35 protein-coding genes, 1 pseudogene and 2 CRISPR repeat arrays are annotated in these 43,504 nt (G+C 58.7%); of the genes and pseudogenes, 13 read left to right on the top strand and 23 right to left on the bottom strand.

All coding sequences use genetic code 11. The features are described 5' to 3' along the window. Window positions 1–274 (bottom strand): annotated as a pseudogene (locus NJC38_RS05115) (RNA-guided endonuclease TnpB family protein); the annotation flags it as partial. A gap of 365 nt (window positions 275–639) precedes the next feature. Between NJC38_RS05115 and mntP the strand changes: the two are divergent. The 8 genes from mntP (at window position 640) to cas6f (ending at window position 12,339) form a co-directional block, all read left to right on the top strand. Further along, the gene (gene mntP, locus NJC38_RS05110) at window positions 640–1,206 is read left to right on the top strand and encodes a manganese efflux pump MntP (RefSeq protein WP_253111850.1); all 567 of its coding nucleotides are present in this window, start codon (window positions 640–642) and stop codon (window positions 1,204–1,206) included. A gap of 125 nt (window positions 1,207–1,331) precedes the next feature. Continuing rightward, entirely contained in the window at window positions 1,332–1,856 is a 525-nt protein-coding gene (locus NJC38_RS05105; protein ID WP_253111849.1) for a DUF4823 domain-containing protein, read from the top strand. A 143-nt stretch (window positions 1,857–1,999) separates the two neighbouring features. Beyond that, window positions 2,000–3,707: a CRISPR direct-repeat array (repeat unit 28 nt; unit sequence TTTCTGAGCTGCCTATACGGCAGTGAAG). Window positions 3,708–3,955: 248 nt separating this feature from the next. Then, on the top strand, window positions 3,956–4,933 hold the full coding sequence (cas1f, locus tag NJC38_RS05100; protein WP_253111848.1) for a type I-F CRISPR-associated endonuclease Cas1f: 978 nt from the start codon (window positions 3,956–3,958) through the stop codon (window positions 4,931–4,933). Continuing rightward, window positions 4,930–8,349, top strand: coding sequence for a type I-F CRISPR-associated helicase Cas3f (cas3f, locus tag NJC38_RS05095; RefSeq protein WP_253111847.1), 3,420 nt, complete (start codon window positions 4,930–4,932; stop codon window positions 8,347–8,349). The genes cas1f and cas3f overlap by 4 nt, the downstream gene beginning before the upstream one ends. A 45-nt stretch (window positions 8,350–8,394) precedes the next feature. Next, entirely contained in the window at window positions 8,395–9,756 is a 1,362-nt protein-coding gene (gene csy1, locus NJC38_RS05090) for a type I-F CRISPR-associated protein Csy1 (RefSeq protein WP_253111846.1), read from the top strand. Continuing rightward, a complete protein-coding gene (csy2, locus tag NJC38_RS05085) occupies window positions 9,749–10,726 on the top strand; it encodes a type I-F CRISPR-associated protein Csy2 (RefSeq protein WP_253111845.1) in 978 nt (325 codons plus the stop codon). Before csy1 ends, csy2 begins: the two co-directional genes overlap by 8 nt. A 32-nt stretch (window positions 10,727–10,758) precedes the next feature. Next, entirely contained in the window at window positions 10,759–11,772 is a 1,014-nt protein-coding gene (gene csy3 / locus NJC38_RS05080) for a type I-F CRISPR-associated protein Csy3 (RefSeq protein WP_253111844.1), read from the top strand. Between the two features lie 3 nt (window positions 11,773–11,775). Beyond that, window positions 11,776–12,339: a type I-F CRISPR-associated endoribonuclease Cas6/Csy4 gene (cas6f, locus tag NJC38_RS05075; protein WP_253111843.1), complete on the top strand. Its 564-nt coding sequence runs from the start codon at window positions 11,776–11,778 to the stop codon at window positions 12,337–12,339. 130 nt (window positions 12,340–12,469) lie between these two features. Continuing rightward, a CRISPR array of direct repeats spans window positions 12,470–13,818; the repeat unit is 28 nt; unit sequence CTTCACTGCCGTGTAGGCAGCTCAGAAA. Between the two features lie 311 nt (window positions 13,819–14,129). On the opposite strand, the gene NJC38_RS05070 is transcribed toward cas6f, so the two are convergent. From NJC38_RS05070 to NJC38_RS05040, 7 genes are all read right to left on the bottom strand, one after another. Further along, complete coding sequence (locus NJC38_RS05070) at window positions 14,130–14,849, bottom strand: hypothetical protein (protein ID WP_253111842.1); 720 nt, start codon at window positions 14,847–14,849, stop codon at window positions 14,130–14,132. Between the two features lie 315 nt (window positions 14,850–15,164). Next, complete coding sequence (locus tag NJC38_RS05065) at window positions 15,165–18,851, bottom strand: tubulin-like doman-containing protein (protein ID WP_253111841.1); 3,687 nt, start codon at window positions 18,849–18,851, stop codon at window positions 15,165–15,167. Window positions 18,852–18,962: 111 nt separating this feature from the next. After that, complete coding sequence (locus NJC38_RS05060; RefSeq protein ID WP_045482737.1) at window positions 18,963–19,373, bottom strand: hypothetical protein; 411 nt, start codon at window positions 19,371–19,373, stop codon at window positions 18,963–18,965. A gap of 33 nt (window positions 19,374–19,406) precedes the next feature. Further along, window positions 19,407–20,873: a hypothetical protein gene (locus tag NJC38_RS05055; protein ID WP_253111840.1), complete on the bottom strand. Its 1,467-nt coding sequence runs from the start codon at window positions 20,871–20,873 to the stop codon at window positions 19,407–19,409. Then, window positions 20,870–22,333, bottom strand: a complete 1,464-nt coding sequence (locus tag NJC38_RS05050) for a hypothetical protein (protein ID WP_253111839.1) — start codon at window positions 22,331–22,333, stop codon at window positions 20,870–20,872. Before NJC38_RS05050 ends, NJC38_RS05055 begins: the two co-directional genes overlap by 4 nt. Before the next feature lie 184 nt (window positions 22,334–22,517). Beyond that, complete coding sequence (locus tag NJC38_RS05045; protein WP_253111838.1) at window positions 22,518–22,868, bottom strand: YceK/YidQ family lipoprotein; 351 nt, start codon at window positions 22,866–22,868, stop codon at window positions 22,518–22,520. A gap of 99 nt (window positions 22,869–22,967) precedes the next feature. Continuing rightward, complete coding sequence (locus NJC38_RS05040) at window positions 22,968–23,606, bottom strand: hypothetical protein (protein WP_045482749.1); 639 nt, start codon at window positions 23,604–23,606, stop codon at window positions 22,968–22,970. Between the two features lie 221 nt (window positions 23,607–23,827). On the opposite strand from NJC38_RS05040, the gene sodC reads away from it, so the two are divergent. Together sodC and NJC38_RS05030 are read left to right on the top strand one after the other, a co-directional pair. After that, the gene (gene sodC, locus NJC38_RS05035; protein WP_253111837.1) at window positions 23,828–24,355 is read left to right on the top strand and encodes a superoxide dismutase [Cu-Zn] SodC; all 528 of its coding nucleotides are present in this window, start codon (window positions 23,828–23,830) and stop codon (window positions 24,353–24,355) included. Window positions 24,356–24,482: 127 nt separating this feature from the next. After that, a complete protein-coding gene (locus NJC38_RS05030) occupies window positions 24,483–25,466 on the top strand; it encodes an ATPase (RefSeq protein ID WP_253111836.1) in 984 nt (327 codons plus the stop codon). A gap of 60 nt (window positions 25,467–25,526) precedes the next feature. Here NJC38_RS05030 and NJC38_RS05025 read toward each other — a convergent pair whose 3' ends face one another. The 9 genes from NJC38_RS05025 to NJC38_RS04985 all read right to left on the bottom strand — a co-directional run bounded on the left by NJC38_RS05025 (window position 25,527) and on the right by NJC38_RS04985 (window position 34,202). After that, window positions 25,527–26,546: a branched-chain amino acid aminotransferase gene (locus NJC38_RS05025; protein ID WP_253111835.1), complete on the bottom strand. Its 1,020-nt coding sequence runs from the start codon at window positions 26,544–26,546 to the stop codon at window positions 25,527–25,529. A 111-nt stretch (window positions 26,547–26,657) separates the two neighbouring features. Next, on the bottom strand, window positions 26,658–27,299 hold the full coding sequence (locus NJC38_RS05020; protein WP_045482760.1) for a CatB-related O-acetyltransferase: 642 nt from the start codon (window positions 27,297–27,299) through the stop codon (window positions 26,658–26,660). A gap of 28 nt (window positions 27,300–27,327) precedes the next feature. Beyond that, window positions 27,328–28,209, bottom strand: coding sequence for a glycosyltransferase family 2 protein (locus NJC38_RS05015; RefSeq protein WP_253111834.1), 882 nt, complete (start codon window positions 28,207–28,209; stop codon window positions 27,328–27,330). A 206-nt stretch (window positions 28,210–28,415) separates the two neighbouring features. After that, a complete protein-coding gene (cyoE, locus tag NJC38_RS05010) occupies window positions 28,416–29,303 on the bottom strand; it encodes a heme o synthase (RefSeq protein ID WP_045482766.1) in 888 nt (295 codons plus the stop codon). Between the two features lie 10 nt (window positions 29,304–29,313). Then, complete coding sequence (gene cyoD / locus NJC38_RS05005) at window positions 29,314–29,646, bottom strand: cytochrome o ubiquinol oxidase subunit IV (RefSeq protein WP_253111833.1); 333 nt, start codon at window positions 29,644–29,646, stop codon at window positions 29,314–29,316. Beyond that, window positions 29,647–30,273, bottom strand: a complete 627-nt coding sequence (gene cyoC, locus NJC38_RS05000; protein ID WP_253111832.1) for a cytochrome o ubiquinol oxidase subunit III — start codon at window positions 30,271–30,273, stop codon at window positions 29,647–29,649. 1 nt (window position 30,274) lies between these two features. Next, window positions 30,275–32,287: a cytochrome o ubiquinol oxidase subunit I gene (gene cyoB, locus NJC38_RS04995; protein WP_045482774.1), complete on the bottom strand. Its 2,013-nt coding sequence runs from the start codon at window positions 32,285–32,287 to the stop codon at window positions 30,275–30,277. Between the two features lie 3 nt (window positions 32,288–32,290). Further along, entirely contained in the window at window positions 32,291–33,235 is a 945-nt protein-coding gene (gene cyoA, locus NJC38_RS04990) for a ubiquinol oxidase subunit II (RefSeq protein WP_045482777.1), read from the bottom strand. 442 nt (window positions 33,236–33,677) lie between these two features. Then, window positions 33,678–34,202, bottom strand: coding sequence for a disulfide bond formation protein B (locus NJC38_RS04985; protein WP_253111831.1), 525 nt, complete (start codon window positions 34,200–34,202; stop codon window positions 33,678–33,680). Between the two features lie 595 nt (window positions 34,203–34,797). Between NJC38_RS04985 and NJC38_RS04980 the strand changes: the two genes are divergently transcribed. The 3 genes from NJC38_RS04980 to NJC38_RS04970 all read left to right on the top strand — a co-directional run bounded on the left by NJC38_RS04980 (window position 34,798) and on the right by NJC38_RS04970 (window position 36,939). Further along, on the top strand, window positions 34,798–35,691 hold the full coding sequence (locus NJC38_RS04980; RefSeq protein WP_253111830.1) for a chemotaxis protein: 894 nt from the start codon (window positions 34,798–34,800) through the stop codon (window positions 35,689–35,691). 81 nt (window positions 35,692–35,772) lie between these two features. Next, window positions 35,773–36,087 carry a hypothetical protein gene (locus NJC38_RS04975; protein ID WP_253111829.1) on the top strand — a complete coding sequence of 105 codons (315 nt, stop codon included), beginning with the start codon at window positions 35,773–35,775 and terminating at the stop codon, window positions 36,085–36,087. Window positions 36,088–36,189: 102 nt separating this feature from the next. Beyond that, a complete protein-coding gene (locus NJC38_RS04970) occupies window positions 36,190–36,939 on the top strand; it encodes a YkgJ family cysteine cluster protein (RefSeq protein WP_253111871.1) in 750 nt (249 codons plus the stop codon). Window positions 36,940–36,957: 18 nt separating this feature from the next. On the opposite strand, the gene NJC38_RS04965 is transcribed toward NJC38_RS04970, so the two are convergent. The 6 genes from NJC38_RS04965 to NJC38_RS04940 all read right to left on the bottom strand — a co-directional run bounded on the left by NJC38_RS04965 (window position 36,958) and on the right by NJC38_RS04940 (window position 43,398). Next, complete coding sequence (locus NJC38_RS04965; RefSeq protein WP_253111828.1) at window positions 36,958–37,953, bottom strand: fimbrial protein; 996 nt, start codon at window positions 37,951–37,953, stop codon at window positions 36,958–36,960. After that, complete coding sequence (locus NJC38_RS04960; protein ID WP_253111827.1) at window positions 37,953–38,708, bottom strand: molecular chaperone; 756 nt, start codon at window positions 38,706–38,708, stop codon at window positions 37,953–37,955. The genes NJC38_RS04965 and NJC38_RS04960 overlap by 1 nt, the downstream gene beginning before the upstream one ends. After that, window positions 38,705–41,278 carry a fimbria/pilus outer membrane usher protein gene (locus NJC38_RS04955; RefSeq protein ID WP_253111826.1) on the bottom strand — a complete coding sequence of 858 codons (2,574 nt, stop codon included), beginning with the start codon at window positions 41,276–41,278 and terminating at the stop codon, window positions 38,705–38,707. The genes NJC38_RS04960 and NJC38_RS04955 overlap by 4 nt, the downstream gene beginning before the upstream one ends. A gap of 125 nt (window positions 41,279–41,403) precedes the next feature. Beyond that, window positions 41,404–42,159 carry a molecular chaperone gene (locus tag NJC38_RS04950; protein ID WP_253111825.1) on the bottom strand — a complete coding sequence of 252 codons (756 nt, stop codon included), beginning with the start codon at window positions 42,157–42,159 and terminating at the stop codon, window positions 41,404–41,406. 59 nt (window positions 42,160–42,218) lie between these two features. After that, on the bottom strand, window positions 42,219–42,803 hold the full coding sequence (locus NJC38_RS04945; protein WP_045482794.1) for a fimbrial protein: 585 nt from the start codon (window positions 42,801–42,803) through the stop codon (window positions 42,219–42,221). 298 nt (window positions 42,804–43,101) lie between these two features. Beyond that, complete coding sequence (locus tag NJC38_RS04940) at window positions 43,102–43,398, bottom strand: hypothetical protein (RefSeq protein WP_253111824.1); 297 nt, start codon at window positions 43,396–43,398, stop codon at window positions 43,102–43,104. Window positions 43,399–43,504: the final 106 nt, after the last annotated feature.

Genomic DNA, 43,504 nt, shown 5'->3' with positions numbered 1-43,504 from the left:
AGCGGAGCTGGCGCTTTTTGAACTGCTTGCGCCGTGTGACATATTCGTCGGCAACAGCCTGCACCGATTGGCTGTGCAGTCCCAGGTCTTTGCCGGCCCCGTTGGTGTACTTGTGAATGTCGAACGCCGACAGAAAACGACCACGTTCACGAATCAAGCGACTACTCAACTCGTTTACGTAGTTCCACACAAAATTCACAGCGCGAGACGCTTCACGCAGCTGCGCTGCGTGCTTGTCTCGCACTCGAATCTTGAGGGTTTTGGTCGCTTTCATTTCAGTCATGAAACACAGAATAGGGGCGGTTTTATGGATCTTAACCCCTATCAGCGCTTCGCGGTGGCGCTTTCATCCCCCACCTGAAGGAAGGGGCTTTTCGCGCCAGCTTGATAAAGGCGAACCTGAAGAACCTGGCTTACCCAAAAAAACTTCACCCGCCGTTCATCCAGGTCTGTATATAATCGCCGCTTCCGTTGGGGAGTAGCCTGTCAGCGAGCAATCGCTGGCGTTCGTATCAACATTCTCGGCACGTCAGCCGTGGTACGAACACCTTTTAGGTTGGTGAGACCAGCGACATTGCACACGCCTAAAGCCGGGCGCGTTGCCGTGTCGTTGACTCATAGCCCGGCTGGACGTAAACCGTGACCCCGTTTGCCCTTATCTTCCTCGCTCTGGCCATGTCCACGGACGCTTTCGCAGCGGCCATCGGCAAAGGCTCCGCACTGCACAAACCCCGCTTTCTCGAAGCCCTGCGCACCGGCTTGATATTCGGCGTCATCGAAGCCATCACCCCCTTGATTGGCTGGGCCATCGGCCGCGCCGCGTCAGTATGGGTCGCCGACTGGGACCACTGGATTGCCTTCACCCTGTTGATCGGCCTGGGCCTGCACATGATCTACAACGGCGTGAAAGACGACGGTGAGGAAGAACAGGAAAGATCCAGCCAGCACTCGTTGTTCATCCTTGCCGTTACCGCCGTGGCAACCAGCATCGACGCCTTGGCAGTGGGGGTGGGCCTGGCATTTGTCGACGTGAACATTCTGGTTGCCTCAGCGGCGATCGGTCTGGCGACCCTAGTGATGGTGACCATCGGCGTGATGCTTGGGAGAGTGCTCGGCACGATGGTCGGCAAACGAGCCGAGATTGTCGGCGGCGTGGTGCTGATGATTGTGGGCGGGACGATTCTGTTTGAACATTTGACGGCTTGAGCAAAATGCCCGGCAGCTGGGTCTGGCGTTAGCAGCCGTGTGGCCTGCGGCGCCTGATATCCAGCGCTACTCGACAGTCCTTGCCCGGCGCTTGATATTATTGAGCCACAACCCCGGACAAGGACATGTCGATGCGAAGCGTTATTTTTATTGCATTGTCTGCCGCGCTTACAGGCTGCGCAGACTCACATCAATGGATACCTCAACAACAAGCCTTGGCAACTCTCGAACGAACTCAAAAATTTTACGTCTCCACGCCCACTGACGGCGAGTATGGCACTCACACGTACAAGGGCTCAGGGAGGAATACCGCCCAGATCATCCGGGCAGCTCTGGCTAAAGAAGTCCATAGCATTCGTTTGGGGCCTGAGACGAATCACTTTGACCAAGCACTGTATGCAGCACGGGAAGCTGGCCAGGACCTGCTGGTTTTCCCAACGATTCTTCACTGGGAAGATCGCGCAACCGAATGGTCGATGATCCCGGATAAAGTCGAAGTCAAAATCGAGATAGTTCAGGTGCAATCAGGGGACGTTCTGAGCGCCGCCATCATCAAAGGCCGAAGCGGGCTGGCCACGTTCGGAGGCGACCATCCACAGGATCTGTTACCCGAACCTGTGAGTGAGTTTGTGGCAGGGTTGTTTCATTAGAGCCCACGCAGAGCATGGTAGAAATAGAATCGACAAGGTGAAACGCGAGTAAGAACCAACGGCATACCATGGCCAAACAAACACTCTTATGATGTCCGAACGACAGAGACACCTACGACACATTCGATAAGAGCTTCGGTGATTTTCTGAGCTGCCTGTACGGAGGTGAAGGCATCTTTGAAATTCTGATTGAATGCGTTGTTTTTCTGAGCTGCCTATACGGCAGTGAAGGGTGACGCCTGCTGCGTGGACAAATCTGGGCTTTTCTGAGCTGCCTATACGGCAGTGAAGGTGGTGGCTCGTCAGGCGGCGGGTCCTCTGGTTTTCTGAGCTGCCTATACGGCAGTGAAGCGCGCCGCCCGCAATTGAGCCGCCGTGGCGTCTTTCTGAGCTGCCTATACGGCAGTGAAGCTTGTACTGCTGAATATATTCAGTCGTAGATTTTTCTGAGCTGCCTATACGGCAGTGAAGTTGAACCACCACCAGTACCAGGATCAGTGCCATTTCTGAGCTGCCTATACGGCAGTGAAGCTGCCCGGACATGTCTGCCGCCTCGATCTTGATTTCTGAGCTGCCTATACGGCAGTGAAGAATCAACATGCTGCGCCGCAGCGGCCGGTTAATTTCTGAGCTGCCTATACGGCAGTGAAGACGGTCGAGCCGAAGTTTATGGCGATGTTCCATTTCTGAGCTGCCTATACGGCAGTGAAGCCTTCGAAGTGCGCGGCCATCTTCCGGCCAACTTTCTGAGCTGCCTATACGGCAGTGAAGGTGTAGGCCTTCGCCGCTTTGGTGGCCGCATTTTTCTGAGCTGCCTATACGGCAGTGAAGCAGCGTGGTGCCAAGGTCGAATGTCAGCTTTATTTCTGAGCTGCCTATACGGCAGTGAAGCGACGTACCTACCATCGGCCACGGCTCGACGCTTTCTGAGCTGCCTATACGGCAGTGAAGACCACATCATCAACGGCCCGGAAGGCGCAAATTTTCTGAGCTGCCTATACGGCAGTGAAGGGCGTCCCGGAAGCTGTCGGGCCAGGCACCCATTTCTGAGCTGCCTATACGGCAGTGAAGAACAGCGCCAGAGGTTTTGTAAGACCCATTAGTTTCTGAGCTGCCTATACGGCAGTGAAGACACGCTCAGCGACGAGCAGCGCGCTGAGCATTTTCTGAGCTGCCTATACGGCAGTGAAGCTCGACAGTGTTACAGCATGGGTGGAGTCGCATTTCTGAGCTGCCTATACGGCAGTGAAGTCGACCATGCTGCGGTACGCTTCCCGGTTGTCTTTCTGAGCTGCCTATACGGCAGTGAAGGCGATCTGGTCCAGCGACTTCTGGCTATCAGTTTTCTGAGCTGCCTATACGGCAGTGAAGACTAAAATCTTTATGCTTGACGTTGCTCTAGATTTCTGAGCTGCCTATACGGCAGTGAAGTCGATGTATCAAGCACGGCTAGCCTGCGCGCCTTTCTGAGCTGCCTATACGGCAGTGAAGGATCGTATGCCCGGAGGCTCTTGGACCAGGTATTTCTGAGCTGCCTATACGGCAGTGAAGTACTGCTGGCTGGCGTACCACTTGGCGAGCAATTTCTGAGCTGCCTATACGGCAGTGAAGGGGTTCAGTCACGGCGGCACGCTGCGGGATCTTTTCTGAGCTGCCTATACGGCAGTGAAGGTGGCTCGTCAGGCGGCGGCTCAAGCGGTGGTTTTCTGAGCTGCCTATACGGCAGTGAAGTGAAAAAGGAAAGCGTACCCTGAACATCGGCATTTCTGAGCTGCCTATACGGCAGTGAAGGCAACGCCCACGGCGCAGCTCCTGAGGTTTCATTTCTGAGCTGCCTATACGGCAGTGAAGTAGACACAATGCGCCATAACCCTCCGTTTTAAAAGCCAAAAACTTCGTTATCCCGCGCCCGACCCTTTTTTCAGCCCACCCCGTAAGTCATTGATTTACATAGCCACGCCCCACTCCAGAAAAAAGAGGGTCACAAACCCCATCCAGCCACTCATGTCCCGACATAAAAAACACATAGCCCACTGCCATCACTTTCCGCTATAACCCCGCAGCACAAGGACTGCTCTACTTTCACAGTGGTATCTGCCATGGATGACATCAAGGCTTCGGATCTCAAGACGATCCTGCACTCAAAACGCGCCAATATTTACTACCTGCAACACTGCCGCGTTTTGGTAAACGGTGGCCGGGTCGAGTATGTGACTGATGCCGGCAAGCAGTCGTTGTACTGGAACATTCCCATCGCCAACACCACGACCGTACTGTTGGGTACTGGCACTTCCGTGACTCAGGCGGCGATGCGTGAGCTGGCCAAGGCCGGGGTTCTGGTCGGGTTTTGCGGCGGTGGCGGGACACCATTGTTCAGTGCCAACGAGATCGATATCGAAGTCTCCTGGTTTTCTCCGCAGAGCGAATATCGCCCCACCGAGTATCTGCAACGCTGGGTCGGTTTCTGGTTCAAGGATGACTTGCGCCTGGAGGCAGCCAAGGCGTTTCAGCGGTTGCGGCTGACGCACATTCGTCGTCAGTGGCTGGAGCACAAGGCGTTCGACAAGGCCGGTTTCAAGGTCGACCCACAAACGCTGGACGATGCCCTGCAGAAGTCCCTGACAAACATCGAGCACGCGCCAGACCATACCTTTCTACTGACGGAAGAAGCCCGACTGACCAAGCGCTTGTTCAAACTTGCCGCCACGGCGATGAACTACGGTGACTTCGTGCGGGCCAAGCGTGGCAGCGGCGGTGACCCGGCCAACCGGTTTCTCGACCACGGTAATTACCTGGCTTACGGGCTGGCAGCCACGGCGACCTGGGTACTGGGTTTGCCTCACGGGCTGGCGGTGCTGCACGGCAAGACCCGGCGTGGCGGGTTGGTGTTCGATGTGGCCGATTTGGTCAAAGACGGTTTGATTCTGCCGCAAGCCTTTATATCGGCGATGCGTGGCGACGATGAGCAGGCGTTTCGTCAGGCGTGTATCGAACATCTGACCCGTAGTGAAGCGCTGGACTTCATGATCAACAGCCTCAAGGACATTGCCGTGCAACTGGGCGGGGATGTGGCGTGAACATTCTGCTGATCAGCCAGTGTGACAAGCGCGCACTGGTAGAAACCCGGCGGATTCTCGACCAGTTCGCCGAGCGCCGTGGTGACCGAACCTGGCAGACCCCAATCACCAAGGACGGCCTCGACACCTTGCGCCGCCTGCTGAGAAAGTCGGCCCGACGCAATACCGCCGTGGCCTGCCACTGGATCCGCGGGCTGGACCATAGCGAATTGCTGTGGATCGTAGGCGATGCCAACCGATTCAACGAACAGGGTGCGGTGCCGACCAACAGCACCCGCCGCAATGTGCTGCGCGCTGAAGACGAAAACGACTGGCACAGCGCCGAAGACATCAGCCTGCTGGCGCAGATGGCCGCCCTGCTCCACGACCTGGGCAAGTCGAGCGTCGCCTTTCAACAACGGCTGAGAAATCAACTGCGCGACAAGAACCTGTACCGCCATGAGTGGGTGTCGCTGCGATTGTTTCTGGCGTTCGTCGGCAAGAACGACGACGAAACCTGGCTCAAGCGCCTGACCGCACCCGATGCTCAGGACGATGCCAGTTGGCTACAACCCGGCCGTTATCTGCGCGATGGACTGGACGCTGATATCACCTTGCCCTTTCGTCAATTGCCACCTTTGGCAGCAGCGATTGCCTGGCTGGTGGTCACCCACCACCGGCTGCCGACCAAGCCATTCAATGCCCAGCAAGGTGAAAGCAACTGGTTCGGAAAACCGACGCCAGGCATTCAGGTCACGGCACTGGCCGATGTACTTGGTGTCATGACCCACGAATGGAACGAACTCAAGCAGACAGCCGCAGAGAAAGACATCAGTGCCTACTGGGATTTTGCCCATCAGTTACCGGTGCTGTTGCCCAAGTGGCGAAATCAAGCCGCCAAACTGGCTGGCCGTTTACTGACACTGCGTGCCAGGGCCGACAAAGGCGACTGGCTCAATAATCCGTACATCATGCATGTGGCACGGCTGGGCCTGATGCTCGCGGACCACCACTATTCGTCACTCAAAACCGGTGACAGCGGGCGGGTGAAAGGCGACGAGCAATGCCAGCTCTACGCCAATACTCATGGCGGCACGCTCAACCAGCGACTCGACGAACACTTGCTCGGCGTCGCCAGGCTGAGCGCGACAGTCATTCACGGCCTGCCCGGCTTCGAACGCCATTTGCCACGCCTCAAACGCCACAAAGGCTTACGCCAACGCAGCGCCAGCGAGCGCTTTCGGTGGCAAGACAAAGCCAGCGATGCCGCCACTGCCTTGCGTACCCGCGCCGCCGAACAAGGTGCATTTATCGTCAATATGGCGTCTACCGGCTGCGGCAAGACTCTGGCCAACGCCAGGATCATGAACGCTCTCGCCCTCCCTGAGCACGGCATGCGCTGCACCTTTGCCCTGGGTCTACGCACCCTCACGTTGCAAACCGGGCAGAGCTATCGCAACGACCTGCATCTGGGTGAGGACGATCTGGCGATTCAGGTCGGTGGCTCGGCCAGCCGCAAGTTGTTCGAATTTCATCAGCAGCAGGCCGAAGCCTCGGGCTCGGCTTCGATCCAGTCATTGCTCGAAGAAGACAGCCACGTGCGCTATGAAGGCCAGGTCGACAACCATCCGTTGCTGTCAAAGGCCATGCACGACCCGCAGGCCCGCAAGCTGCTTAGCGCGCCAGTGCTGGTGTGCACCATCGATCACCTGATGCCCGCCACCGAAGCCCAGCGCTCGGGGCGGCAGATCGCGCCGATGCTGCGCCTGATGAGCAGCGACCTGGTCATCGATGAACTGGACGATTTCGATCTGGCCGACCTGCCCGCCCTCACCCGCCTGGTGCATTGGGCCGGACTGCTCGGCAGCCGTGTGCTGCTGTCGTCCGCCACCCTGCCGCCGAGCCTGGTAGACGGGATGTTCCAGGCCTACCGGGCCGGGCGCCTGCACTACCGGCGCAATCGCGGCTCGCACGACCAGCACACCTGGCCGCCGGGTAAAATCCCGTGCCTGTGGGTCGATGAGTTCGGCGCCCATAGCGCTAGCTGCGCCAACGCCCAAGACCTCAACGCCCAGCATGAGCAGTTCGTGACGCGGCGCATCAGCGAACTGAGCAAGGTTGCGCCACGCCGCTGCGGCGAGCTGCTGCCGCTGGCGATCAGCGCCAAACAACCCGAAGCCATTCGCAAGGCATTTGCTGCCCATATTCGTCAGGCAATGTTCAAGGCCCACGCCTGGCATGCCGAAACTTGCCCACGCAGTGGCAAGCGGGTCAGTTTCGGGCTGGTGCGCATGGCCAATATCGAACCGCTGTTCGATGTCGCCCTAGCGTTGTTTCGCCTGGGCGCCGACGAGAATCACCGCATTCATCTTTGCGTGTATCACTCACGTTTTCCGCTGCTACTGCGCTCGGCCATTGAAGCGCAGCTCGACAGCACCTTGAACCGCCGCGATGAAAAAGCGGTTTACCACCGAGCGGAGATTCGCAGCGCTATTGATGGGTCGCCAGAGCAGAATCATCTGTTCGTGGTGCTGGGCTCGCCGGTAACCGAGGTCGGCCGGGATCACGATTACGACTGGGCGATTGTCGAGCCTTCGTCGATGCGCTCGTTGATTCAGTTGGCGGGGCGTATTCAGCGTCACCGAAACCGGCCTTGTGAATCGCCCAATGTGCTGATATTCGATACCAACCTGAAGCATTTCGAGCAGGCCGGTAAAGCTGCGTTTGTGCAGCCGGGTTTCGAACTGCGAGTCGACGATACGAATCACGCCTTCCGCCTGACCAGCCACCGGCTGGACAAGCTGATGCTTGAAGACGAGTACCGCATGATCACTGCTCTGCCCCGCATCCGGCCGCGCCCGGCGACGGATCTTAAACCCAAGCAGAGCCTTGTGGACCTGGAACACGCCCGCCTTGCCGCGCAGATGCTGCCCAAGGATCACTCGGCGGCCACCCGCCCCCCTGCACGTGGCGTCAGACCTCAACCGCTACCACTGGATGCCGCTTGCGCCTGGCAATACCCGCAGGCCGCGCTGACCTGGCTGCTGCCGCAGCACCAACGGTTTCGTGAGCAAACAAGCGATGACGTCGAATTGCTGTTCCTGCCTGATGAAGATGAAGACGCGCTAGTGCTGCATCGGATTCATGAAGAAGCGAAGCGGGGCGTTCCAGAGATTCATACCTCAGCGCAAGGTCAACTGACGGGCATCGACCTCGACAGCCAGTTAGGTCCGAGGATTGCGCCATGGGGACGGCATGACCTGATGACATTGCTGGAAGAACAGGCAGAGGAAAACGGGATCTCGCTGCGGGCGGCGGGGGAGAGATTTTCGGTGGTGACGGTGCGCGAGAGCCGGTTTGGCTGGCGGTATCACCCGGTTTTGGGGTTTTCAAAAAGAGGAGCCAGCAACCTAAAAAGTACGAAACCTGATCAATGAATTTCCGTTATGGCTTGTACCAAGTCAATTGCCAAGGTCTGTGACATGGATGAAGGATCTAAAGCTACAACTCGCTCCACTCGGTTCCGTGAGGCAATCAGCGCGTTCATTAACGATCGCAAAGAAGCCAAGCTCAAGGGCAGTGACGATATAGAAACAGTCGCCAAATACGACTACAGCATCTGGCTGGCAGACGCCGTCCGGAGATCTGAGCAAATCAAGATAGTCACGCACCCCGTCAAAGCGACTCATGGAGACATTAAAAAAGCCACTAGCATTCATGTTGTTCCGACGTCGTTGCCACAACATACAGAGATAGGAACGCACAATCTGGGGGAAGACTACAGTGTCGATGTCGCCGGTAATGCCGCCGCGTTGGACGTCTACAAATTCCTCAAATTGGAGATCGAAAACCGTCAAATTCTGGATTGGCTGCACGACAACGACGCTGACCTGCTACTAGCTCTGGACGCAGACCCGGTAACCGCAAATGAATGGGCCGAAACTTTCAAAAACTTGATCCGTCCAGCCACTACGTTAGTCAGCCATGTTCTGGCCAAACAGTTGTATTGGTGTACATCTGGCGAGCCTGCCGACAATACCGGTTTTCACCTACTGCAACCGCTCGCCTCCAGCAGCTTGGCGCATACAGTGCATCAAGACATTAACGATGCCCGTTTCGGGGAAGTCAATAAGGCTGCCAGACAAGCCCGACGTGATGGCAAGCACCATGAGGATCAGTATCACGACTATCGCAACCTGGTCGTGCGCAAGCTGGGAGGTACCAAACCTCAGAACATCAGCCAGCTAAACACTGAGCGTGGTGGTGTGAACTATCTACTGGCCTGCACCCCACCCCAATGGCGACAGGCCAAGTTTCCTAAGCTGCTGCGCATTGAGACGATTTTCAGCCGCTTCAGGTGGCATGACTCCGTGCCGGAGCAGTTGAAGGAGCTGACAACACTGCTTAAAAGCGATCCGCCGAAAATCAAGCCAACCCGCTTGACTCGCGAAGCTCTTGAACAAGCCCTTGGCCAATCTTTGGCCGAGTTCGGCCTGATAACCCGAGAACTATTCGGGGCCGGCTGGACGCGAAGCCCCGACTGCAAACTCTCCCTGCACGAACAGCTCTGGCTCGACCCTGAGCGCTGCAAACTGGAGCTTCGCGATAGCCATCTTGAAGAGGATCAGGCCTTCAACGCCGCTTTCCTCTGGGAAGACTGGCCAGCACAGGTCGCGCATGCCTTCGGCCAATGGCTGAACGCGTATCTGCGCGAGCAAGGTTTGCCCGTTGGCGATACAGAGCAAGTGCATTGGGCCAAGCAAGCCATCGTCGATGCCGACAGACCAGTTCCCTCTGGGCTGCTGTCACTGGCTAAAGCAAGGGAGGAAGTCAATCATGGCTAAGTGTCCGTACTTCGAGTACCTGCTGGTCATTCCGCATATCCGCGTGCAGAACGCAAATTCAATCTCCAGCCCACTGACCCATGGCTTCCCGTCAATGACGGCCTTTCTGGGCCTGATGTGGGCGCTTGAGCGCAAGACCACCGAAGCCGGAGTGGACCTGCAGTTCAATGCCATCGGTGTAGTCGCCCACTCCCATGAGGAACAGGTGACCGAAGGCGGTTTCGTAAATAGCTTGCGCCTGACCCGTAACCCAATCGACAAAGACGGCAGCACAGCGGCCATCGTCGAAGAGGGTCGCATGCATATGGAGATTAGTCTGGTATTCGCCGTCCAGAGCCTGACCCTGCTAAAAGACCTGACACAAGCTGAAAGCCTGGCCGCAAAGGTTCGCGATCTGTTGTCGCAGATGCGCATTGCCGGGGGCAGCGTGATCCCGTCAAAAGCTCCGCGCTACAAGCAACAGCCTTACATCGTCGCCTTTGAAAACGATGATACCGCTCGTGAAGCCCTGTTCAGAAAGCTGCGCCTGCGCCTGCTGCCCGGCTTCGTTCTGGTCGAACGCCAAGATCTTCTGGAGCAACGCCAGACAGCGCTCAAGGCCCAGCAAGGGCATGCCTCGCCACTGGATGCCTGGCTGTCACTGTCGCGGATCAACTGGCACAGCACAGCAAACGAAGACCCAGCCAAAAAAGCCGACTGGTCCCACGACCGCAACGGCTGGGTCGTCCCCATTCCACTTGGCTACGGCGCATTGAGCGAACTGCAACCCGCAGGCTCAGTCGCCAATACCCGCGACAAGGAAACGCCGTTCCGCTTCGTTGAAAGCCTGTACGGCATTGGCGAGTGGCTCAGCCCGCATCGCCTGCAAAGCGCTGAACAGTTGCTGTGGTATGCCGACTCGCAACCCGAAAACGGCCTGTACCGCTGCCGCAACGACTATCGCCCTGCCGAAACTCACCACTTCGATTAAGCATTCTCCATCTTCGTAAAAGGTATTTGAAAATGGCTAAAGATGATCTGAAAACCGCTTCCGTACTGGCCTTCGAACGCAAACTCGATCCTTCCGACGCGTTGTTTTACGCCGGTGACTGGCAAACCCGCAAAGACTGGACACCAGTCGCCATCCGCGAAAAATCGGTACGCGGCACCATCTCCAACCGTCTGAAAACCAAAGACCTGGACCCGGCCAAGCTGGATGCCCAGATCGAGAATCCAAACCTGCAAACCGTCGATGTCGCCGCCCTGCCCCACAATGCCGATACCCTGAAAGTCAGCTTCACCCTGCGCGTGCTGGCAGGCACCGGCCAGCCTTCGGCTTGTAACGATGCCGCCTACCGGGAAAAGCTGCTGGCCACGGTCAAGGGCTATGTCGACAGCAAAGGCTTTGCCGAGCTGGCCCGCCGTTATGCGCACAACTTGGCCAACGGGCGCTTTCTGTGGCGTAACCGAATTGGTGCAGAGCAGGTTGAAATCGAAGTCGCTCGACTGGTCGATGGCAAACCGGCAAGCCACTGGACGTTCGACGCTCTTGAGCTGTCTCTGCGTAACTTCGACGCCAGCAGCAAAGCCATCGACGAACTCAGCCAGTTGATCGCCAGCGGCCTGGCGGGCGAGCAGCATGTGCTGTTGGGTATTACGGCCTATGTGCGAGTGGGGGCCGGCCAAGAGGTGTTCCCTTCCCAGGAGTTGATTCTCGAGCGTGGCAGCAACGGCAAGAGTAAAACGCTGTATCACGTGGATAAAATCGCCGGTATTCACTCGCAGAAAATCGGCAACGCCATTCGCAGCATCGACACCTGGTATCAGGAAGCCGACGTCAACGGCCCGATTGCCGTTGAACCCTACGGTTCGGTCACCACTCAAGGCAAAGCCTATCGTCAGCCACGCAACACCAAGGATGACTTCTACACCTTGCTCGATGGCTGGGTACTAAAAGACAAAGTGCCGGAGCCAGACCAGCAACACTTCGTCATCGCCACCCTGATCCGCGGCGGCGTATTCGGTGAGGCGGGCTAAGCCATGGACCATTACCTTGACCTGCATTTGTTGCCGGACCCGGAATTTCCGGCGACGCAACTGATGAGCGCTTTACTTGCAAAGCTGCACCGGGGGCTGCATGACCTGCGCCGCGATGACGTGGGTATCAGTTTTCCGGGTATCGAAGGCAAATCTGCCGGGCTGGGCTCACATTTACGCCTGCACGGTACAGCGCAAACTCTGGATGTGCTGCTTGCGCTTAACTGGCTGACAGGCATGCGTGACCATGTGCGGTTGGGAGACTTGAGCCCGGTCCCCGCCACCGCCCGACACCGGACTGTCAGCCGTGTCCAGGTTGACAGTAGCCCTGAACGTGCTCGCCGCCGTCTGATCAAGCGTCACGGCATCAGCGAAGAACAGGCCCGCGAGCGTATCCCGGACCACGCTGCGAAGCGCTGCCACCTGCCTTTCGCACAACTGCGTAGTCAGACAACCGGCCAGCACTTCAGACTGTTCATCCAGCATGGACCGCTACTGGATGCGCCCAAAGCGGGAGCATTCAACGGATACGGCTTGAGCAACACCGCTACGGTCCCGTGGTTCTGACCCTCTTTTTCGAGGCCCAAGAGGCTGCTTGTAAAATCAATAACTTACGAGCAGCCTTGAGAAAAGGGTCCGTAAGGGTAAAGCAGAAGATTCTCTTTTAAAGACATAGAGTTATCGAGGTAATTCTCTACTTCACTGCCGTGTAGGCAGCTCAGAAAAAACCTCGCGCGGCCCGGAAGGCGAGCAGCGCCTTCACTGCCGTGTAGGCAGCTCAGAAACATGGAAAACGTGTGTGGTCACCGGCTGGACGCTTCACTGCCGTGTAGGCAGCTCAGAAAAAGTCAGTGAACAGGCTTGTCCCCGTCGAAAGCTTCACTGCCGTGTAGGCAGCTCAGAAAGCCTGGCAGCCAAGGTACTGACTGGTGCGATCCTTCACTGCCGTGTAGGCAGCTCAGAAAGCGCTATCGTGCTCCCGAAGGCTCAGGGCGAACTTCACTGCCGTGTAGGCAGCTCAGAAATGCGACATAGAGAAAATGGAGCGGTTGATGGCCTTCACTGCCGTGTAGGCAGCTCAGAAAGGTAACGGCGGGGCTGCCATGGTTGACCTCTACTTCACTGCCGTGTAGGCAGCTCAGAAAAGCCACCGCTTCACGTTCGAAACCACCGGCCTCTTCACTGCCGTGTAGGCAGCTCAGAAAGGGCCGGTCCCGCGCAGTTTGCTTGCCGATCACTTCACTGCCGTGTAGGCAGCTCAGAAAAGTGACTTGGCTCCGAACTTGCTTTCCGACCACTTCACTGCCGTGTAGGCAGCTCAGAAACAGTCCCCGACGGCGTCACATTCGTCAAGCGGCTTCACTGCCGTGTAGGCAGCTCAGAAAAACGTGGCCAGCAAGCAGATTCGTGGCCGCATCTTCACTGCCGTGTAGGCAGCTCAGAAAAAGCGCAATCAGCACTGCGTTCTGAAGAACATCTTCACTGCCGTGTAGGCAGCTCAGAAATTGGTACGCAGGCGCTGAGCGTCGATCGCCTTCTTCACTGCCGTGTAGGCAGCTCAGAAACTGCAGGATGCTTATGTCGAGCAGCTCGACAGCCTTCACTGCCGTGTAGGCAGCTCAGAAAGAGGCGTTCGGCGGCGAAGGCGCGCAAGTGATCTTCACTGCCGTGTAGGCAGCTCAGAAATATACGACTGCCGCAACTGCGGCCAGGACAACCTTCACTGCCGTGTAGGCAGCTCAGAAACATGTGGTGCGGGCCGGGCGGCGGCCCTTGATCTTCACTGCCGTGTAGGCAGCTCAGAAATATCAACCACAACACATCAGGCGGGCTCGGTCCTTCACTGCCGTGTAGGCAGCTCAGAAAAGATCCATTCGTACCGGTAGTGCGCTGGGTTGCTTCACTGCCGTATAGGCAGCTCAGAAACACTCGCCAGTGGGAACAGCCATGGTCGGTGCCTTCACTGCCGTGTAGGCAGCTCAGAAAATTGAATAGCAGCACAGACGACATCATTCGTCCTTCACTACCGTGCAGGCGGCTTAAACAATCGATGGTTCAACGTTGAACATACGAACTGATACCGATCAGTCAAGACCGGTTCAGTTCAGTAAAGAAGAACCTGCCGACATCCTTGGCGGCTGGAGAATACAAAGCGACATTAACAACAGATGCAGTGTTTTTACCGGCCTCTTCGCGACCAAGGTCGCTCCTACAAGGAGTACGTCAGCCTTTGATCGGCATTACTACTGCGATGTCCACCAAGGTACATCCCGGGCTCCATGAAACAGCCCTGCATGGCTTTGTCCGGTAACCGGAAATTCAAAGCCAGGCAGGTCTTATGACATGCCTGCGCTTGATCAATTGATAATCGACCTGATCACGTCTTTATTCTGCTGCTGTTGCCCCTGCGTCTGCCGTTGCGGTTGTTGCTGCTGACGCTGAAATTGCTGCATCTGCTGCCCCTGACGAATGATGTCGTCAGTGCTGCTGCCGGAAGAGGCATTGAACGGCGGACGGTTGAAGGCATTCGCCGGAGCCACGTAGTTACCTGAGTTCTGTGCCCGCTGTTGCTGAGCTGCACGCTCTTGAGCACGCTGACGTTGCTCGCGAACAGCTTGCTGCTCTTGAGCAAGCTGTTCGCGCCGACGCTGTTCTTCAACGCGCTGCTCACGCAACTCCTGAGCCTGACGATCCAGCTCTTCGCTTCTGCGCCGCGCTTCAAGCTCGTCCTGAGCCGCTTGCGCGCGGGCCTGCTCCTGACGAGCACGCTCGGCGGCGGCCTTTTGTGAGGCTTCGGCTTGTAGCCGGGCCTGCTTGTCATCTTCGACCTTCTGCAGTCGGGCCAGGTCGGCTTGCGCCTGTTGCTTGAGACTCAGGGCACGTGGTTCGTTGCGGTCTTTCTGCAGTGCGCTGTCGGCATTGTCGATGGCGCAGCGGTAGTCTTTTTTACCCAGGCAGTTCTTGCCGGCCGCAATGGCCTGCTCGATCATTTGCTGGTCATGCTTGTTGCCCAACTGCTGCAGACCATAAGCACCTACGCCCAAAACAGCAACGAGGGCCAGGCCGATCTTGCTCATGCGCCGCTTCGGCGGCACAGGCGCCGCAGTATCGGCTGCTGGCAAAGGTGCTGGAGCTGGAGCTGGAGCCGGAGGCGGCGGTGTCGGCGCTGCTGCGGCAGGTGCCGGTGCAGGTTGAGGCGCAGGCGCCGGGGCGGATGTTGCCGCAGGCACCGGGACTGGCGCAGGCGGCACCACTCGCAGAACCGGCGCAGCACGCGCCATGAGCGTGCCGCAGAACGGGCAGTGATTCACCGGCCCCGCGAGTGGCTGGGCACACATGTTGTTCAGGCAGGCAGCAGGAAACTGCAAGGCTTTGGCTGTCTCAGACATGGCTCAACTCACTGGCGGTGGCGGTGGCGGTGGAATGCTGGCTGCCGCTGGCGGGCCGCCGACCGGTGGCTGGAACAGTGAGGCCAGCTCAACGATTTGCCCGGCGCCTTGCCAACCGGCCATGCCCTCACGCCACAACTGGCTGTCGCGGGTTACCTGGCCGCTTTGCACGTACTGTTGCAATTGCGCGGTGGTGTACGGACCGTAGGTGCTGCCGGCCACACTCAAGTGGTAGCTGTATTGCGGCAGCGCAGCGGGTGGTGGCGGCGGTGCGAAGCCGCCCGGGGCCGGCGGTGGTGGCGGTGCGGCAACGGCTGGCGCAGCGACCGGCGCGGTTGCGGGTGTCTGGGCATTGAGCAGGTTATCCAGCCAGCCCTCATTGAAGAACTCATTGCGCACGCTGATTTTTTCAGCGTGTTCAGGATGGACTTCGTCGTGATAAACATCGGCACGTGAGCCAACCACAAATTGACTGAACTGCCCCAACGCCGCCTCTGCACTACGGACCAGATGGTCTTCCTGACCTGGAACCTGACGCTTGAGGCGCGCCTTGTATTCATTTTTGAGCAGTTCGGCAATCTTGAACGGGAACGACTGAAACGACTCGGAGGCGCCCTGCTCGTCAATACGCTTCTGCGCCTTATAGGCACTGCGGCTCATCTCGTCGAACACCACGACCAACGCGGCAACCTGAGCATCGTTGAGACGCTGGGTGCGGCTGCGCACCTGATTCTCTATGTCACCGCGATGCACCGGCTTGAAGCCGCTTTGGCGAATCGAGAACTCATCACCGATGGTGAAGTCTTCTTTATCGATGTAGAACTCGTACAGGTTGTTGTCCAGGCGCTTGAGCACACCCAAGGCAATGGCGTGCAGGTAGAGCTTGAAGTCTTCTGCAAACTGCCGGTATTGCTCTTGCGTAAACTGGATGGGTTGCACGAACTGACTGATGCGCTTGTGCACATGCAGCGGGATCGCGGTGCTTTCCTTGCGGTAGCTGGCCAGGTAGGTCGGCAACGGGGTCAGCGCCGGCATCGGGAAGCCCGACAACTCGGTGAAGCAGATCAGTTTGCCCGGCGTGCCCGACTCGACAAACTGAATCTGCCCGGCGTTCAAACCGGTGCCTTGTGGCAGGCACTGGCCCAGCATCGCACCGTAAACCCGCTTGAATTCGCTGGCGTCGTTGACGCCGATCAGGCAGGTGTAGCGGTCTTTATTGATATTGAAACCGCCAGTGAGGTTAAGCGGCGTCCACGGCATGGCACGCTGCAGCAACTGGCGGAACTTCTCGCGCTGCTCATCCGGGTTCAGGGCGCCTAACGCGGCCATCAGCGGGTCTGCGGCCGAAGCCTGCCGGGGCAATTGCTGTACCGATTTGTTACGCAGTTTCGACAGCAACTCTTCCTGGCCTTCTTCGGTCTGCAGCTTGCCGAACAGCACTTTGGAACCGCCAAAATCCTTGAACGCGTCTTTGGCCCACTCACGCACGTCCGGGTTTTCACCCATGGCTTCTTCGCTGTTTTGCACCAGCGTCAGCGCAATCAGGGTGGCGTGTTCCTCCTTGATGCTGGCGTCGATCTTGGCGATATCGGTGTCGATACGTTTGAGCAATTGGTTGACCGCGTTGCGGCCATCTTGCAGGCGACCGACAAAACCATTCCAGACCGGCTGGCCGTTGTGGTCCACCGACTCTTTACGGCCCAGCCACTCGGAAACATCACGCAGCAGCAACGCAGCTTCGCGGGCCGCGACAAAGCGGACATAGAACAACAGGCTTTCGCGCAGGGTGTCTTTGATCTGTCCCAGAACCGTGTCGGCCTGTTTGTCTTTACCACTCAGGCGGGCAAACAAGCCCTTGTCGGTAGTTTCCTTGAGGCGCTCGAACTCACGTGCCAGTTCGGCAGACTCAAGCTTCTCGGACAGTTCGCGAAAGCGCGCGGCGTTCTTTTCCAGCGCCGGGATAATCCCGCCGCCCTCGTTTTCCAGACGGTCCTTGAGCATTTCGACCAAGGCCAGGGTGTAATCCAGGCCACCGCGCTCGTCGTCGTCCAGACGGCGGAACAGTTTTTCCGGCAAGGCATCTTCGCGGGTCAGTTCAGCCAGTCGCTTGAAGCGATTTTCACGAATCCGCACTTCGTGGTTGCGCTCGGCGCTGTCCACCGAGCTGCCCTTGGTGTCGCGCTCCAACTGCTGCTGGATTTCACGCACATGGGTCAACCACTGCTCTTTATCCGCGCCACCACTTTGCAGGCGCTCAAACAAAGCTTCGACTTTCTGCTCGATCTGGCCAGTGACGCTGATGTCACCGTCGACCTGCAACAAGTCGTCAGCGATCTGATAATGGGTAAACTCACCCGTTGCCACAGTCAGCTCAACACGCGACAGAAACTCGGGCAACTCGGTGAACGTGCGCGGGGTCACGTTGAGCTGTTCTTTGAGAAACTCATCGCGCTCTTTATCGGTAGGCCGGTTGCCGCCGGCAGCCGCACTGGCCACGCCGAAAAATGCCTTGAGCATCTGCTGCACCTGGCGGCACAAGCGCACGTTCTGCCGAGCGTCGATGCGAGTGTCCAGCGTTGCCTGGCCAATCGAGGAGTAGCTGCACGGGAAGCGCAACTCGGTGTTGTCACCGTAGTCCTGGGGCAGACGCACGGTATAAGAGCGGATCTTGTGCTGGTTCTGGTTGACCGCGATCGAGCGCTTCTTGTTAGCGAAGTCCTGCGAGGTGAAGTCGGTGAACAACACGTCAGAGAGCATCTCGTAGATGTCTTCCTGATCGCTGGTCTTGGCCTGGGCGATGTTGGTGTTATCGATGATGTAGACATCATCGTAAGGGCGCGTGTCGATAAACAGGTTATCGGTGGCGTCCCAGTGCTTGAGCAATGGATTGCCGCGCATGCAGGTTTCCAGCTCCATCAACGCCGCATAGCCGTTAGCCTGCACGCGCTCGGTGTTGTAGGCATGAAAGCCGCCGGGCAATACAAAAAACAGATCGACCTTACCGGCGATGTTGCTCTCTTTAAGAATCGCCTTGGCCAGGTAGCCCATGTCCAGAAACGAGCCCGAACCGGTGCCGCCAGCAGCAGAGCCGGTGATCACGATGCGGATCTTTCCAGGCTCGATTTCCAGCCCGAGCTTTTTCAGTTTGTCGGCCTGGGCACCGATATTGCTCAGCAGGCGGCCGACCTTGTCGCGCAGTTTGTCGCGAATGGTCGGGTACTTGTCGAAGAAGTACAGGCGCGACAGAGCGCGAATCTGCCCGGCGCCCTTGGACGGGTCGATGCCCAGATGGCGGATCTTTTCCGGGGTTAGCGGAAACCACTCGGCCACTTCGCGGTGCCGGTTGAGCTCGTCGATGGAGTGGGTGTACTTGCTCAGGTTGAGCTGCTCGATGATCTTTTCTTCCGAGGTGAAGCTCACCTGCTCGGCCAGCACGTCGGTTTTCACCGACTTGCCGTCCTGAGTGACTTCGCCGGAATCGAGGTCGAAGTTGACAAATTGCACCACCGGGAAATCGGCGATCTGCTGCACCTGGCTATTGCCGCCCCAGATGGCATTGAGAATACGCCGGCGCACGCGGATGTTGACCTTCATCCCCGTACCGCCAAGGGCGATGAACAGCGTCGGGTGAATCTTCTCGACGATGGGGGTCGTTGCCGTCGCGCCGGTTGGCTGTGCAGTGTCGCTCATTGAAAACTCCATGTGCCCGGGCCGGGCAGGCCGAGTGGCTCGGCATTGATCCAGATATTCAGTACAGGCAACCACGGCCGCAAGATGCCGTGGTCATGGCAAGCGCTTTGCTCAGCGCTTGGCAGAGAAGGTCATCAGCCAAGCCACCAACGAGATCGCTGCCACAGCACCGAGCGGCGCGAAATACAACGGCGCCAGGAACTGGCCCGAATTGATCACGGCAAGCACGGCCATGGCTGCGACCATCAGCAATCCCAGGAACAGAAACCAGGCCGAGGCGTTGGCACGGCTGGGCGCCACGCGCTCACGCACCCGCCAGTTGGCGTAAGCGTTCTTGATCACGAAGAAGACAATCGCCAGCACCACCAGCACGGCAACGCCAATCAGCGCATCGCGGCTGTCGACTTTTTTCGGTCCCAAGTCCAGCGGTACAGGCGCGGCAAGAGTACTTGTGGTGGTTGCCGGAGCTGCTGCCTCGGTAGTGCTTTGGATCGGGGCTGGCAGTGCGCTGGTCTGGGCCATTTGAAAAACTTCCTTGAGAGACTTGAGAGTGAATTACTTGAGACGCACAGCGATATCAGGGGCCTGGTCTTGCAGACGCGCACCGAACAGGCCACGTTTCAACGTTGCGACCTTGTTCTGACGGGCGTCATAGACACCCACACTGGCAAACGGTTTGAGTGGATAAGGCTGGGTCATGCCTTCCACGGCAACGGTGAACGTTTTCTTGCCGCCCAGCATGGCGAGCAGCAGCAACAAACCGATCAACAACGCCACGAACAAGCCAAGCAGCAATAGCACAGGCCCCAACGGGTAGCTGACTTGCAACACGATTGGCAGACGCGTTGCCGAACTGCTGGCATCGCTTGAGGGCACGAACACATCGGGCAAGGCATCACCGGGAAACAGTTCGTTCATGCGTTTGACGAAATCCTGAGAAATGCGCAGTTGCTGCTCGCTCAAACGCACTTCAATGGCGCCAGAACGCTGATAGCCGCTGGAAAAAATCACTTCACTGGACCATTGAGACGGCAAAGGCGGCAATTGCAGGCTGATCGCCAACGGCGCGGAACGTGCGCCGGGCTCAAGGTCACTGATGCGCGCCAGCGAAATACTCGACTGCAAGGCTTCGCCCGGCATGTCCAGCGCCATGTCGATCTTTGCATCGTGAATCTGGTAGGGGTTGAACTGATTCTCGAACTGCCCCAACAGCACCGCCGTTTTAGGTGAGCTGTCGACCTTGATATTGAGCACCACCGTCTGCTGATCAGGCGCCAGCTCAGCACTGACGTCCTCGGTGTCCTGCACACCAGTGGGGATGAAACGCACCGCCGATCGCGTCAGTGGTTTCAGCCGCACATGATTGTCGTTGAGCAGGCTGGACAAGGCCGGCTGAGCCAATACCTGTTCCAGCGCAGCACCGGCACTCTTGCCATAGGCCAAGGCATAGATCATCAGGCCATTGGCTTGATAGTTAGGACCTTTTACCGGCATCTTCTGTGGGAACGCCGCAATCCGGCTGATCGACTCATCCTTGTGCAGCAAGTCATAGAACTCGCGATTCTTGAGCTGCGTTTCACCACTGTTGTTCGGGCTGTTCTTGTTGTTGGTGATGATCCACACAATCCCTTCACGACCCTCAAGGCCGGTGGTGATTGCAGCCAGCAACGCTTCCTTGAAATCGGTGTCTGCGTAAGCGCCGCCCGACTTGCGCGCCAGGTTCAATTGGTTGACGCTTTCAGCCAGCTTGCCGTGGGTACCGGGCCCCCGGTAAGTCCATTGCGGCGAGGGGTGCGAGTTGTCGGCCTGGTTAAAGCCACCGACCACCACTTCGCCGTCACCCGCCGCCATGGCTGCCAGTTTTATGACCAAAGGCTTGAACGCAGATGCCGGGTCCAAGTAGAACGGCTCCATCCAGCCGGAGTTCTGTACCAGAAACACTTGGCGCAGCGGCTGCGCCGAGGCCGTGGCGCAGGTCAACGCCAACATCAGCGTAGCGGCGCGAAGCATCAGCTGTTTCATTCGGCTTTCCATCGGTAGAGCGCTCCACTGGAATCGATGTACAGCCACATCGCGTTATCGAAAAAGAACCATTGGGCTTTCCAGGGTTCGCTGACCAACGCCTTCAAAGCAAAACCAATGCCGCCAACCTGATCAAGCCGATATTGCACATCGGCTTTCTGCTCGCTCTGGAGAAACTCATCCAGCGGGCGGCTCTGCTGGGCTCGCATCGACAACAGCAGGCGCTCAGCGGTGAACTCGACAAACGGATACACCACTTCGCGGGTCGTGGGTTCGAGGTTTTCGTCGTGTTCATCCCATGGCCGTTCCAGGCGGATGTTGTATTTAAAGCTCAGGTGCCCGGTGCCCAGCCGATAGCCCTTCACCGGACGGGACGGGTCGGTTGCACCGACATCCAGTTGCAGATAGCTCAGGCGCTCATCGCTGGACACTTGCTGCCACAAACCACTGCCATCGCGAAAAGGCGGGCCTTGCTCAGGGTATGCCGTGGCGCCATCTGGCCAAGGATGCCATTGGGCTTGCACGGCCATGCCCTGACGCAGGCTCAAATAACCGTGTTCACCAATCCACAGCAAACGTCGTGAAGAAGGATCGCGCACGGGCGCTGAAAGCCGGGTCATACGCTGCGGATCAGCATCAGCGACCGGGTAGTGCTCCCAGCCGGTATTCGTCGGGCTGACCAAACGCACGCTGTCATCGCTCATGACCAGCGGTAGCCAGGCACGATCTTCCAGATCCCCAGGCCCAGCCAGTGCCCGGCCCTCTTTACGCTGGGTCCGGTACTTGAGAGACACCGGGTCGACCTTTATCAGGACCGCCCCCTCTTCACCGCCCAAAAACAAGGCGTTGGTCCCATCAATGGCAAGCAGGCTGACTGACCAGGCCCAGTTCTCCAGCCGAGTACGCCCGATTGGCACACTCTCGGCATGCAGCTCTTGCCATTTACCCGCGCCGCGTAACCACAGAAACAGGCTGCCTTCACGACCCAATGCGAACAACGCATCGCGGTAGCCGCCCACATTGGCGACAAAGAAGTTCAAGCCGTTCTTGCGTGGCAGTTCGATGATTTCTTTGCTGTCGTTGAGATCGCGAGCGCCGCTGTGCTGCAAGCGCTGGAACACGCCAGACACAATCTTCTGCGCCATTGCGCACTGGCCATCGGCGATCACCCGCGAGCCACTACCGTCACCATAAGGCGGCAGCCAACAGCTTCGGGCATTCCAGGCAGGAGCAGGCAGCGGCTCGCCGCTACTGGGGCAGAACTTGAAGGCTGCGGGCAGGTATTGACTGGAAGAACCGGGTGCCAACCGGGCACCGGCGAGATAGTCCAGATCGACCAGGCAATCGCCAGTGTCTACGCCAGCGATGCTGCGCAACGAGAAACGGCCATCAGGGGTTTGCTGCCAGATCTGATTACCAAACGTCCAGGTGTGCACACCGTCCTTTGTGGCTGTATCCATAAATTCCTGCTTTGCACTTGAGCCAACCGGCCAGCCTGAACATCAGCGCTGCCAGCGATAGGTAGATTCGGGTGTCATTTGCGAAGCGGTGACAACGCGATAAGTAACAGCATTTTGCCAGCTAATCATCCAGCAAAACAATGCCATATCAAGGATGCAGGCCGCGCAGCAGTGCGCAACAGGCTCACTTGACGTTGCCTGGTTGCCAAGTCGAATTGGGAATCACAATGTTGCCGTCGGCCATCTGGCGATAGAGGGTGTAAGGCAACACGACGGTGTCGAGCACTCCAGATATTGCGCCATCAAGCAGCACACCGGCCAGCAGCCCGCCACTTTTGTCAGTGTTGCTGGCCGGTTTGGCGTTCAACTGGCAGAAGTTGTAAGTAACACCGCTGTAAACCCGGGCGATCTCATCGCAATGAGTATTGAGTTTGCGCAGTTCGCGGCCACTGTACTCATCATCACGAAACACTGTATTGATGGTGCCGCAACCACTGAGCAGCAGGATTGCCAACCCTAAAATTCCTTTTCTCATTCCTGTATCCCTGTCATCGGTAGATGCTCAAATTGCTCTGTTCGCGCTCATTACTTGCGAACGTAAAGGCGGCATCCTAACCCACAACCCTGTGCACCATCAGCCATGGCGCTGTTCAAGTTCCATCAGTTCTTGCTCGATGCCGTCCATCAGCACCTCCCAGTCAGCCTGGGTTCTTTGCCGGGCATGGCCTTCGATGGGGAACAGAAAATCCACGATGCCCGGCCTGACCGTCCCCTTGGTTACCGGCCCGAAGAACTCTACCGTCAGCGCCCGCGCCAGCATGTCGAGTTCGGCGGCGTGATTGACCCAGCGCCAGTCGTCACGGACCACCATTTTGTCGAGCAGGATGCATTGTTTCTTGAATGCCCGTAGCGCAAGGCCAAAGGGGCTGACGGCCAGCTGGGCGATGAGCCGCGCGTGATCGGATGCCATCCGCTGCTCGGTGGCGGGACCGAAGAACCACTCATTGAAACCGATCTCGATTTCGCGAAACGCTACATTGGCGTCCCAGATGATGCTCAGGGTCTTGTTCTGCCGGATATCGCGCTTCCAGGTGCCATAGGCGGCGAAGGCAACGCCGGCAATGCCACTGACCGCCAGCGCCCCGATCACTGCCGAGGCCGAGTCGACGACCGCATAGGCCTGGCCGGAGCCGGCGCTGAGCATGGCCGCGCAGACCAGCACGATGAGGGCAAGACAAGCACTGTAAAACCCGAAGGCGTAGGGGTCTTTCATGATTGCACCGAGCCGGTTATTCCCAGTGGCGGGTGGCATCAACCGCTCAGATGACTGAGCTGAGCCTAGCCAAACTTCACCCGCTTCGCCCTGCCACGAGGCATTGATGCGACGGCAGGACAGGTTGAACCAATATCTTCATCCGGCTGCCCAAACAGAACCGGTAAGGTGTCGGTGCTTACTTTTTTCGATTCACAAACAACAGGATGTGTTGAACGCCTATGAAACATACTCTCTGGCTCGGTCTGCTCGGTGCATTTTCCCTTAGCGCTCACGCGGCCTCACTGGACGTCCCGGTCAATATCGTCAGCGCCGATGGCGCGCCCAAAGCGATCGGCAGCGTGCATGTCGAAGAAACCCGGTACGGCCTGCTGTTCACCCCGAAACTCAGTGGCCTGCCGGCCGGCATCCATGGCTTCCACGTCCATCAGAACCCGAGCTGCGACGCGGCCGAGAAAGATGGCAAGAAAGTTGCCGCTCTGGCAGCCGGCGGTCACTTTGACCCGGCCAACACCGGCAAGCATTTGGGCCCATACGACGACAAGGGGCATCTGGGCGACCTGCCGGCGATCTACGTGACTGCTGACGGCAAGGCCGAGTACCCGGTCCTGGCCCCACGTATCAAAAAGCTCGACGAAATCAAAGGCCGAGCCTTGATGGTCCATGCCGGTGGCGATAACCACTCTGACCACCCTGCCCCGCTGGGCGGTGGCGGTGATCGTTATGCCTGTGGCGTGATCAAGGGCTGACTGGGCGGGGCGGCGGGCTATCTGGCTCGCTGCCCGTCTGCCAGGCCGATACGGCAGAAACAGCTTGTGGTGGCTGGACAAACCTACCAATCTTTCCTGGACGCTTCAGATCAGGAAGACCTCAGGCATGAAACCCGGCAAGCCCATCACCCGTGCGTTCTGCATCGAACTGCAGCAAGAGCTGACCATCGTCGATGCACGCCGGGAATATTTCTCCCAGGAACCGCCGCGCAAGCGCTTCGAATTCCTGTGCTCCAGTGAAGTGTGTCGGGCCCAGGGCGTGAAAGTCACCGGGGTGCGCTATGACGTCAAGCCACAGGACAATCCCACCTTCGTGGCCGCGCACTTTCGTGCCAACCCGCACCATCAGCATGATCGCGCTTGCGAGTGGGTCGATGACAGCGATGACGCCCAAGAGCCCGATGTCAGCGATAGCCCTGACCCGCAGGTGCGTTTGCGCCAGGCGCGGCGCAAGCTCGACGACAATATCGACGTGTTCGACCCCAGCCTCAAGCAGCCGCTCAAGGAGCCTTCTGGCGCCGTGCCAACCGGCAAAGCAGAGGACCGGCCAGCCGCGCCTGAACCCGTTGGCCAGGTCAAAGAACCTGCCACGCCGGGTTACAGCGAAACCCGCACCAGCAATCTGGAGCGATTGGTGGACTTCTATCGGCAGGCCCGGGCTGAATTGAGTGATGAGGATTTCAAGCAGTTGACCTTGCGCGTTGCCGGGCAAGGTGAAATCACCCTGCGCTCGTATTTCCGCCACATCAAGTACGCCCACGAAGGCGACAACAGTCGGGTGCTGTACGGCGGCGGGCTGGTCGATGACAAGCGCTACGGCAAGGGCTTCAAGTTTCAGTTCTATGACCGCCTCGATGGCAAGCGGGTGACGTTGTATGTGTCACCGGCGCAGATGCAGGCCTATCGCTCCAGCCGCTACATCGAGGAGCTGCTCAGCCATGCCGCTGAGGTGAAGTTCTTCACGGTCTATGCCTTGGGCACGCTGGTGAAAAGCCCGTCGGGCAAGAGCTTCAGCCTGGAGCTGGACGACTTGCGGCATCTGGCGATCATCCTCGGGCCGGCCAAAGAAGAGGCCAAGCCAGACGCCTGATAACGCCCAATAAAAAAGGGAAGCTTGCGCTTCCCTTTTTGCTACAGCCGGTTCAGCGACTCAGACCTTGACGATCCAGCCTGCTGGCGCTTCAACGTCACCGGACTGTACGCCGGTCAGCTCTTTGTAGAGACGCTGGGTGACCGGACCGACTTCGGTCTCGCTGTGGAATACATGCAGCTTGTCTTTATAGGAAATGCCACCGATTGGCGTGATCACCGCGGCAGTACCGCAGGCACCGGCTTCCTTGAACTGGTCGATCTTGTCGATGAACACGTCACCCTCTTCGACCGTCAGGCCCAGACGGCTGCTGGCCAGCTCCATCAGCGACAGACGGGTGATACCCGGCAGCACCGACGGCGAACGCGGGGTTACGAACTTGTTGTCAGCGGTGATGGCAAAGAAGTTGGCCGAGCCGACTTCTTCGATCTTCGAATGGGTCTGCGGGTCCAGGTAGATGCAATCGGCGAAGCTGTTCTTCTTGGCTTCGGAGCCTGGCAGCAGGCTGGCAGCATAATTGCCGCCGACCTTGGCCGCACCGGTGCCCTGTGGGGCGGCACGGTCGTAGCCGGAGATCACGAAGTTGTTCGGCTTCAGGCCGCCTTTGAAGTAAGCACCGACCGGAATGCAGAAGATCGAGAAGATGAATTCCGGCGCAGTGCGCACACCGATGTTGTCACCCACACCGATCACGAACGGACGCAGGTACAGCGCACCACCGGAGCCGTAAGGCGGGATGAAGTGCTCGTTGGCCTTGACGACCTGCTTGCAGGCCTCGATGAACATGTCGGTAGGAACTTGCGGCATCAACACCCGCGCACAGCTGCGCTGCATGCGTTGGGCGTTCTGGTCAGGACGGAACAGGTTGATCGAGCCATCCTTGCAGCGATAGGCCTTCAGGCCCTCGAAGCACTGCTGGCCGTAATGCAGGGCCGTGGAGCCTTCACTGATGTGCAGAACGTTGTCTTCGGTCAGCGAACCGGCTTGCCACTCACCGTTACGCCAGTAGGAAAGAAAGCGCTTATCGGTCTTGATGTAGTCGAAACCCAGCGTGTCCCAGTTGATGCTCACTTGACTCATAACGCCCTCTTTCATTTAGCAGACTGCCTGGACGAGTCAGGCCAATGCCGTATTCTGCCAGAACTTGCGGGTCTGTCGACATTCAGTCATAGCAGTTTGAATTGCGCACACTCAACCAACCGGTACTGCTTCGGCTGCCTTGCGCCGCCGGATATAGGTCAGGAAAGCCTGCAGGTCCGCGCTGCACAGGGTTCGCGCCACTGACTTGACCTCATCCACCGGCCAGTCCCACCAGGCAGCCTGGAGCAGTTCTTCGCGAACCTGCTCTTCGAAACGCCAGCGGATGAACTTGCACGGATTGCCGCCGACCACCGAGTAAGGCGGCACATCGCGGGTCACCATCGCGCCGGCCGCCACAATGGCGCCATGGCCGATGGTCACGCCGGACAGAATCACCGCATCGGCGCAGATCCAGCAGTCGCTGCCGATCACTACATCACCCTTGCTGGGCGCGTAGTCCTTGATGTCTTCAAGCTTGTCGATCATCGCCGGAAACGGATACGTGGTCAGCCAGTCAGTACGGTGCTCACCGCCCAGCAAAATCCGCACACCGTCGGCAATCGAGGTGTAGGAACCGACCTTCAGGACCGTGTCATCGCCAAACTCCAGCACCTCGGGGATCCCGTAGGTGCCCACACCGACGGTATAACGCGGGTAGCGCAGCCTGATCTTTTCCGCCGACCTGTCCAGCTTGTCCATGCTGCGCAGGCGCTTTCTTGTTTTTCGTTCTTTGAGCAGTTCAAGGAATTTCATGGGGCTCCGGGGATCTTGAACACAACGCTTACCAATGTAGAACCAGACGCTTGAAACGTCGCCAGGTGGTGCGGTTCATGTGCTTGAGCGGGATCGAGCGCAGCAGGCTCCAGGCATGACGCTTGTCGGACACCACCGCATACTTGAGGGCCTTGTGCAGCGCTAACGTGCGGCCGTGCTGATACTCGGGGTGATCGCGATAAGGCTCAAGCGCTCTGAGGTCGGCATCGAGCAATACCCGGTATTTGCGCGACAGGTTGTTGGCATGCCGGCGGTAACGGGTGACAACCACCGGCAGGACGTCGATCCGATAGCCTTGCCGGGCAATGCGCAGGGTTATCTGGAAGTCCTGGACCTTGATTGCCGGGTCGTAGCCATCGGCATCGCGCAACGCCTGCATGCGGTACAGCGCGGTAGGCGCACCGACCACCACCGCACCGCGGACGATCTCGTCGAAGTGCTGACGCTCGATGTAATCGCGGCTCTGCGATTTGATGTCGTTGCCAGCGCAGTCCATGTAGCTGATCAGCGCACCGACGCAGCCGACCTCGGGATGCTGGTCGAGGTACTCGGCGCGGATGCGCACTGAAGACGCCAGCATGATGTCGTCCAGGTCAGGGGTGGACACATAAGTGCCTTTGGCATGCTGCAGCCCGTGATTGAGCGCGGCACTGACGCCCTGATTGGCCTGGGTGTAGAGCTGGAAAGGATATTTGCCCTGCAAGGCTTGCAGCATGGCAATGCTGTTATCGCTGGAGCCGTCATCGACGATGATGACTTCGAAATTTTCGTAGTCTTGGGCGAAGATGCTGTCGATGGCAGCTTCAAGATACTGCTCGGCGTTGTAGCAGGGGGCGATGATCGAAACCAGAGGCGCCTGGGTGGCGGCCTGCTGCGGAGTGGAAGTCATGAGATCACTTTGTTCTTGGCACGCATACTGACAGCCTGATCAATCAGAGGCTGATTGTACCGGCACAACGTTAGCAACTTTTTACAAACCCGATACATGATGCGGCAATCGGTCGGTTTTTGCCATTGCGGCTGGCCAGGGCCCAAACAGCAGGCATAAAAAAACCCTGTTCAAGAACAGGGTTTTTTGTACCGCTCAGGCAAGCATCAGAACGCGTAGGTCACCAGAATCTCTTTGGTTACCTGAAAGTCCACCGACATCATCACGCTCAGCGCGGTGATGGTGACGATGGAGAACACGAACAGCTTGCGTGCCCAAACGGTGTCATCAGCAGCCTTGTAGCCTTTCCAGGCCATATACAGCCAGTACATGCCCAGACCGGCAGCGACCGCGAGGTAGTTCAGGCCGGCGTAGCCGCCAACCGTCAGCATCAGGGTCGCCACCAGAAACGCCAGGATGTACAGCAGGATATGGCGCTTGGTCACCAGGATGCCACGCTTGACCGGCAGAACCGGGATCTTCGCTGCACGATAGTCGTTGAAGCGGAAGATCGCGATGGCGTACGAGTGAGGCATTTGCCACAGGCTGAACATCACCAGCAGGGTCAACGCCGCAAAGTCGAAGTTGTTGCTCACTGCGCAGTAGCCGACCACCGGAGGCATTGCCCCCGACAGGCTACCGATCAGCGTGCCGTGCACCGACTTGCGCTTGAAGTACAGGCTGTACAGACCGACATAAATCACGAAACCGATCACTACCAGCAGTGCCGACAGCGGGTTGGCATAGGTATACAGCAGCCACACGCCCAGCGCACCGAGAACAGCTCCGTAGGCAAGGGCCAGTTTCAGGGACACAAGCCCCTGAACCAGAGCCCGCTCACGGGTGCGCTCCATGCGCTGGTCGATATCGCGGTCAATGCAGTTGTTGAATACACAACCTGAAGCCACGACCAGGGAAGTACCGAGTACCGCCGCCAGAAACACGACGAAATCGATATCCCCCTTGGACGCCAGGAAAAAGCCACCTGCCACCGAAAGCACGTTACCGAAAATGATCCCCGGCTTGGTGATTTGGATAAAGTGCTTCAGTGACATCAGTATTTCCTCACTGCGCCATCATTTCGCGGTGGATGCTGAAGATGATCCACACCGACAGGCCCACCAGGAACACGATCACCAGCGCAGTGAAGACAAACGCCATCACGTTGTTGCGCTGAGCAGACGAGAAGTCCAGGTGCAGGAAGTAGCGCAGGTGAACCAGGATCTGGATGATCGCGAACAGCATGATGATCCAGATAGTGGTGTCTTTCGGCAGAACCGGCGACATCACCAGGGCGAACGGAATGGCAGTCAGGATGATCGACAGCACGAAGCCGATGACATAGTCCTTGACCGAACCGTGACCCTGCTCGTCGTGGGAGTTATGCGAACTAGCCATTTACAGGGCCCCCAACAGGTAAACAATGGTGAACACGCCAATCCAGACCACGTCCAGGAAGTGCCAGAACAGGCTCAGGCAGCTCAGGCGGGTCTTGTTGGTGTTGGTCAGGCCCTTTTTCTGGACCTGATACATCATGATGCCCATCCAGATCAGACCGCTGGTCACGTGCAGACCGTGCAGACCTACCAGCGAGAAGAACGCCGACAGGAAGCCGCTGCGGCTAGGACCGTAGCCTTCGTGGATCAGGTGATGGAACTCGTAGACTTCCATCGCGATGAACGCTGCACCGCACACGAAAGTCACTGCCAGCCAGCGCAGGACACTACTCTTGTTACCTTTGTACAGCGCCAGCATGGCAAAGCCATAAGTGATGGAGCTGACCAGCAGGAACGCGGTTTCCACGGCCACGAACGGCAGCAGGAAGATGTCCTGGCCGGTCGGGCCGCCGGCGACGCTGTTCATCATCACGGCGTAGACCGCGAAGAACGATGCGAACAGCACGCAGTCGGTCATCAGATACAGCCAGAAGCCGTAGATCGTCATGCCACCACTGTCGTGGTGTTCGTCATGCCCGTGATCGTGGTCGTGACCATGGGCTCCGGAGTTGATAGCAATGTTCGACATATTAGACCTGTTCCATCGAAGACTTGGCAGGAGTGTATGCACCTTGGGCCGCCAGGACCTTGTGATGCTCAGCTTCGATACGCGCAACTTCCTCGGCCGGGACCATGTAGCCCTGGTCATCACGTGCAGCGTGAGCAACGAAGACGGCGATGGTTGCTACCAGGCTCGCACCTACCAGCCACCAGATGTGCCAGATGAAGGCGAAACCGAACACGGTCAGCAGCAGACCCATGTACATGCCGGTCGCGGTGTTATTAGGCATGTGGATCGCCGAATACTTGGCCGGAACCTTGTAGGCAGTACCGTTGCGCTTGGCTTCGGTGAATGCGTCGATGTCATCAGCCTTCGGCAGTTCTGCGAAGTTGTAGAACGGCGGTGGCGACGAAGTGGACCATTCCAGGGTGTGGCCATTCCATGGGTCACCGGTCAGGTCGAGGTTCTTGTTGCGGTCGCGGATACTGACGAACAGCTGGATCAGTTGCGAAGCGATACCGGCAGCGATCAGGAACGCACCGAACAGAGCAACGTTCAGGTAGATGTTCCACTCAGGCATATCGGTCGCGTTCAGGCGACGGGTCATACCCAGGAAGCCCAGCGCGTACAGTGGCATGAAGGCCACGAAGAAGCCGCTCAGCCAGAACCAGAACGCAGCCTTGCCCCAGCCTTCGTGCAGCTTGAAGCCGAACGCTTTCGGGAACCAGAACGCGAAGCCTGCGATGTAACCGAATACCGCACCACCGATAATCACGTTGTGGAAGTGAGCGATAACGAACAGGCTGTTGTGCAGCACGAAGTCAGCGCCCGGGATGGCCAGCAGAACGCCGGTCATACCACCGATCGAGAAGGTGATCATGAAGCCCAGGGTCCACATGATCGGCGCGGTGAAACGCAGACGGCCCTGGTAGATGGTGAACAGCCAGTTGAACAGTTTCACACCGGTCGGGATGGCAATCAGCATGGTCGCCAGACCGAAGAAGGCGTTGACGCTGGCGCCCGCACCCATGGTGAAGAAGTGGTGCAGCCAGACCACGAAGCCCAGTACGCAAATACCGCCCGATGCGTAGATCATCGACTTGTGGCCGAACAGACGCTTGCCGGAGAAGGTCGAAACCACTTCCGAGAACACGCCGAACGCCGGCAGTACCAGGATGTAAACCTCAGGGTGACCCCAGGCCCAGAACAGGTTCACGTACATCATTGGGTTGCCGCCCAGTTCGTTCGTGAAAATGTGGAAGTCCAGGTAACGGTCGAGGGTCAGCAGCGCCAGACACGCAGTCAGAATCGGGAACGAAGCCACGATCAGGACGTTGGCGAAGGTGCAGGTCCAGGTGAAGATCGGCATGTCCATCAGCTTCATGCCAGGGGTGCGCATCTTCAGTACGGTAACCAGGAAGTTGACGCCTGTCAGCGTCGTACCCAACCCTGATAGCTGTAGTGCCCAGATGTAGTAGTCGACACCGACGCCAGGACTGTATTGCAGCCCGGACAGAGGCGGATAGGCAACCCAGCCGGTCTTGGCGAACTCACCAACACCCAGAGAGATGTTGATCAGCAGCATGCCGGCGACCAGCAGCCAGAAGCTCAGCGAGTTCAGGAACGGGAAGGCAACGTCACGCGCACCGATCTGCAGTGGCAGAACGATGTTCATCAGGCCGGTGAAGAAAGGCATCGCCATGAAGATGATCATGATCACACCGTGAGCGGTGAAGATCTGGTCATAGTGTTCAGGCGGCAGGAAGCCTTCGGCGCCATTCTGCGCCATGGCCAATTGGGTACGCATCATGATTGCGTCGGCAAAACCGCGCAGCAGCATGACCATGGCGACGATGATGTACATCACGCCGATTTTCTTGTGGTCGACCGAAGTCAGCCACTCGGTCCACAGGTAACCCCACTTCTTGAAGTAGGTGATAGCGCCGGCCAGCGCCAGACCGCCAAGGGCGACCATGGCGAGGGTCACCATGACTATCGGCTCGTGGTACGGAATCGCTTCCAGACTTAATTTGCCTAACATTGTTTACTCCTCTGCCCCAGCAGCTGAATTCTTGCTGTTTTGCGCACCATCGGTACCGGTGACTTGCTTATCACGGATGCTTTGCTTGCTCGGCCCGTGGTTCATGCCCTCGTACTTGTCGATGATGACCTGGAACAGATCAGGGGTGACCGAGGAATAGAGTTCTACGGGGTGACGCTCGCTAGGTTTGAGCAAGGCTGCGTATTCAGCCGAGTCAAGCTGCTTTGGTGAATTCTTGACTTCCTTGATCCACGCCTGGTAATCGGCCTGGCTGGTCGAGATCGCCTTGAACTTCATGCCGGTGAAACCCGCGCCACTGTAGTTGGCGGAAATACCGTTGAACTCGTGATTCTCGTTGGCGATCAGGTGCAGCTTGGTGTGCATGCCCGCCATCGCATAGATCTGGCCGCCCAGACCCGGAATGAACAACGAGTTCATTACGCTGTCAGAGGTAACCTGGAAATTGATCGGCGTGTTGGCCGGGAAGACGATGTGGTTGACCGTGGCAATACCCTCTTCCGGGTAGATGAACAGCCATTTCCAGTCCAGCGACACCGCCTGGATGACCACCGGCTTGACCTCGGACTCCAGCGGACGGTAAGGGTCCAGCTTGTGGGTCGAGACGTAGGTGAAGTAGCCCAGGAAGATCAGCAGGATGATCGGCACGCCCCAGACCGCGACTTCGATCTTGGTGGAGTGCGACCAGTCAGGCGTGTACTTGGCAGCCTTGTTCGACGCGCGATATTTCCAGGCGAAGATGATGGTCATGAAAATGACCGGGATCACCACGATCAGCATCAGCAGCGTAGCGATAACGATCAGGTTGCGTTGCTCGATACCCACCTGCCCTTTCGGATCGAGCAGCGGAAAGCCATCACAACCACTGAGCAGAAGCATACTGAACAGGGCCAAGTAGCCAAAAAACCTGGGGTACCTATTTTTACTCATCTCACGACCTCTAAAAGCAGCTTTCGCGGTGCTGTTGGGTTTCGACCGCCAACACTTCACCCTGCCAGTGCCGGCATGTTTTTTTGAATTGAACAAGGGCCTGCCAGAACGCGGTAGCGAAACGACAAATCCGGTTTAACTTGGATTCTTATCTTGAACGGCTGGAGATCACCTGCCAGGCAGAATAATCACCTTAAGCGCGGCCATTCAGTGCGCTTGGAGGCCAGCGTTGCGCGGCTAATTCAGAGTACGAGCAGCGCTCCCGGCCTCAAAACAGCTAATCGCCAAGCCAGGCTGGACGATAACTGCGGGCGATTGTAGATACGTAAGTTTTTATTGACTATGCCTTATTCTGCAACAGTTAATCTCAGAATCGGTAACAATTGCAAATTTTTGTTGTCCCGATCATGAAAAATGCCTCGTTCTACGAGGCATTTCTAAACTAAAGCCCTTGTAAACCTTGAGGTTTAAGCCGGTTACGTACGATCCCCAGAGGAACCAGTATCGCAGTAAGCACGAATGCTACCAGAGCCCACTGCGCCAGCGACAGTCCCAGAACCGGCGGATAAGGTGTGGAGCAGAAGCCGCTGACCTGAAAGCCTAGGGGAAACATCGACGCCAGGGGGAGTCCGTCGACGATCGGTTGCAGGGTGTCGATTCCGCAGCTCACCGCCGGGTTGGCCAGCACCCAGACGTGCCGGCCAGCCGCCGCAATGCCGCCTATTGCGCTGAGCACCACCAGCGCTTCGAACAGGGTCGTGCTGCGCCGGCCGGGCATGGCCGCGCCGATGAAGGCGAACAGCGCGATCAGCAGCAGCGCGTAGCGCTGCAGGATGCACAGCGGGCAAGGCGCCTCGCCCAATACGATCTGCATGTACAGCGCACCGCCGATCAGCGACAGGCAGATGATTCCCAGCAAGACCAGAAAGCGCTTTTCGCGCTTCAGGTACAACATGTTGTCGCTCATTCACATACCTTTTCAGTTGTTAGGCCACGGCTGCCAAGCGCTCTGGGGCGCCCTGGAACAGCCGATGATCGGGGGCAGGCGCCCGAGACTCAAGGCCCGGGCCGCCATACGGGAAGATTTGCCGTCCGGATGGTCGCCGCCCTGCGCCTAAGGCACCCGTGTGGCAGACCAGCCGGCCGATAACGAATTCCTTCCTTATATATAAAAGGCTGCGTCCTTTTGTCGCACGAGCATTTGCCTGGTAAGCCATTGCGGTGAATTGTCACACCCCACGGCAAGCTCGAAAAACTGTGCGCATTTGCCGCAGCCAAACCTGGCTGGATAACCATGCGCCCTATTGTCGCACGCGCTTCTATATATAGAAGGATGCGACCATTTGCCACACGGCACCGGTCCGATATTTGACGTCAATAAAGTCCAACTGCCACTATAGGTTCCATGCGCCTGCGCTTCTACGGCAAAATGCCAAACCGTGAAACGCCTCTCAGGCCAGATCGCTGCGGGCGACTATTCTCTAACAGAGCTCAAGAGGGTCGCTGGATCATAACGTCAAGACCCGCATCGTTCGACGATATCCATTTGCCATAAGGTTCCTATGTCCACCAAGCACGCCCGTGCAGATTCTCTCTCGCTGCTGTTGTTCACCTTGCGCAGCGGCAAGCTGATGGCAATCAACCTGTTGAAGGTCAGCGAGATCATTCCCTGCCCGGCCCTGACCCATCTGCCCGAATCCCACCCGCACGTAAAAGGCGTAGCCACGTTGCGCGGAGCCTCGCTGTCGGTCATCGACCTGAGCCGGGCCATTGGCGAGCGGCCCTTGGCCGATCCGGATGCCGGCTGCCTGATCGTCACCGATGTGAGCCGCAGCAAACAGGGCCTGCACGTTCAGGCGGTGAGCAAGATCGTCCACTGCCTGACCACCGACATCCGCCCGCCACCCTACGGCTCCAGCCGCCACTCGTTCATCACCGGCGTCACCCAGGTCGATGGCGTACTGGTTCAGGTGCTCGATATCGAGAAGGTCATCCATGGCATCGCACCGGCGCAGATCGTCGTCGAGCCCGATCAACTGACCACTCATGAAGTCGAACTGCTCGGCACGGTACAAATTCTGGTGGTCGACGACAGCCAGGTCGCCTTGCAGCAGTCGATCATCACCCTGCGCAATATCGGTATCGAATGCCGCACCGCGCGCAGTGCCAGAGAGGCCATGGATGTGCTGCTGGAACTCAAAGGCACCTCTGGCGAAATCAACGTGCTGATCTCCGACATCGAGATGTCAGAGATGGACGGTTATGCACTGACCCGTACCCTGCGTGAAACGCCAGACTTCTCTGACCTGTACATCCTGCTGCACACCTCGCTGGACAGCGCGATGAACAGCGAGAAAGCCAGGATTGCCGGGGCCGATGCGGTGTTGACCAAGTTCTCTTCGCCCGAACTGACCCGCTGCGTACTGGAAGCGGCCCGCACCGTGAATGCCCGCTGAGCACTGCGCCCGGCCAGCCGACGAAACCTTGCTCGGGCAATCCAGTCTAACGCCCATTGCCAATGAGCCTGGATGGATGCCATGAGAACCGTTGTGTTGTTACTTGCGACCCTGACCTGTGGGGTGAGCCAGGTCCAGGCCTCAAGTCCTGATGCCTGGCAACAGCTGGACAAGACCGAACGAGCCGCCTGCCTGAAGACAAGCCAGTTGCAAGACGTCAAAGTGCTGGGCAAACAGGCCCGTTTCGACGATCAGGTTGGTTATGACGCCCTGCTGCTGCAAGGTCGCTATCCACAGAAGCACATGAACAATCGCAAAGGCCTGGAGCTGTGCCTGTATCACCGCCAGTCCGGCGAGGCCACAGTCACTGAGTGGGATAGCGTCGAGAAGCGCTGACAGGCGCTGGCATATAACTTGCCTCATTCATTGCCAACCAAAGGTTGAGCGTACATGCCTGCACGCTCAGCCCAAACGCTGGTATGGACGACTCCTGGCGCGATGAATACCCGATTTTCCTGCGTCGGCTGCGGCAAGTGCTGCACTGACCACCATGTCCCTTTGACCCTCAACGAAGCCCGGCAGTGGGCCGCTGACGGCGGTGCCCTGATCGTCCTGACCGAAGGTTTTCTCGACAACGGCTATGGGGTTGAGCAAGCGCAGTGGCAGCACGCCACGCGCCGCTCGATTCTGGTCAACAGCGGCGCTGCCCGAGCGTATATAGCCATCACCTTCGCGGCCTATAACGTCGGACCTTGCCGGAATCTTGACGCGCAGCAGCTGTGCCGTATCTATGAGCGCCGGCCACTGGTGTGCCGTATCTACCCAATGGAGATCAACCCGCATATTCCGTTGCGTCCACACACCAAGGATTGTCCGCCGCACGCCTGGGAACAGGGCCCGGAGCTGATTGTCGGCAATACCCTGGCCGACCCGCAGTTGCTTGCCCTGATCGAACAATCCCGCCAGGCCGACCGCGATGACATTGCAGCCAAGCGGGCCGTGTGTCAGCAGTTGGGGATCGATACCACGGCGCTCAAGGGCAACGGGTTCGTCGCTTATCTACCGGAGATGTCCGCTTTTAGCGCAGCCCTCGAAGCGGTTCACAGCGCCGATGCAGTCGAGCAGACAGCGGCCGAGTGGCGCTTTCATGTCGCCGGCCAACAGGTCAGCGACACCTTGCAACAGGCCGGCGCCCGGCTGGCCGCGCCCGAAACGCCGCCTTACCTGTTCATACCTCTGGCAACCTGAGTGCGTTGTCCGCCGCGGTCATTTGTAATACAAATCGATCATCACCTCAGCGGCAAACGGTCCCGGCACCGGCCGCGGTGTCTGCCAGATAAGCTGTGCATCGAAATCGACCTGGCTGGAGGGGGTTCCCTGCAACAGGTCGGTCAGGTGAAACGACTCGTTGTAGCGTAACGGCTGACCGTCGGCGGCCCGCACGATGCGAATCCCCAGTGAGGCATTGTTGCCCGGCACCAGCAGATCCTGCACCAGGCTGCCGGTGACCGGGCGAAACCGCGCATCGAGGCTGAACGGCGAATCACAGCTGCGATTGGTCGACAGGGAAAACGACCGCTGTTCAAAGACCTTGCCGACCACCACTTGCTTGATCGGCAGCTCGCCGAACTCCAGGCTGGCCGGGTAAACCTGCAATTGCGCATCGCAGGCAATGAAGCGCAGCCCGGTCAGATTGTTCAGCACATAACTGAGGCTATTGCCCGCCCCGCTCTGCGGACCACTCTGCGCGCCGAGCTGAAACACCCGGTAGTCCGGAATGTCCGCCGGCACGCCAGAGACCGGCGTCGCACCGAACTTCTGCACAAATACCGAGAAAGCCAGGTTGAAACGGACCCTGGGGCAGGCCTCTATGTTGGAGTCGCCCTCATGGCAGACCGGTAAAACCTGACCGGTGGCGATTCGCCCGGAAAAGTGATCGGCACCGCCCACGCTCAACCCCACGCGAATCCCTTGACCGACGTTCAGGTTATCGGGGTTCAAATGCACGAACACTTCCTGAGCCACCGCCTGCTGGTCTTCGCGGGCACATTCGATCAGGACGTTTTGGCGTTCGGAACGCCAGACCACCTCGCCATGCGGCAAGGACTCGGGAATCGCCACGGTACTGCCCAGATCGCCGCGCAGGACCGGCGCGCCGGAGCCCTGCACGCTGCACACCAGAGCAAAACAGGACGCCGGGCTGAGCAACGCCAGCAGTACAACGGCACGCAAGCGCCGTGCAGCAAAGAGATAATCGGACATCAGCAGTCTCCTGCCATCAATGGAGTATCCAGCAGCCGCGCACTGAAGGCGGCCTGGCCGGTCGGTTGTGCGCAGTAGCCGCGCCGACCGCCGTAGTCGGTCAGCGCCTTGAAGGTCAATTGGCGAGGTGCGTGCGGCGGCGGCGGCCAGTCGAAGCGTTGCCCCGGTGCGAGCAGCAGGTAGTCGCGCAACCCGCGGCCATCGAGTTGCAGATCCAGCAGCGCCACGTGAAAAGCCGTGGGGTTGCTGACCTGCAGACGCGCTCTGCCCGCCTGCTCATGGCTGAGTGACCAGCGCAATGCGGCGGGCGCCAGCGCCGGGTCGCCGGGTAAACCGGGCGGACGGTGGAACACGTTGATCCGCTGGCGCACCGCGATACTCAATTGCTGCCCGGCCTCGGAACGTCGCGGTATCTCCAGAACATAGAGGTGGACCAATGACTCACGGTCAGTCGGCATGCCCTGGCCCTGGTACAACACCCGTAATGGGTGCCGCCCCAGGCCAGGCAGGCGCAGCAGCGCCGGGGTCACGACGAAAGGTAACGGGCGGTCGGAGGCGACAGCGGTTTCATCGCTGCTACCCGGCAGCGCCAGCCAGGCTTGCAGCAGCACCTCCTGGTCGCTGCGGTTGTGTGCCTCGATACTCACCTCGTTACCTGCACCGAGGATCAACCGTGTGCCGAGCAACGAAACCGTGGCCTGGGCAGGCACCATCGCGCACAGGCCCCACAGCGCCAGCCAGCGTTTGAGGTTCATTGGCAGACCACCTTGAGTCGCTCATAAGCGCGCCGAGCATCGCGGGCCGGCAAGCTGAACGGCGCCGCGCAACGCTGGGTCGACCAGCGCACATACAAGGTGCCGCTGTCCTGTTCGCTGAGCACCAACGCCTGGCTGGTCGGGTCGACAGTCGCCAGCGTCCTGCCCTGCCCGTCCTCGACCGTGGCGCCCAGCGGCAGGCGACTGCCATCGGCGCGCAGCAGTTCGAACTGCACACGGCGCCCGAGTGCGGCCTTGAAACGCAGCACCGGCACCGCACCGCGAGTCGGCACCAGTTGTCCGATGGCATTGTCCAGGTCGACATCGGCACCCAATTGGCGGGTGTCCAGATTGACCCAGTTGGTGCGGTACGGCTGGGCATAGGGCAGAACCGCATAACCGTTGCCCGAGGTTTCGACCTGACGCCAGGACGCCAGGCTGGCGCCGCTGACCTGCGGGACTTCGATCAGCGCAAAGGTTTCGCCCAGCGCCTGTCCAAGGTTGAGCCCACCGGCATGCGCCACCAGCGAGCCGCTGGCCCCCAGCAGCAGGCTGCGGTAATCGCGGCCCTGACTGTAGCCGGCCTCAAAGCGGCCATAGGGTTTGAGGGTGTTGACCTTGGCGGACCCAAAGCTGCCGGAACGACTGTCATGCCCGGCCTGCACCGAGTAGAACGTGTCGCGTTCCTCCAGCACTTGACCATAAACCCCGGCCTGGGTGTTGTACTCGCCCTGGCTGTCGCGCAACGCATTGAACGACAAGCGCGATGCGCGGGCGCTATCGCCCAGCGGCAGCGTCACACTGAGCGAAAGCCGATTGTCGTCACGCCCCTCGCCAAAGCGGCTCCATGCCTGGGTCCGTTCCAGCGACAGGCTGTAACTGAGGTTGCGCCACACCGAGTTCCACGCCAGATAAGCCTGGCGAGTCTTGCCCGGCAGGTTCCAGTAACGCTGCTCCGAAGCCGTCAGGCTCAGGCTGGCGGTAAACTCAGGCAGGGTCTGGGTCAGGTTGACCTCCAGCCGGTCTCTGGCCCGGCCCACCAGCGCAATGCCGGTGCGCTCGTCCAGTTCCTCAACGTGCTGCCCGAGGCTGCGGTAATGCTCGGTGCTATAGCGATAACCGGCCACCGCCAGGGTCGTCGCGGTGGCTTCCAGGGTATTGGCATAACGCACCCGCAGGCTGTGGCCCTGACGCTGTTGGTCGTGCACCTGACTGGCCGAATGAGTCAGGTCAGCCGACACCGCGCCCACTGGCGTATTGACACCCGCGCCAAGATTGACGGCACGGTAATCTTCGGCCCACTGCACACCGCCAAAACCGGTGATCGCGTCATTCACGCCGTAGATCCACGCCGCGCCGAGAAAATTCGGCGCCTGCTCTGCGCCGTCGTAGTTATCCACTTGCCCGCCACTCAAGCTGTAGCGAAACGCTCCGCTGGGCAGCATGATCGGCAGCGAGGCATAGGCTTGAGTGAAGCTGCGGCGGCGCCCGTCAGCCTCGATGATGGTCACCTGCAAGTCACCGTTGGAGCCGCTGGGGTAGATATCGCTGATCTCGAAAGGCCCTGGCGAGACGTTGCCGCTGTACAGCAAAAAGCCGCTCTGGCGCACTTCGACTGTGGCATTGCTCTCTGCGGTACCGCGAATGACCGGCGCATAGACGCGCTCGCTATCAGGCAGCATGCCGTCATCGGACACCAGCGCTGCGCCCTTGAAACGCACGCTGTCGAAAACCTGTCCTTCACTGAAGGTCTCACCCAGGCTCAACTGGCTCTTGAGCGAGGTGATATCGCGCTGGGCAAAGGTCCGGTTGCTACGAAACCGGTAAGGCTGGTCGCTGCCATGCACCAGTGATGACTCATTACGCAGCCGCCAGGCCCCCAGGTTCAGACCGTTGCGCAAGCCCAGATACTGCTGTTCGCTGCGCTGACCACGCTGGCTGCGCGCGGCGGCATTGAAGGTGTAATTGACGAACCCGACGGTTTCGCCCTGATCCCATAGCTGTGGCGATACATAACCGCGACTGCTGCGCGCCATCAATGCCTGGGGCACGCTGATGTTCAGGCGCAGCGCACCCGGCTGGTAGTCGATACGGGCAAACTCGACCTGGCCACTGAGGTCATAACACGTCGGCTGCGGCTCCGGTACAGCAGGCAACTTCTGCAGGTCCAGGCCGAAGTCACTGAGCATCTGCAGGGTCAGGCAGGGTTCGACGCGACCGCTGCGCGGGCTGCGCACGAACTGAATGTCGCGCCGCCCGCTCAGGGCACGATTGACGTGAATATCGACCCGATAAGTACCGGGCAGCACGGTGCTGGAGCGCAAAAATTCTTCGAGGTCCGGCGGCTGGTCACTGCCCTGGATGAACGCGGTGTTGAAACGCCCCGCTTTGGTGTCCCCTTGGGGTTGCGCGGCCCAGGCACTGAACGACAGGCTCAGGCCCAGCCCGAAGCCGATCGGCAACGGATGGTGTGACAAAGACAGCCCGGCGACAGACCTGGCCAGGCGTTTGACCGGGCCGCGCAGCGCCCGGGTTCTGAATCCCTTGTTATTCTGTGTGAGCCATTCCATTAGCTGTTGTTCACTCTGCTTCAAGATAACCGGTGCGTCGCACTTCCCTGTTCGGCAACGAACACATGACAACCGAGCACTCGCAGACATCGAGGCTCAGCGAATAGGCAGCCCCATGGCCGCCGCTAACGAGATTCGAATTTGCTGGCCTGGACGCCCTCCCCACCCTGCAAGCTGGCGTGGTAAGTCTCCTGCCCGCCGAAATCATTGATGCTGATAAAGCTCAACTCCAGCGGCTGGCTGCCGGAACGCGGTTTGAGCGGCAAACGCCAGCGTTGCTGCGGCGCGAGCATCCGGCTGTCCTGGCTGAGCAGCGCCTTGCTGCCCTGGCGTACGCCGATGTTCAACATCGAAACGTGAAAAGGGCCGGGGTTGAACACCTCCAGCGCATCCTGCCCGATCAGTTGCCATTGCAGACTCTGCGCGGCCAACAGCGGATCGCCGCGCAGGCCGGCCGGGCGGAAGAACAGCTTGATGCGCTGGCGGATGGCAATTTGCAGGGTATTTTCAGCGGCGCTACGGGGAATCTCCTGAACATTGAGCCACAGCACTGATTCGCGCTCGGTGGGCAGCCCGCTGCCGGAATAGATCACCCGCAGCAGTTGCTTGCCATCACCGGGCAACGGCGCCAGCGCCGGGGTGACGATAAACGGCAGATCACTGAGGCCGGTCTGCGGAGTATTCACCGCAGGGTCATAAGGCTCCAGCCAGGACTGCACGAGAATCTCGCCGGCGCCACTGTTGTGCACACCGAAACTGACCTCCTTGTCCTGGCCCTGATAGATGACCCGCGTGGTATTGAGCACGATGCCCGCCTGGGCACTGCCCAGACACAGCAGGCCGGCGAGCAGCAGCGCGCCGCGCGAAAAAGAGAAGAACATGCTGACGGTTGCCTCGGTCAGGAAACGGCAGGGCGACCTGCATCGCCCTGCCAGTGACATCACTCGTAGTCCAGCACGAAAGGCATGAAGCCATCTGCGTTACCCGGATTGGTCGCCGTGCCGTTGAGCACGTACACCGCACCGAAGTCGAGCTGCGCCGTGGCGCCACCGGCGCCATCCTTGACCAGCGGCTTGTCGATGGTCTCGGTGCCGGAGAGGTCCATCAGCACACTGGAGCCGTTGATCAGACCAATGCCCACCCCATCGGCCGCGCCGGTGGTACGCAGCAGGGTCTGGTCGTTGTTGTCCAGGCCGCTGCCGTTGCGCGCGGCAAAGCGCATTTTGACGGTGTTGTACTGGTCAGCACCGGCACTGCAGTTGATCAGCAGCTGGATCGGCGTTGCCGTCTGTAGCTTGCTTTCACCTGACAGACCGATATCGGCAAACGACACATTGCCCAGATCAACATTGATTTCACCCGGCGCGGTGCCCGGGCTGACGCCCGTACCTGGCCCCACATCGCAAGTCATATTGGTCAGGGTACCGTTGAACACCAGCTTGCCGTTATTGGCAGCATTGGCTGTGCCTGTAAGACCCAGACCCAAAGCACCCCATACAGCCAGAGTCAAAGACAGTTTTTTCATGCTAACAACATTCCTTGTGTTATGGGTGCCACTGAACATACCGAGTATGCTCAGCGACACCCCTTATTCGTGTTCGCCCGCTAGTGGACGGCGCTCACTATAAGGTTTCACAACCTTATTAGCTGTCAGTTGCGTTCCTTTGGTTGGGAAGAACATTCTCTTGAGCTTGAACTCCATTTCCGTAGGACAATTCCAGTTATCTCTGCAGGCCGCCAATAGCAAGGCGCTCGACAAACAAGCGGTGATAAACCTTGCACTAACCTGTGCAGCCTGCTGTTTTTTAAAAGTGACCCGCAGGCTATTGATAGGTAACGGTCAACACCCCCCGAGACTCGGAAACCCGCTGTGAGTCCGGCTCAGCAAGGGGCTGAAAGTGGGTACTCACAGGCACTGCCTGAGCCATACAGGCATTGGCGACAGCGCCCGCCTCGACATTCGGCCCCGGACGCACCGGTACACGCCGGGTATGCTCAACCAGATGAGCCGCGAGTGCGGCGTCGACTTCACACGTAGGGTTAACCACTTGACCACGAAAGCCCAGAACACCCTGTTGTGCATAAACGTTAACCGCCCCCAGCGACAGTAAAACCATCATGACTGATCGCGCCAACTGTCTTTTCAAGTTACCTGAAACTGTCGTATCGGGTTGCATGATCCTGCTCCGTCTTATCGGGTTAACCCCATGAAGTTAAGTTGAACAA

Origin of the sequence: Pseudomonas sp. 21LCFQ010, assembly GCF_024129905.1 — a bacterium.
In the GTDB taxonomy this organism is placed as follows: Bacteria; Pseudomonadota; Gammaproteobacteria; order Pseudomonadales; family Pseudomonadaceae; genus Aquipseudomonas.
Note: the sequence above shows the minus strand (reverse complement) of the source record. Positions and strands in the feature narration are given on the sequence as shown.

Bases quoted from the DNA above. Each gene is read 5' to 3' on its own strand.
- NJC38_RS05105 (WP_253111849.1), top strand. From the start codon at position 1,332: ATGTCGATGCGAAGCGTTATTTTTATTGCATTGTCTGCCGCGCTTACA.
- cas1f (WP_253111848.1), top strand. From the start codon at position 3,956: ATGGATGACATCAAGGCTTCGGATCTCAAGACGATCCTGCACTCAAAA.
- csy1 (WP_253111846.1), top strand. From the start codon at position 8,395: ATGGATGAAGGATCTAAAGCTACAACTCGCTCCACTCGGTTCCGTGAG.
- csy2 (WP_253111845.1), top strand. From the start codon at position 9,749: ATGGCTAAGTGTCCGTACTTCGAGTACCTGCTGGTCATTCCGCATATC.
- csy3 (WP_253111844.1), top strand. From the start codon at position 10,759: ATGGCTAAAGATGATCTGAAAACCGCTTCCGTACTGGCCTTCGAACGC.
- cas6f (WP_253111843.1), top strand. From the start codon at position 11,776: ATGGACCATTACCTTGACCTGCATTTGTTGCCGGACCCGGAATTTCCG.
- NJC38_RS05070 (WP_253111842.1), bottom strand. From the start codon at position 14,849: ATGAGCAAGATCGGCCTGGCCCTCGTTGCTGTTTTGGGCGTAGGTGCT.
- NJC38_RS05065 (WP_253111841.1), bottom strand. From the start codon at position 18,851: ATGAGCGACACTGCACAGCCAACCGGCGCGACGGCAACGACCCCCATC.
- NJC38_RS05060 (WP_045482737.1), bottom strand. From the start codon at position 19,373: ATGGCCCAGACCAGCGCACTGCCAGCCCCGATCCAAAGCACTACCGAG.
- NJC38_RS05055 (WP_253111840.1), bottom strand. From the start codon at position 20,873: ATGAAACAGCTGATGCTTCGCGCCGCTACGCTGATGTTGGCGTTGACC.
- NJC38_RS05050 (WP_253111839.1), bottom strand. From the start codon at position 22,333: ATGGATACAGCCACAAAGGACGGTGTGCACACCTGGACGTTTGGTAAT.
- NJC38_RS05045 (WP_253111838.1), bottom strand. From the start codon at position 22,868: ATGAGAAAAGGAATTTTAGGGTTGGCAATCCTGCTGCTCAGTGGTTGC.
- NJC38_RS05040 (WP_045482749.1), bottom strand. From the start codon at position 23,606: ATGAAAGACCCCTACGCCTTCGGGTTTTACAGTGCTTGTCTTGCCCTC.
- sodC (WP_253111837.1), top strand. From the start codon at position 23,828: ATGAAACATACTCTCTGGCTCGGTCTGCTCGGTGCATTTTCCCTTAGC.
- NJC38_RS05030 (WP_253111836.1), top strand. From the start codon at position 24,483: ATGAAACCCGGCAAGCCCATCACCCGTGCGTTCTGCATCGAACTGCAG.
- NJC38_RS05025 (WP_253111835.1), bottom strand. From the start codon at position 26,546: ATGAGTCAAGTGAGCATCAACTGGGACACGCTGGGTTTCGACTACATC.
- NJC38_RS05020 (WP_045482760.1), bottom strand. From the start codon at position 27,299: ATGAAATTCCTTGAACTGCTCAAAGAACGAAAAACAAGAAAGCGCCTG.
- NJC38_RS05015 (WP_253111834.1), bottom strand. From the start codon at position 28,209: ATGACTTCCACTCCGCAGCAGGCCGCCACCCAGGCGCCTCTGGTTTCG.
- cyoE (WP_045482766.1), bottom strand. From the start codon at position 29,303: ATGTCACTGAAGCACTTTATCCAAATCACCAAGCCGGGGATCATTTTC.
- cyoD (WP_253111833.1), bottom strand. From the start codon at position 29,646: ATGGCTAGTTCGCATAACTCCCACGACGAGCAGGGTCACGGTTCGGTC.
- cyoC (WP_253111832.1), bottom strand. From the start codon at position 30,273: ATGTCGAACATTGCTATCAACTCCGGAGCCCATGGTCACGACCACGAT.
- cyoB (WP_045482774.1), bottom strand. From the start codon at position 32,287: ATGTTAGGCAAATTAAGTCTGGAAGCGATTCCGTACCACGAGCCGATA.
- cyoA (WP_045482777.1), bottom strand. From the start codon at position 33,235: ATGAGTAAAAATAGGTACCCCAGGTTTTTTGGCTACTTGGCCCTGTTC.
- NJC38_RS04985 (WP_253111831.1), bottom strand. From the start codon at position 34,202: ATGAGCGACAACATGTTGTACCTGAAGCGCGAAAAGCGCTTTCTGGTC.
- NJC38_RS04980 (WP_253111830.1), top strand. From the start codon at position 34,798: ATGTCCACCAAGCACGCCCGTGCAGATTCTCTCTCGCTGCTGTTGTTC.
- NJC38_RS04975 (WP_253111829.1), top strand. From the start codon at position 35,773: ATGAGAACCGTTGTGTTGTTACTTGCGACCCTGACCTGTGGGGTGAGC.
- NJC38_RS04970 (WP_253111871.1), top strand. From the start codon at position 36,190: ATGAATACCCGATTTTCCTGCGTCGGCTGCGGCAAGTGCTGCACTGAC.
- NJC38_RS04965 (WP_253111828.1), bottom strand. From the start codon at position 37,953: ATGTCCGATTATCTCTTTGCTGCACGGCGCTTGCGTGCCGTTGTACTG.
- NJC38_RS04960 (WP_253111827.1), bottom strand. From the start codon at position 38,708: ATGAACCTCAAACGCTGGCTGGCGCTGTGGGGCCTGTGCGCGATGGTG.
- NJC38_RS04955 (WP_253111826.1), bottom strand. From the start codon at position 41,278: ATGGAATGGCTCACACAGAATAACAAGGGATTCAGAACCCGGGCGCTG.
- NJC38_RS04950 (WP_253111825.1), bottom strand. From the start codon at position 42,159: ATGTTCTTCTCTTTTTCGCGCGGCGCGCTGCTGCTCGCCGGCCTGCTG.
- NJC38_RS04945 (WP_045482794.1), bottom strand. From the start codon at position 42,803: ATGAAAAAACTGTCTTTGACTCTGGCTGTATGGGGTGCTTTGGGTCTG.
- NJC38_RS04940 (WP_253111824.1), bottom strand. From the start codon at position 43,398: ATGATGGTTTTACTGTCGCTGGGGGCGGTTAACGTTTATGCACAACAG.